This window comes from Roseovarius sp. D22-M7 (assembly GCF_037083785.1).
GTDB lineage: Bacteria > Pseudomonadota > Alphaproteobacteria > Rhodobacterales > Rhodobacteraceae > Roseovarius.
Genome location: NZ_JBAPKY010000026.1, coordinates 1 through 51638, shown reverse-complemented (window position 1 = coordinate 51638; position 51638 = coordinate 1). Strand labels below are relative to the sequence as shown.

Below are 51638 nucleotides of genomic sequence, written 5' to 3'. Positions count from 1 at the left end.
ATGCTGTCGGCCAGCGCGCGAAAATCCATCCGGCCCTTCGTGACAAACGCCACCAGCGCATCTTCGGCGCCCTTGAAGGCCCGCCCGAGCGCCGCCCCGATCTGCTGGCCGGTGTTCATGGCCGATTGCGCATAACGCGCCAGCACGTCGGACGCCGCCTGCCAGCCCGAACTCGCTTGGTCGGCGGCAGTCTGGGTGGCGGACCCGGCGGTGCGGGCGGCTCCGGCGCTCTCGTCCAGCGCCGTGGTAACCCCGTCGGCGGCGACGGCCGTCTCCTCCAGTGCCGCCGCGCTGTCCCGTTCTGTGCCTCTGACCACATCCCGCAGCGCCTGCCAGGCGGTCATGGGACGGCTTGCTGCGTCGGACAGCATCCCGGCGGCCTCACTGTAGCCATCGGCGCGCCCTCGGGCGTCGGCAGCCATCCCGCCGAAAAGCTCCGGCGCCTTCACATAGGTGCGGCCCATGGCAGCGCGGAAGGCGTCGCCGGCAGCATCGCCGACCGCGGCCGCGGCGCCAGCGAAGGGGTTCTCGACCCCGCCCAGCTCGACCGGGTCCAGCGTGCCGATGGAGAGGCCACCTTCGCCGGTCGCCCAGTCAGGCAGATTGGAGAGCGCCGCATTCAGCCGGGTGATGAAGCGGTTGATCCGCGCCACCACGCCGTTGAACATCGACTCGACGCCGTCGATCAGGGCATTGGCGGCGCCGAAGGCGAAGTCCCCGATGGCCTCCGGCAGCGCGCCCCAGATTGCCTTCACGGCGTCAAAGGCGCCGGAGAAGGTCGCGACCGTGCTGCCCGCCCAGCCGACCACAGCTTCCGTCGCGCCCTGCAGAGCGTCATAAATGCTGGCCTGCGCAGCGGCCCAGCCGGCCTCCACGCGCGCCCAGGCGGCGCCGGCGCGCAGCGCGATCCGGTCCCAGGCCTCCGCGGCCACGTCCTTCAGCAGACCGAGCGCCGCGCCGATGCCGCCGGTCGCCGCCACCAGGCGGGTGAACTGGTAGATCAGCTCCCCCGCGCCGACGACGAGCGCGCCGATGCCGGTCCGGATCAGCGCCCCGCGCAGAACGACCAGCGCCGTGGCAAGCCCGCGCACGGAGAGCGCGGCGGCGGCCATGCCGGCCACCCAGCGCCCGGCCAGGAAGGCGGCAAAGCTCCCTGCGATACTGGCGAGCCGTCCGAGGTTGGCAAACAGCCCCTGGATGGCCTGGCCCAGCGGGCCGGTGGTGCGCGCCACGGCGGCCATGGCCTCGGCGACCGCTTCCAGCGCAGGGGCCGCGGCGACGGCCAGCTGGTTCGAGAGCCCGCGCCAGACCAGCCCAAGGCGTGAAATGGCGTCATTGGTCCGTTCGATCCGGGCGGCGTCCTGCTCGGACACCACGACGCCGAAATCCCGCACATCCTGCGTCGCCTGGCGCAGCGTGGCGCTGTCGATCCGCGCCATGGCGATGGAGCCTTCCTCGCCGAAGAGCTGGCCCGCGACAGCCGCGCGCTCGGCGGCCGGCACGAAGTCTTCAATGGCGGCGTTGATCGCACCCACCCGCTGATCCAGCGGCAGGGCGATCAGATCGGTGGCAGACAAGCCCAACCGGTCCAGCGCGTCGGCGGCAGGACCGGAACCGGCGGCCGCCTGGCTGAGGCGGCGCGTCAGGTCCTTCGTGGCCTGCTCGATGCCGGACATGGCCACGCCGGCCAGTTCGCCCGCGCGCTCCAGCGTCTGGATCGAGGCGACCGTGGTCCCCAGCGATTGCGCCAACTTGGCCTGCGCATCGACGGTTTGCAGACCGGAGCGCACCATGGCGACGCCCGCCGCCGTCGCGGCTGCAACGGCGGCGGCTGACGCCACACGCACCCGGCGCGCAAAGCCGGCCAGCCGCCGGTTCGCTGCCTCCATTTCCTGGCTGAGCCGCCCGAAGCCGCGCTTGCCGGCCTCGCCCACGCCCTCGAGCTCGGCGCGCACCTGTCGCCCGCCCGTCGCCGCGAGGCGGACGCTAACCCGTTTCTCGGCCATGGCATGATCCTTGAATTGCCAGTGCGCCTGTCTTACGTTTGGCGCATCGATAAAGTGAAAGTATGAGCATGGCCGAGACTGCGACCCTGTCCTCGAAGTTCCAGATCTCCATCCCCAAGGCGATCCGCACGGCGCAGCACTGGGAGGCCGGGCTGACCTTCGCGTTCATCCCGAAAGGGACGGGCGTCCTGCTCGTGCCGGTGCCGAAGCGAGAGGCGCTGAAGGGCCTTGCGCGTGGCGCCGCGCCGACCGGCTATCGCGACCGCACCGATCGGGTCTGATGGTCCTCGTCGACACATCGGCCTGGATCGAATGGCTGGTCGCATCGCCCACGGGCGACAAGCTTGCGCCGCACCTGCCTGAACAGGCCGACTGGCTGGTCCCGACCATGGTTCAGCTGGAACTGGCCAAATGGCTGACGCGCGAGGTCGGCGAGGACAAGGCAGACCAGGTGATCGCCTTCACACAGGTCTGCACTGTCATCCCGCTCGACACCGAGATCGCGCTGGCGGCGGCGGAGGTGTGCAGCGCCCACAAGCTGGCGACCGCAGATGCCATCATATTCGCGACCGCCCGTGCACAGGGCGCGGCCTTGCTGACCTGTGATGCACATTTTGACGGACTGCCCGGCGTCACCCTGATCGAGAAGATCAAGGACTGACGTGCGGGTCGCCATTCGTTTCCAGTTGCTCGTTCAACTTGACCACCATCACCGCCTCGAGGACGGGCAGCAGCTCGGCCATGGCCAGCGGTTGGACACCGAGGGCTGTCCCGAGAGACAGCGCGGCGGTCATGTCCCAGCCGATCACCGCACCGGGTAGCACGCGCAGCTGGCCACCGAGGCGGCCGACAAGGTCCCAGACCTGCGTGCCCTCGAACGTCAGCGGCTGGTTTTGGACCGCGGGGCAGTCCTGGCACGCTTGCGGGTAGGCTTCGCCGGGTTCGCAGCCCTCGCAGTATCGATCGCCCCCGCCGAAGGACCACTCGGCGAGAGCGCGGAGCCGTTTTTTTCCTGCTCCAGCAGCAGGCCTTTGGAGACGTAGGTCAGCTGGAAAGCCTCGAAGATGGGCCAGACGTCGAGGAGCGCGTCGATGGCCTCGGGGCTGGGTGCGATAGGGTTGCCCTCGGCATCTCCCACACCCTCCCACGCCAGCACCGCGCGGCGCGCCAGCGCACTGGCGAAGGCGACGGCGCGCTCCTCGTCACCGGCGTCCTCGGGGACCGCCTCCACAGCCGGGTCGCTGCGGGTGGCCACCATCAGCGCGGTGGTCAGCGGGCGGAGTTGCACCCGGACGCCGGGGGCAAGGTCATACCAGCGGGGTGCGTTCGTCAGGTCGAGTGTCAGCATCAGTATTCCTCAATGTCGTTGATCAGGGTGGCGGTGCACATCCGGCCGACCAAGCTGTCGCGGGCGGCCTGCCAGTCGAAGGTCGCCTGCACGCCTTGCGGTCCGGAAATCTCGATGCGTGGGCGCGGCAAGTAGACGGCATGCGCGATCAGAGAAAGGCTTTCTCCGGAGGGCAACGTATAGCCGAACTCAAGCTCGCAGGGATCGCCATTGATCGCCTGATTGACCAGCACCTGGTCGGCGAAGCGCACCTCGACCCGGCCCGTCAGCGCGGCGATGCTCGGGTCGGCCCCGTCGATGCGGCCGTCCGGCCGGATGGTTTCCACCCGGTCGAGATTGTTGGCATAGGTGGTCTCGGCCGAGACGATGTTGCCGAGCGCGGTCCCATTGCGGGTGATTGCTCCGTTGAAATGCCCGAACCGCTTCAACTCCAGCGCGGCCAGCGTTCCGGCGCTGGTGGTCGTGCCGACCGTCTCGCCCTGCGCCACCAGCCGCGCCGTCGCGNCGCGGCCAGCGTTCCGGCGCTGGTGGTCGTGCCGACCGTCTCGCCCTGCGCCACCAGCCGCGCCGTCGCGGTCAGCAGCCCCGAGCGCTGCATCTGCCAGCTGATCTGGTCGAGCACGCAGCCGGAATACATCGCATAACGCGGCACCTCCGGCATGCCGGTCTCGATCGACATGCTGGGCAGCGTCCAGGACCCCGACTGGAACTCGTGGGTCCAGGGGCCTGTGCCGGTGGTCGTGGGCTGACCGAAGGCGGCCTTCAGCCAGAAGCCGACCGCCTGTGCGTCGATCGGCACCACGACATCACCATCCGAGGTCACCGCATCCTTGATCGGCGGCAACGGATCGCGGCCGTAGCCGAGCAACTCCGAGTTCAGCAGCGGCTGGTCGGCCCCGAGCGAGGTGCTGGCGAAAGGCATACGGGTGAAACCGCTGGCGGGCGGCGTTCCATAGGTCGTCTCGAACGCAAGCGCCATCTGCGCCCGCGCCCCCTGGGCTCGTGCCATAGTATTCTCCTGTGGTCGGTTGGGTCAGGCCAGCGGGTCGGCCGTGGAATAGTGCAGCACCACAGGGATCACGGCGGCCTTCAGGCTCGCCGCTCCTTCGACTGGCAGATCAACCGGCCGCGGCGCCTCCGCCTCGACCCAGTCGCAGAGCCCGCCTAGCGTACGAGCGGCGGCGAGTGCTGCGCCGATGCTGGCGGTCAGCGTGTCGAAGGCGGTGTCACGGTCGTCACCCTGGACAACCGCCTCGATCTCTGCGCGGTGCTGATAGTGATAAGCGAGCGGCGACAACGTCACCTCAGGCTCCCCCGGCTCGCCGTCGCGCAGGATCAGGAGGCCGTCAGCCGGGACGCGCTCTGGCAGCACGTCGCCGCGGAGGGCGGTGGCGGGCAGCAGCGCTGAGAGCCGCGCGTGCAGCGCGGCGAGGATGGCTTCGCGGGAGGTGGGCATCGATTTGAGAAACCTTGGCGCTTCGCTATTGTGTGCATATAGGGATCAAAGAGTTGGATGTGCGATGCTCGCGGAAGATTGGCTTGAACGAACTCAACCTGGCTACCAAGAACTCTCGAACGTCGAGCGATCGGCGGTGGCTGGCTTCTCTATCGTCTGGAGTGTCTTCGAGGCGCGGGCTCTTTCGACGAATGCAAACACAACCGCCATCGTGCAATTTGTTGACAAAAACGCAGAGAACTTCGGTTCGGCTGAGCCCTTCGGAGATGCTCTGGCGTATTTCCAACAGAGGTACGTGTCAGACGGTCAGATCAATCACAAGTTTGAAAGCCTGCATTTTCGAAAAAACGACAAACGGGAACGCGTGGAAGCTGTTCTGTTGGGATGTGAAGCCGCACCGACCGAGATCGTCACAGCCTTGCTAATCATCGTCTTTCGGCTGCGAAATAACCTCTTTCATGGGATCAAGTGGGCCTACGAAATGCGCGATCAACGGCGGAACTTCGAGCATGCGACAGCCGTCCTGACGCGCGTCCTAGATTCCCACGCGGCATGAATGCGGAAATGGCGTTCTCAGGTTTGCCGCCCCTCCACCCAGTTCGCCACGATCAGTCCCGGCACGCTGTCGAGCGCGCGCTCGGCGTCACGATCGAGATCCAGCCGCTTCGGCAGCTTGACCTGCGGCACCAGCAGGAAGATCGGCACTGTGGCGCGGCCACGTCCTGTCTTCGATCGTGAGGCCACGCCGAGACCCCGGTTATTCAGACGCCCGTCGGCCACGAGCAGGCTCGGGCCGCGGCGGCGGTAGACAAAGCGCAGGCGCAGACCGCGACGACGCTCCCATTCGCCGGGGGTGATCTTGCCGCCCCGCCGGCCGCGCCCGGCAGCGGGCAACGGGATCGTCAGCCAGAACCCGGTCTTCGAGCGAATCAGCGGGCCGGTGTCGTGCGCGCTGACTATGTCCGGTGCCTTCGACCAGACCAGCGCGGCGGCGTTCAGGCTGGGCTGGCCCTTGGGATATTGCGCCGAGCGGATGGTGCGGGCGAGCCGCGGCCCCAGCCCCGCGCCGGTGATCTGAGCGCGCCAGGCGGTCTTGAGGCTGGTCCCGGCCTCGCGCGTGGCCGCTGACACGGCCTTTTCGCCCGCCTTGATCTCGGCGGCCATCATGGTCGCCAGATCCGGGGTGACGTCGAGCCTGAACTTCATGCCGGCCTCAGATCCACAGTCCAGACCAGCCGCTCGCGATCGCGCACCGGCTCGCCCTGTATGAGGAAAGCCTCTCCATCTATCTCGATGCGGTCGCTGGGACGCGGCGTCGGGACTTCCGCGACGCGCAGATCCACACGGGTGGTCTCCGACCAGATGCGCGCGTCGCCAAAGCCGGTAATGTCATCCGCGCGGCGAGTGACCACGCGGACAAGAACGGGCACGCCACCCTCGGGGGTGTAGACGGCATCGCGCCCGACATTGCCATCTGTGAACAGCGCGTCAAGCGCCATGGCGACGGCCGTCATCACGTCCGCCGCGCGCTGCGCAGCACCTGCGGCCGGGTGCAGATCGGCAGCAGGTTGCTCTCGATCTCGAGACGCACCCATTCATCGCGGTCGCGGTCCGGGATCATCCGCGCATAGAGCGGCAGGCCGACGGTATTGACCGTCTCGAACGTGTCGGCCGGGGCGTAGTAGATCTCGAACAGCCCCTCGACGCCTTCGGGATAGAAATACGCCTTGTCGGTGGGCACGCCGAAGCCCAGCCCGCCCCGGTAGCGGCGGAAGGTGATGCCGCCGAAGCTGACCTCCTCGCCCACACGGCCGCGCAGATCGGCCGCCGCGGCGGTGTTCAGGTACGTCTCGCGCACTTCCTTGTGGGCCACGAGATCGGCGAAGAACGCCGAGCCGCATTCGGCGCGCAGCTGCACCTGACCCGCGGCCAGCCCGCCCAGCGTGTCCTCGACGCTTTCGATCAGCGCCTGGCAGCGCTTGCGCAGCGCGCCCGAGCCCGGGGTGGCATTGTCCAGATCGAAGTCGATCTCGGCGGCCGGGGCGATGCCGAACTCGGCGTGATAGTCGATCACCGTGGCGCCGTCGCGCGGGTCCTTCACCACGCCCTGGATGCCGTTGAAGAGGTGAAACTCGAAAGTGGCCTCGGCATCGTTGCGCAGGCGGCCCAGCTTGCGTGCCACCTCGGTCTGGACCTGCTGGACCGCCGTTTCCGAGCCGAAGTCGCGGATGGACTGGATTTCCGAGGCCCAGAGCACGTCCTGCTTCTTGAACTGCCGGCAGACGAAGGCGCGCATGTCGCGGCGCTCGGGGATCTGGCTCTCATAGGCCGAACCGCGTTCCGAGAACGGGATCAGCGACAGCGTGCCGTCGCGGCTCTCGATCATCACGGTCCGCGAGCGCACGCCGCGACTGCTGAAGAGGCCCGCGCCCGACAGGATCGCGGGCTTGTAGGGGATGTTCTCGAGCGCGCGGGTCAGCTCGATGATGGAGAAGGCATCGCCCTCAAAAATGTCCATGGTGGCCACAGCGTGCCTCCTTCTGGTCTGGATGTGATTGGGGAGTTGCGCTCAGGATCAGCGCAGGAGGATGCCGAGCGCGGCCAGCGCCGTGGTGGCCGTGGTGATCTGCGCCTCGGTGGCGCCGTCGGGCCAGCCGATCTCGTGGCGGTTGACGATCGCCGGGCCGCGCACCAGCACCACAGCGTGGCCATCGGTATCGGTGGCGTCGACCGCGCCCCAAAGGATGCCGATGGCGTTCTGGCTGCCATTGGTGGCAGCGGGCGCAAGGCCCGTGTATTTGCCGCCCGTCGTGATCCTGCCCAGCACGGTGCCGGGCGCGAGCTTGCCCGCGCCCGAGGCGATGGTGACGGTCTCGCGGGTGAAATCGCGCAGCACTTCCCAGGTCAGGAAGCCACCGGCGTGTCTGTCTTCAGTGAGCGTGGCCATGGAAACTCATCCTTTCAGCTTGAAGGCCCGGGCGATGACATCGCCCCAGGGGCGCGTGGTCTCGCTGCGCCCGGGTTGCGGGTGATGCGGGGTGATCTGCGGCGCGGCCTCGGCGCGCGCATCCAGCAGGCTGGCACGCACGGCATCGAGGCTGGCCTCTTCCTCGAGGAACCGTCCGGCCATCTGCGGCTGGCCCGCGAGGCGGCAGAGATCCACCACGGCGCGCGCATGCGCGATGGCCTCGGCCCGGATCGCGGTGGCGTCGGTCTGCTCCGGAGCATTGTTGGCGGCTGCAACAATGCTGCCGGGATCCTCGGCTGCGGGGATGTCGGAGGGGGTGGTGTCACCTGCAACACCAGCAGCCTCGCTTCCAGGATGCGGTGCAGGATCGGTCGGCGGCGCAACATCGTACTCGCCTCCAACGATGTCGGGCCCTGTTGCTGCGTCTTCGTCCGGCGCGACGGCATCCACCGCCTCGACCAGTTCGGGCGGCGCATTGCGGAACCGGCCGATGTCGAAGGCGGCGGCGATGCGCACGGGCTCGGCCAGGCGCGTGGCAAGCCCGGCCTCCAGCGCCTCGGCCGCATCGAACCACGTCTCGGCGGCTAGGAATGCGGCGATCTCCGCCTCGGGCTTGCCGGATCTGGCCGCGTAGCCGCGCAGCATGCTGGCCCCGATCTTGTCCAGCGTTCCGGCCATGTCGCGCATGTCCGTAGCCGTGCCCATGACCAGACCGCTTGGGTCATGGATCATCAGGAAGGCGTTTTCCGGCATGACGATCTCGTCGCCGGCCATGGCGATGTAGCTTGCCGCCGACGCCGCAATCCCGTCGATCCAGACGGTGACCGTGCCGGCATGACGGCTCAGCGCGTTGTGGATTGCGACGGCATCGAAGACCGAGCCGCCGGGGCTGTTGAGCCGCAGATCGATCGGCGCGTCATCGGGCAGCGCGCCCAGTTCGGCCAGAAACCCCTTGGCCGAAACGCCATAGGCGCCGATCTCGTCATAGATCAGCACCTCCGCGCCGCTGTCCCGGGCGCGGATCGTGTACCAGCTGTTCATGGTTTTACTCCTGTTCGTCAGAACTGTCCGCGCCGTCGCCCGGACCCGGCCGCGTGGCCGGCGTCGCACGCGCTCCTTGTGTCTCGCCCGGGCTGGTGCGGTAGCGCAGGCCGAGGCCCTCGGCGCGCGCCGTGTCCACCGCGTTCTCGCGATCGACTTCCTCGACATCGTAGCCGGTGGCCTCGACGACCTTGCGCCGGGATGTGATCCCGGCCTCCATCGCCAGCACCTGCGCCTGGATGTCCTTCAGAGGATCGACCCAGTCCCAGCGGGGCGGGATCCACTGCACCATGCGGGCGGCCGCCGGATCCGGCAGCTCCAGCCGGCCCGCCAGCTGCGCGGTCTCCAGCCAGCGTCGCCAGACGGGACGGCAGAGCTGATGCGCGATCACCCCATGCTGCAGCTGCTGCACGCGCCGGCGGAACTCCACGAGTTCCGCACGCAAGGACGAATAGTTGGCCTGCCGAACATCCCCGGTGACCAGATGATAGGGCAGCCCCAGCGAGGCCGAGACCGCGAGCAGCGTGCGGTACTGGAACGCCTCGTAGCCGCCACCGACATCCGCGGGGCTCGAGAACTTCACATCCTCGCCGGGCAGCAGCACCTGCATCGTGCCGGGCTCGAGGCTGGCGATGGCGGCGCCATCCAGATCGGCCTCGTTCTCGCCCATCATCGGGTCTTCCGGCGCGGTCTTGGTGATGAAGCCCGCGAACATCGCCGCGGTCTTCTTGCGATCCAGTTCTGCGTCGTCATACTGATCCAGAAGGAACAGCCGCACCATGGCCGGGGCCACATGCGGCAGGCCGCGGATCTGCCCCGCGTCGAGCGGGCGGTAGATGTGCAGCACATCCTCGGCCGGCACGCGCACCGTTTCCGGCACCGCCACGCGCTGATCGGTGCTGTCGCCGGGATGGGTGCGCCGGAAATGATAGGCGACGCGCCGCCCGATCGCATCGAACTCGACCCCGCAGCGGATGCGGTTTCCATTGGCGGCCGTGCCCGTCTTCTCGAAGGGCAGCATCTCGGACTGCAGCAGCTGCATCTGCATCGGCACCAGCAGACCATCCTCGGCCCGGCGCGGCCGCATCCGGACGAAGCACTCGCCCGCCACGAACATCTCTCGCGCGACCATGGCCTGCAGCCCGTAGAAATCCGTCAGCCCCTCGGCATCGGCCTCGTCCGTCCAGGCAAGCCAGAGCCTCTGGACCTGATCCCGCAGATCACCGTCCTCGATCAACGACGAGGGCTTGATCCCGTCGCCCACCACATTCGCCGCGAAAGCCTCGCAGGCATTGGCCGCGTAGCCGTTGGTGACCACCAGCTCGCGGGCCCGGGCCAGCAGCTTCGGGCCACCCGAGGCGACCAGCGTGTTGATATTCTCCAGCGGCGGGTTCCAGCCCCGCAACCGGCGCTTGGACATCGCGCCTTCGAGACGCGCGCGCACGCCAGCCGGGCCAGCATGGGGCTGGCGGCGAAACCGGTCGAACAGCCCCATGGATCACAGCCCCTTCGCTGTCGTCACGCGCACATGGCGCACGATGCGCCGCCCCTCGAGAGCCGCGATCTCGCGGTCCAGCGCCTCGATCGCCCGGTCGATCTCGGCCACGCTGCGATAGTCTACGGTCTTGCCGTCATAGCTGACGCGTGCCACGCCAGACGAACGCTGTGCCGAAAGCGCGTCGCGGCGTGCGCGGAAGTCCGTGAGTGTCGCCATTCGGATTGACCTGTTCGCACAAGATGTTGCAATCGGTTGGACAGCTGATGATGAGGAGCGATTCCATGACCCCGTCCGAGATCATGCATGACCTTGCGCGCGACGACATGTTCCCCAGGGCGGCCATGGCCGCAGCCCGCGAAGACCGCGACACCATGGCCCCGATCTTCGTCGATCTGGTCACCCGCCTTGCTACTCAGGACCTCCCCGAGATGCGGGATGACGATATGACGGCGCTGATACCGGTGTTTCACATGCTCGGCGAGTTTCGCGAGCCGCGTGCCTATCGCCCCCTGCTCCGATTGCTGCGTCAGCCTTCCGAAAATCCGGAGGCTATTCTGGGCGATGCTCTCACAGAGACGAGCTTTCGCGTGATTGCCGGGACATTCGATGGTGATCTGCAGCCCCTGTTTGAGGCGATCGAAGACCCGAAGGCCTACGAGTTTTCGCGCGCCGCGCTGATGGACGCCCTGGTGCTGATCGCGCAACTGTACCCCGATCGCCGCGCGACGATCGAAGACTATGTCCGGACATTCCGCAGCCGCCACCCCGAGGATCTCCCCCTGGAGGTGCTGATCGGCTGGATGGACGCCATCGCCAATCTCGGGCTCGAAGACATGACCGAGGAGGTGCGCGCGGCGTTCGAAAAGAAACTGATCCCGCCTGATTACTGCGATTTCAGCCACTTCCTCGAAGACCTGCAAGCCACGCAAGATGCGGACGGCGCGCCAGCAAATCGCCGATACCAGAAACCTCTCATCACGGACGCCATCGACGAATTGTCGAGATGGCACGGCTATTCCGATGCGTATTTCGCCGAGCTGAAAAAGCAAAAGGCCAGACACGTCCTCCGCTCGGCTCCCTCGGCCGAGACATTCATGCACGAGACGCCGCCAGTCGGACGTAACGACCCCTGTCCCTGTGGCAGCGGCAAGAAGTTCAAGAAGTGCTGCCTGCACTGATCCAGGCGGGTCACCCCATGTAACTCGACCGCATCGTCCGCCGCCGCGACGAGGGGCGTGGCAGGGATTTCGCGGCCGCATCCCCATCCGGTCCGTCCAGTTCGACCGCCAGAGACCGCTCCAGATCCTGCCAGCGGGCCTCCGACCAGCGATCCGCGCCGGCAATCCAGGCGGCCGCCCGCGCATAGACGCGGCAGTCCAGCGCCTCGTTGCGCTCGCGCAGCTTCTGCCATTCGAGCTTCGAGAAGCCGCGCTTGCCCTTCACGGTGACCAGCTGCTCGGCGGTCAGCTGCTTGAGCCATTCGCCATCGGCCCATGTCGGCAGATGCACCGTTCCAGCCGGAAACGCGGCACCGGCGGTGATCTCCTCGGGTGTGGGCCGCTCCTGCCGCAGGAAGCGGTAGGTCTCGGCCTTGAAGGTCGAGGTCGCCACGGACCAGAGCCGCGCGCCGCGGCGCAGCCGCTTGCCGGCGATGGTGGCGTCGACATAGGTCGGGCCCGTCACCGGGCTGGCGCGGTTGAACCCCTCGAGCCCCTTGACCGGGGCGACCTGCGCGAATCCGACCTGCCGCGCCCAGCCGTAGACGGCGCTGGTCTCATAGCCCGTGTCGATGGCCAGCCTCAAAATGGTCAGGTGCTGCCCGCTGGCATGCGCCCATGTCCGGCCCAGCAGGTCCGTCAGTGTCTGCCAGCACTCCGGATCGCCGGGGCCGCCCTCGATGACGACGTGATCGACCAGCCAGCTTTCGAGCCCGCGGCCCCAGGCCCAGACATCGATCTCGATCCGGTCCTTTTGCACATCCGCGCCCGCGGTGAGGAACAGCCCGCCGGCCGGCACGGTGCCCGCTTTCCACTCTTCGCGCCGCTCGGCCAGCCGCTGCCAGTCCGGCGCCTCGCCCGTTTCGAACCACGTCTCGCCGAGGATCGTGTTGCGGAACGCCCGCATCGCCTCGTCATTGCCCTGTGCCGCCTCCCAGGCCCGCGCGATCCGCGCCCAGCTGAGCCAGCCGATCGGCGAGTAGAGCGCCGAGAGGTGATAGCCCACCGTGTGCGGGTCTTCCGCCTCTGCCGTCGCGCGCCAGTGGCCCGCCGCCAGCATCGCCGTCTTGTGGTGCTCGGCAATGGCCGCGTCGCAGCCCTCGCAGTGGTATTCCGCCGTGTCCGGCTGGCCCTTGTCCCATCGCAGCCGTTCGAACCGCAGCCATTGCACATGACCGCAATGCGGGCATGGCACATGATAACGGCGCTGGTCGCTGGCCTCGAACTCCCGCTCGATCCGGCTCAGCCCGCGGATGGTGGGCGTCGAGATCAACAGCGCCTTGCGCCGATGCGCGAAGGTCAGCGAGCGCGCTTCGGCCAGGCTGACCGGATCGCCTTCCTCGTCGGCCGAGGCCGGATAGGCATCGACCTCGTCGAGAAACAGGTACCGTGCCGGGGTCGAGCGCAACCCCACAGCCGAATTGGCGCCGGTCATGATCAGGATACCGCCCGCGAACTCCTTGGACAGCATGGTGTTGCCCGCGTCGCGTGAGCGCGCGGGCTTGATCCGCTCCCGCAGTTCCGGGCTTTCCTCGATCAGCGGATCGATCCGCTGGCGCGAGTTGCGCTTGGCCAGTTCCACCGTCGGCTGGACCGCCAGCATCGGCCCTGGCGCGTGATGCATCACGAAGCCGATGAAGCAGTTGCCCGCTTCCGTCGCACCCACCTGCGCGGCTTTCATGAACACCACCCGCTGCACCGGGCTGACCGGCGAGAGCGCATCCATGATTTCGCGCATATAGGGCGTGCGCGCGGTCTTGTAGCGCCCCGGCTCGGCGCTCGCGCGCGACGACAGCCAGCGATGCCGGTCGGCCCATTGCGACACGGTCAGGTCCGGGTCGGGCCGCAGGCCCCGCGACCAGGCGCGCAGCAGGTCCCTGGCACCGTCGAACCCAGCGACATCCTCATCCAAGGCCGCTGCGGATCTCGGCGAGGCTATCGAGCTGGGCGCGGACATGGGCTTCCAGAACCTTCTGCATCACCGCCGCCTCCACCGTGATCCCCTCGCCGAGGGTGGCTGCCAGTTCCGAGGCCATGAGCGCGGCCACCCGCGCGGGCCAGATCACCCAGGCATCGCGTTCCTCGCGCGCCAGCCGAAAGATCAGCGTTTCCGCGCGCGCCTTGTCGACCAGGTCGCCCTTGAGTTTTTGCAGCCGGATGCGGCGTTCCTGCGCCTTGAGCACCTCGTTCGCGGTCTTGGCCTGCAGGAAGGTCGTGCCGCCGCCGACGGCTGGCGCGGCCATTCCCTGCTCCTTGAGCGTATCCCCCACCGCAGAGACCGCGGCCTCGGGCACCGGCTTCAGCTTGGGTTTGCCGGTCGCGGACGCTTTGGGCGCGGCGCGGGATTTCGACGGGTCGGTCGTCTCGGTGCGGCGCGTGTCCGACGCCTCCGCGTCGATGCTGCCATCAGAGTGGAGCACCAGCCGACCGGCATCCTTGGCCTTCTGGATCGCCCCGCGCGACAGGCCCACGCGCGCGGCATAGTGGCGTTCGCTCAGGCCCTGCATGGCTCACCCTCGCGCGACATAAAGCAATGGAATTGCGGCGATTTCCGTTGATTGCACCCCGCACCGGAGCGATTCTGGGATCAAGCCAACAGACCCGGATCGGAGACCAGGATGACCATCGCAGACCGCTACAACGCTGAAGCCGCCCGCCTGCTGCCCCACATGGCCGACAGACTGGCCGTCGAGCCCACCATCACCACCGCGAACGAGATCGACGAGATCGTGTTTCGCCGCAGCGAATTCCTCGGCGGGATGGCTTGCGTGATCCTTGCCATGATCGAACAGCAGGACGGAGACACCGCATGACCGCCATCACGACCATTCGCATCGATCACGACGCCCTGCCCGCGCCATTGAGCCACACGACTCCTGACGCTGTCGCCGAGGCGATAGAGGCTGCGCTGCGTGAGGTCGGCATCACCGCCGAGGCGTCGGATCTGTTCAGTCATTACAAGATCGAACTGCCGACCGACAAGCTCGCCGCCGCCGCCACGGTGCTGGCCGGGATGGGTCTGATCTGATCGTCACCGGTGCAGAAAGCCATCATATTGCTCTGATTTGCCTACACTTTCCAGCCCGTCGGAGCGATTCTGATTGCACAAGAACGATGCAACTCACCACGGAGCCACGCCATGACCAGCCTGAACTCGCAAACCACGCCCCGCCACCAGCTGCGCGCCGAAAAGGCACACAGGAACAAGGAGGCCGCGCTGAACGCCTTCATCGCGAAGAAGGCCGAAATCGACGAACGGCTCGCCCGCCTGCAGGCGCTCAGCGACGACCACTTCAACTGCCATCCCGACGAGGTGGGCTGGGCCATGGTCGGCACGCTCGACCACTACAACGGGCTGCTCAAGCGCATCACCGACAGCGCCTTTGGCGAGGGCGAATACGCCGGGTAACACCTTCGGACCCTGACCAAGGACGGCCCGCCTCGATGGCGGGCTTCACCCGGTAGAAGCTCCTGCATGTCGCACGAGCCGAAACCGGAGATCATCCATGACCCAGATCCAGCTGTCCGACGCCCAGTCCGTCATCCTGTCCACCGCCTGCGCGCGCGACGACGGCGCCGTGTTCCCCGTCACCACCACCCTCAAGGGCGGCGCCGTCGGCAATGTCTGCAAGAGCCTGTTGAACCGCGGGCTCATCGAGGAAATCGAAGCGACCGACCTCAACACTGTCTGGCGTCACGACGAAGAGCGCGGACCCATCACCCTGCGCGCGACGCCGCTGGCCTACACGGCGCTCGGGATCGCGGACGAAACGAGCGAGGCGGTTCGGGCCGAAACCGCGACTGCGCCCGAGCCTGTCAAACGTCGCAGCGGCACCAAGCAGCAGGTGATGATCGATATGCTGTCCCGCCCGGACGGTGCAACCATCGAAGAGATCGCGGACATCACTGGCTGGAGAAGTCACACCATCCGCGGTTCGATGTCAGGCGCGCTGAAAAAGAAGCTCGGACTGACCATCACCTCCGAGAAAGTCGACGGACGAGGCCGCGTCTACAATATCACTTGCTGAAGCCAACTGCGAACACGACCGCCGGGACGAATGTCTCGGCGGTTGCGCAGCCCGTCCGAATTCAACTGCGGCTTGGAAAGTCCATGTACCATGCCGCGTGATCCTCGTCCTGATTTGGCATCCCGGGCTTGGTCAGGCAGCCTTTCGGGTTGATGTAGCTATCGATCCGACGCTCAGGTGCACCCGACCAATTGATGTTGAAAGCGCAGAGCTTCGGGAAGAAGTAGAGCGTGCTGTAAGGCAGGTGATCGTGGATCCACCACGCCAGCGACCGCCAGTCCGCGCCCGACTCAAAGCGATCGGCGAACCACGGCACGACCACGCAGGCAGTCGCGCCAGTGTGTCCTTCCGAATCTCGTCGATCCCATATGTGCCCCGCGTAGTTCGACGCGTTCGATGCACAGGTGTAGCCGGACTTGCCCGCCTTCTGCCGCTCGGCACCAAAGCCATTCACCTCGCAGGAGCGGTAGGCAGAGCGCACGGCGATGCGGCCGAATTCATCCTGGAGAGGCTCGAGCAACTCTTCGCAAAGTTTCTTCCCAACGGTGATGGCCAGTTCGGGATCCTCGGGGATGTTGGGTATACCGTGAAAGTTCCCGATCTCGCTGTAGAGGAAGTCGCGCATGAAGAATGTTTTCGACAGACGCACCCGACCAAGTTCCTCAAGTGCCTTTACCGTCGCTGGCTTTCTCATCCTTCGCCTCCGATGCTGCGTGTCGGAGCAGCGGTAGCATGCGCATCGTCAGAGGACCAACCGCTAACGCAGCGCCTCGAACAGCCGCCGCAGCAGGTAACCCCGCGCCAGCGACACGCCGACGAATACGAGCCCGATGGTCATATGCTCCGCGAGCCCCGTCTCGATCCCGAACCACGGGAAAACCACAATCTGCGTGGCGATGGCCAAAACGTAGCCGACGAAAACGTTTGCCGCCGCCTCGACCATCGACATGGTGCGCGACTGTTTCACATCATTTCCTGTAAACTGTTGGCTGATGAGACTGGGCGCGATAGGGAATTTGGGGGCACGATGATAAACAGGCGCAAAGCCCTGGTCGTGCCGGCCGCGATGATCGTGGCGGGGCTGGGATGGAGCCGAAGCGTGGCCGCAACGAGCAATGTAATCGATGATCTGAGCCAACCGCATCCGCGCGCAAGCCATGGGGCAGCTTGGGAAATGATCGCCGACCGCGTCATGGGCGGGGTTTCGAGCGGTACGATGCGCCGCGAGGTCGTTCGCGACCGCGAAGCGATCCATTTGCAAGGAGACGTCAGCCTCAAGAACAATGGCGGGTTTCTCCAGATCGCGCTGGACCTTGCACCCGATGGCTCGCCCGTGGATGCCAGCAACTGGGCGGGTATCGAGATCGACGTCATCGGCAATGACGAGACCTACAATCTGCACCTGCGCACAGCGGACGTGGCCCGCCCTTGGCAGTCCTACCGTCAGAGTTTCATCGCAAGGCCGGAGTGGCGGACGGTGCGGCTGCCCTTCGCCGGGTTCGAGGCGCACCGGATCGACGCGCCGCTCGACCGATCCACGATCCGCCGTATCGGCATTGTTGCCATCGGGCGCGCGTTCCATGCCGACATCGCGATCAGCGGCGTTCGCTTTTACGCCTGATCAGGCGGCGCTGGTTTCCGCCGGTGCAGCGGGGATTTCACCCAGCCGCTCAGCCTTCACATCCCCGAAGGTCCTGCCATCGCCGTCAAGGATTGCGTCCTTTCCGGTCTCGGCCTGCCAGCGTTCGACGGCGACATCGATATAGGCGGGGCTGATCTCCATCGCGAAGACGCGGCGGCCATTGATCTCGCCCGCCATGATCTGAGACCCGGAACCAGCGAACGGCTCGTAGCAAACACCGCCGCGGGCCACGTGCTGGCGCATGGGGATGCCGAATGCATCGAGCGGTTTCGGCGTTGGGTGGTCGGGCCGCTCATCCTTCGTGAAACTGGGCATCTCCCAGGTCGAGGGCAGCGTCTGCTCTGCGATCTTCGGCGGGCGGTTCGGACGACGCCAGCCCATGAAGCAGGGCTCGTGCTTCCAGAGGTAATGCGACCGGGTTAGCACCCCGCGGTCCTTCACCCAGATGATCTGCTGATGCACGAAGGCCCCGGCCTTTTCCCAGCAGGCCTCGAGCATCGCCTGGCGGCGCGACGCGTGCCAGCAATACCAGGCGGCGTCCTCGGTGATCGCTTCGGCCACAGCGGCGGCGATGAAGCCGTCGTAGAGTTCCGCGCCCTGGCTGCTGTCGTCCCAGGTGGTGCCGTAGCTCTGGCTCCAATCCTTGTTCCGCGTCGGATGGTTCGAACCGTCGTAATCCACCAGATAGGGCGGATCGGTCGCGAACAGGATCGCCCGCTCGCCATTCATCAGGCGGCGGACGTCCGTCTCGCTGGTGCTGTCGCCACACAGCAGCCGATGATCGCCGAGGATCCACAGATCACCCGTGCGCGACGCCGGGTTGCGTGGCGGCTCCGGGATGGTCACCGGGGGCACGGAGCCCCCGGCGCCACCCTCTTCTTCACCACCCGCCTCCGGATCGAACGCCAGCAGCTTGTCGAGTTCGCCGTCGGAGAAGCCGACCAGCGACAGGTCGTAGTCGTCGGCCAGCAGCTCCTGCAGCTCGGCCGAGAGGAGCAGTTCATCCCACTCCGCCCAGTTCGTCGACTGGTTGGCCAGCAGACGGAACGCCTTGATCTGCGTCTCTGACAACTCGTCGGCGAGGACCACCGGCACGGTGTCGAGACCGAGCAGCCGGGCCGCCTTCAGCCGCAGGTGCCCGTCGACCACCAGCCCGTCGCTGCGCGCGACGATCGGGATGCGGAAGCCGAATTCCACGATGGCCTGCGCCATCCGGTCGACCACATCGTCGTTCTTGCGCGGGTTGCGCTCGTATTCGACGAGGCGGCCGATGGGCCATTGTTCAAGCTGCAGCGCGTTGGTCGGCATGGGCGGAACTCTTGAGCAGGTGCAGGGTCACCGTCCGGCGCGCATGGATGCTGCAGAACAGGACGAGCTTGGTGACGGGCAGCGGCGGGTCGACCGCCTCGACATCGTGGAACACGCTCTCCACGCGCTTGTGGCAGGCGCGGCAGAGCGGGATCAGGTTGGTCGGCGTGTTGTCTCGCGTGAGGCGGAACGGGATGATGTGGTGCACCTGAAGGTGCCTGGTCCTTCCGCAGAAGGCGCAGAATGGCGTCTGCCGGAGCGCAGCCTTGCGGATCGTTTTCCATCGCGAGCCGCGCCCGCGGATCCGCGGCGTCCGGCACAGATGGCGCTCGTAGCAGGACCGCGAGCAGAACCGCCCGCTGGAGTTCGTGCGATCCGACAGGACCGACCTGGCGATGCGAAACGAGCCCCCGCAGGTCGCGCATGTTCGCTCGACCGATTTGGCGGCACGTAGGCAGCCGAGGCTGCAGTACTTCTGCCGGTTGCTCGGTGATGATACAAAGCTGCATCGGCAATGCTGGCAGGTTTCGTAGTTCGGCTTGACGGTTGGTCTCCCAAACCGTTCCGCAGCAGAGGCACGGCTCGAGCAGCTGCGGCATCGCTGTGCCGCATTATCGGCTCTCACCTGCTCGATCTTTCCACACTCGATACAGGATCGTACGCGGGTGCCACGTTTTCTTTCCGTCGCGCGCGGCAATGCGATACCCGAAGGTGCCGCCATGTTGTGCGCCAAGGTCATGCAGGTTCCTGTCGGTGATCGATCGGCATTGGCCGGGGTGGACTCCGCGGTGGTGTCCAGCGGCGTCCGGGTGGACTCCGACATCCGCGGGGTATCCACCCCGGGCGGCCATTCAGGTGTTTGAAATTACGAGGCTTTCAGCGTGCCGCGGGTGGACTCCGACCGGGGTGGACTCCCAAAAAAACGGCCCTGTCGCTGGCGAAATTGCGCGCTGCGCCCCCCAGCATACGAGGTGCACGAAAAGGAACCGTAAAATCAACGGCTTACGGGTCGGCGGAGACAGTTTTTCCGGTCAAGCGGTGGGCGGTTGCCCGGTTTCGAACTGTCTCCCCTTTGGACCCCGTCTGGACCCCGAACCGGACTCCGGGTGGACCCCGGAATCCAGCGGTGCAGGCCAGTTCAAGCTGACGGCTTTCGATGCCCCCAAGGGCACTGCGGCTTGTACGGCTCGCGTGCGCGCTTCGGTGGCCGCTGCCATGGCTCGTCCTTGCGCGGGGGTGTTCCTGCGATTGGTGACGGCGCGTGTCGGGGCAGGTCCCATTTCTTGTACATCCAGTCCTCGAAGAGGCATTCCATCTCCGATTGCGTCAAGCTCCAGATGTTGAGGCCTTTGATTGCCGCCTCGACCTGCTCCTCTGCCGTCTGGGGTTTCATGTCGAACCATTCGCCCCGAATGTTGTAGGGCGAAAAGCTGCTCTTGAAGGCGCTCTCGATCCGTGCGGCGACTGCCAGGCCTGGCAGCCACCAGAACCGATGGAAGACGAGTTCATCGAAGTGACTGGCCTGAATTGTTGCGATCCGTCGCAGGGGGTCCTCGCTTATCCCGATCTTCACCGGTGCGCCCTGAACGGGTTTCAGGAGATAGACAGTGTGGAACCCGTTGCTCCGGATATAATCACGGAAGCCAAGTGGACGCATGGCCGTCATGAATTGCCAATCCTGATGGAAGATCGGGGAACGTGCGGCGCGCCCTGCGCCAGCCGCACAATCCCCATTCTAAGAAATATGTAAGCCCTGAGAGCGAATTTGTCTTGGCTTGGGATGTCTCACCGATAATTCCCTCACAGGATGATTTTCCTTGACAGCCGGTCGGCGTTCTCGATCACGAAGCGCCGTGATCGCTTGGCGGATGGCACACGTCCGTTGAGCCGCCAGGTGATCAAGGCCACGCCATATTGCCAGTGTCGGTTGGCCGCCGGGCGGCTCAGCCCGATCTCCCAGGTGATCTTCTTCCACGGCTTGCGGTTGGCGCGCAGCCAGACGATCCGGGCGTCGTCACGCTCCAGCCAGCGCAGCCAGAGCATGGCTTCGTCGGCTTCGGTGATCATGCGCGGGCTCGGCCGCGGACGTTTCATCTCGGGCTCCTGACCCACGTGATCGGCGAAGCTGTGGAAATACTCGGGCCACGCGTTGAAATACCCGGTGGGCTTCACCGCGGGCAGTTGCGCGAACACATCCGCGGCGAGCTCCAGCCGGTCCTGCACGCGGCCCGTGGTCCAGTCAGTCATTGCGCACCTCCCGGACGGCGGGGAGTTTGCCGTACAGACGCTCGCCCAGTTGCCGCACCAGTTCCCGCTCTGGCCATGTCAGCCGATGATCATCGAGCGAGACCGCCAGCATGTGCTGTTCGTGCCAGCCGTCGCGCCTGACCTGTTCGGGGGTGAGATGGGACCGTGGCTGCAGTGCAGCCGCGTAAGCCCGTCGAACGCGGTGGCCGCCGTAACCTTTCGGGGCGAACCGCATCCCGGTCATGATGCACCTCCTTCGTCGTTGTCCATTTCTGTGGGAGAAAAATCGTCGGCCATGTCGTTGGGCACCCTCACCCCATCCGACGCCGAGGCGTCGATTTCGCTCCCTGTTTTCTGGGCAGCCGTCGGCGCTGATGCATCCTTGGGGGCAAGTCGAGCCCGCAAGGCAGCGCGCTCTTCCTGATCCAGCTTCCTCCGCCACGGGTTCTTGCCCATCCGGAATGGCCAGCTCGGGCAGTCGACCGCTGTGCAGAGCCGGACCTCCTGCGCCGAGCCGTTGCAGCAGTCGAGACAGTTCAGGCGCAGGGCCCGCAGCGGCGACATGCGCGCGTGGCCAAGCTGCTCCAACTCATTCGCGCTCATGCCGCGCGGATCGCGGCCGACGTCGTAGCCGTCGCGGCGTTCGAGACCGATATGGCGATGCTGGCTCATGTCCGCCCCTCCCGCCGTTCGCGTTCCATGGCAGCCCGGGCCTGCTGGGCCCGGCGACGGTCGCGGTCGTTGTCGAGGTCGATCCGGCTCTCGCCGGTCTCGCGACCGATGTGGCTGCCCTTGCCGTGGCGAGCCCAGGCGATGAAGGCGTTGCCGATCCTGCCGTGAAGCGCGATCAGGGAACTCTGGTTGGCGACCGCGATGAGCGGCGCGAGGTGGCGCGAGAGGAACGGGAGCCAGTCCGCGGGGTTCGGGACGACGATCTGCTCGACCAGGGAGAGCGGCGTCTCGATCAGCATAAAGATGCCGTGGATCTCGCTCGGCCAGAATCGAATTTCGAGCGCGCCGCCCAGCAGGCCCTCCTCGGTCAGCAGCGTGTGCTCGCAATCGAGCACGCGTTCGAGGGCTCGGTGCCAGTCAATGCGTTCCACCTCGATCAGGCGATTGGCCTCATGGTACCAATCGGGCAGGTCCACCTCGTGGAAACGCCCGGCGTCATAGACGCGCAATCTTTCGAAACTCATGATCATTTCTCCTCTCTGGGGTTGGGGGGTGATGGCGGATGGGTTGCTGCGACCGCCTCCAGCCGCGCAGACAGCGCATCGAGCGCGGCGCGGCGGGTGGTGAGCACGGCCTGCATGCTACTGGTCATGCGCCTGGTCAGACCGCCCAGCTCCGCATGCTGTGCGGCTTGCTCGCCGAGCGGCGCTGCGATATTGCATTGCGCAAGCGGTCCGAGGCGGTTGGTCAGCCAGGCTTCCGGATCGGGAATGCGGACGAGGTCGACGCGGGCGACACGCGCACGATGGCCGGGGCCCGACGGGCGATAGGTCACCTCCACAGAGGAGTGTGACATTTGGCTATTAAAGAAGTTCCTATAATAGCAGTTTGTCACACTCCTCGAGCGATCCTGCCGTGCCGCCCCAGCCGAAGACCACAGCTCCGGAAAACACGCGGCCATGTCGGCGGCGTTCTCAAGGACGATGCCCGACAGCGCCATCAGATCGCGTCGGGTGGGTTTGAGGTCGGACCAGGGCGCCAGCGCGTCGACGGTGACCGGCAGGACCACGTCGGTCAGCAGGTCGATCTCAAGCATGGACTGCGCGGTGCGGTTGACACCGCGGCCGCGGCCCATCGCCTGGATCAGCTCGCCCTCGCAGATGCTCCAGCGCACCGCCTCGGCGATCGGATCGGCATGCGCTTCCATGGCCAATGGCGCCGTCCGATCACCTGCGAGCCGGATCCGCCGCTCGCTCATCGGATACCACCAGCCGGCATCGTCCGGGTTCGGCGCGGGCACCCGACCGGTCAGCGCCGTGGCGATCAACTCGACCGTCCGCGGGGCAGGCAGCGTGCGACCCAGAATGATCATTCCGCCGATCTCGCCCCAGCGATCGAGACCGCTCAGCGCGTTGAAATGCACAGCCTCGGCCCGCGGTGGCAGGCCCGCGGCGCGAATTGCATCAATCGTGGCTTTCTGACCGATCACGAGCAGATCCACGCTTGCTCCCGCGCGGTGGCACTGTCGCGCGCGCAAGGAGATCCAGGCGCGCAGGTCGCGCAGCCGGGTCACGGCGGCCTTGCGGTCTCGCGCGGGCGCATTGGATCCGGGCGTCAACGCCCGTGCCGAGGTGGGGCTGCCGGTCACCTGGCGGATGCGGACATGAGGCTGGCGCGCGGCGACAGACGTGCCGGTGTCCATGCGCGGCAGGTAGGTCTGGACAAGCTCGGCCCGCAGCGTGGCGTCGAGATGCAGGATCGGTGCCTCGGCGGCCCAGCCCGCGCGCATCCGGGCGCGCCAGCGCAGCTTCAGCGCCCGGACGGATCCATTGTCGGTCCGCTCATGGACGAGCTCGGCCCCGGCGGCATCATGGCCATTCTCCAGCGCCTCGGCGAGGATCAGCCAGAGCGTGGCGCAGCGCCCGGGCGGAGCCCAGGGCTCGCCGGACGCGGGCAGTACGGCATCGACAAGCTTGCGACGTTGGGCGGGCGACATGCCGGGCAGGATCCCCGCATCGCGCATCCGGCGGCGTTCGAGCGTGGCGGCGTTGCGGCAATCCTCGGGCGTCAGCCCCACGGCTTCCAGCAAACCATGACGCAGCGGGCCGGGCTCTGCGACCTGCAGCGCCTTCCAGAGCCGGGTGCGGGCGTCGACAAGATCGGCGGTAGCGCTCACGTCTGTCTTACCTTTACCGTCGTAGCAGGCGAGCGAGGTTCGCCCCGGCTCCAGACCGTCCTGGGTAAGCGTGGCCTTGCCATCGAGGCCGCGCAGGCCCGATTGCCAGAAGGCTTCGTCGATAACGAGCAGCCCGACCGTGGCGATCGCCTCCGGTTTCATGTGAAAGAGGCTGTCATGCGCGCAGACGATGACCTGCGCCGCCTGTGCCTGCGGTTTCTGCCGCTGGTAGCCGCAGGCATGAAACTGCGCGCAAAGGTGCACCTCTTCCCCGCGCTTGACCTTGCAGCAGCTTTGCTCGACCGGATGCTCGATCTCGAGCGCATCGAATGTTGCTTCGGGATCGAGGCACATGAGTTGCTCGGGGTTTTCGGGTGTGGGATCGGGCGCGGTGCGGCCCTTCCAGAGCATCACGCGGAGACCCAATTCCTCGAAGGCCGCGACCTGCTCGGTGCCCAGATCATGGCGCGGCACGGCATAGATCACCCTGCGCCCACCGAGTCCGCCTGAACCGATCAGATCGGCAATGGCAACTCGGGCGCGTGATGTCTTGCCGAGCCCCACATCGACCGGCAGGCCGAGCAGCGGCGGAAAGGCGGTGCGCGCCACGGTGTTGAAATCCAGCGCATCGCAGGTTTCTGCCTCGTCCTTCGCGGCTTCACGGGCCGCCTCGACCGCTGTCCAGTACTCCGGGACGTCCGCCATGAAGTCGCGGATCGCCTCGGAAAGCGTGGCGCGGGCTTCGTCTGGTGTGAGCGTCGGTGCCGGATAGGTCGGCGGCGGCGGAGGGATCTTGGCAGCGCCGGTGATAAGCGCCGCGACCGCCTCCGGCCCCTCGTGGCAGAAGAGGTCATTGGCGTCGCCAGCGGCATCGGGCACGGCCAGGCGGGCATCAACGGCGACCGCGGCCTTGCGTGCGGCCTCCACCCCCGGGTTGGTGTCGCGCTCGGGCTTGAGGTCATTGTCGGCGACAAGAACGAGATCGGCCTGCGCGAACCGCGCGCGCAGCGTCTCGGCCACGGGGCGAAGGTTGCCCGCATCCATCGCGGCGATGACGGTATCGCCCGTGGCGATGTGCAGGCTCGCGCCGGTGGCCCAGCCTTCGCAGATCAGGATCGGACCGGTAGGATCGGCGAGCGGCGCAGGGTCGAGGCCCACTACGGCGAAATGCCCGCGCTTGGCGCCACCCGCGAGAAAGCACTTGGTACCGTCCGGAGCGATTGTCTCCAGGCTGTGCAGCCGGCCATCCGCGTCCTGCAGCGGCACGACCAGATGGCCGCGGGTATCCACGCGCAGTGCAAGCGAGGCGGCCTGTTTGGCCATGAGATAGGGATGATCGGGTGCAGCAGGGCGTGCCGATGCCCAGATCCGCGCGGCGCGTGCGGCGGCCTCTTCGGCAGGATAGAGTGGCGGGGTGGTCTCTTCGGTCTTTCGGACCTTCCGTGGATCCGCAGGCCTATTGGCCGGCGTGGCCTTTGACCTGGCGCTCTGGCGCCGCGGGCCGTGGGCGAGGCCGATGCGATCGCTGATCCAGTCGTTTGCGGCGTCGCGGGCCATACCAAGGTTGTGGCCGACAAGATCGGAGAACCAGCCACCGTGACCTTCCTCATGGTCGAACCACATGCCCGCCTTCGGCCCGCTTATGATGATTGCAAGGCTGCCCTTGCGACCCCAGCGCCATTCCTGGCCGATCTTTGAACTCGGCTGGCCCAACAGCTCGACCGCAAGGTCTTGCACCCGTGCGCGCAGCTCGGCGTCGAAGGCTTGCCAGTCCCGTGCGCTCATGGCCGCCCCCTGCGCAGATGCGCATGCACGACGCGCGACGGATGGGTCGCAGCGGCGATACGCAGGGAATGGCGATGACAGGTGAGCACGGGTGTCTGGAACCGGATTGAGGGAGTTGTTGCCCCCGGTTCTGCAGCCATTTCGCCAGCCCTCGCGACGTCCGAACCGGTCCGCCCGGCTGCGCACCGCATGGCTGGAAAGGGTGGAACCCTTCTGTCAAGGCATTGGAATTACGTTGGATAAAGGGTGGACCCCACGGGGTCCGACGTGCCGTTCCGAGGGGTGTTCGGCGCCGTCGGATTCAGGTGGGTTGACCCCACTCAGGCGCGAATCAAGTGAACGGTTCCACCCTTGAAGCGGGATGTGGCGGGAAGGGTGGACCCCTCGGTGTCGTGCGGATTTTCTTGGCCTGGGTCCCGGTCAGGCAGACGGCGACCGTAACCGGTTTCGCTTGAGACGGGTCTCGCGCGTCCAACCCCGTGCCTGCGGACGTCGTTTTACGCGAGAGATCGAAATCGGTGGGGTGGTCGGTTCAAAGTTTCCGTGTGGAGCGTTGAAACGCCACACATCGCCGTCGCCCAACACCACCCCACCCGCTCAGGATCAAACCTCGGTTGGGGATAAAGATGACAAGGGCAACGAGTTCAGCGCCGAGGATCGGGCGCGCTTCGTCGACACGTTCCCAGCAGCGGCAATGTGGGCCGCGGTCGCTGCGTCATTGCTGTCGGTAACGGTGCTGTGTTTGCCATTGCGACCAATGAGTGTGGCCCCGCGCGGTGAAGCCCGACATCTTCGACGGTGGCGATCTGGGTGTTGCAGGCCGCAACACCCAAGCGCCCAACCTTGGTGCCGCCGTCGCCAAGGACGAAAAGTGTGAAGTCACCAAGTCCGTAAAACTCGTATTGTCGATCAGGAAACCAGCCAGCCAAAACGGGCACCAAGCATCCGCTGATACCGTATGACGGTCATATCTTTCCAACTTTGCCTATAAGGTGTCGGAACATTACGTGCTGCGCACATACTTCTATTAGTGCGACACGTGTGTCGGCATGCATGAGGACTTTTAAATACCAATATTGTTCTCATGACCTGGAAGAGGCTTTATAGTTGGCCTTTACGCAGCCTCCCCATACTCGGGTGCAGCCGGTTGTCTCCGCGAGGCGGGCCAGCCCGTCGCATTGCAGATGGCGCAGCAGATGCATCATGCTCGGGTGTGAGATTTATTCGACCTTCTTCGTCCCCAACCTGACGCTTGGCGTCATCCTAGCGGTCAGTGTCGTCTTGGTCGCAATCGGGATCATGAGCCGCGGAACGTCGCAAAGCACGGCCTGAGCCGCGCCTTTCGATCACGCCTCAAGGGGGCAGGCCAGGGCCTGCCCGCTTTGTTGTGCCCGGGTCAGATCTTGTATCAGCGCCGAACCCGGCATTCCGGCCATCGCATCGTGCGGGCTTTGGGCGCGCTCGCTCGCTTCAACATTCAGGCGGCGGCCAGGGGCCCGTCATGCGTCGCCCCGGCCAGAACCGGATGGCGCAGGACGGTCGCGCCGCAGGTGTCGAGATGCGCCGCAAGCGCCCCTTGGGCCTCGGGGTCGAGATGCCAGAGCGCCTCGCCAAGCAAGACAAGCTGCGGTGTGCCGAGCAACACGCGGGCCAGCGACAGCGCGCTGCGCTCTCCGGTCGACAGGTTGCGCCCGCCTTCGGCCAGTGCGCCGTCGAGGCCGCCGAGCCGGGTCAGCAGATCGGCCAGCCCCGCCTTGCGCGCGATGCGCTCCAGCTTCTTGTCCGACGGGCGCTGCCGCAAGCCGAGTGTCAGGTTGCGCCGCAGCGAGCCCTTCAGCACCGCCGGCGTGCTGTCGATACGCTGAACGCCACGCCGCAGGCTGCCGCGCGACAGATCCGTCAGGCAAAGGCCCGACAGGGTGATATGGCCGGGCGGCACCTGCTCGAGCCCGCACAGCGCGGAAAACAGCGCATCTGCGTCGCGCGGATCGCAGGTCAGGGATTGCCACGCGCCCGCCGGAATCTCCAGCGAGAGCGGCGCGCCCTGCGGCATCGGCAGATCGCGCAGGCACACGTGCAGCGGCCCCTCGGGCAGGCGCTGGTCGCCTTGCCCGATCGCGCGCTGGTCGCGTGCCAGCGCGGCGACGCATTTCCGGTGCGCAGCGAGATGGGCCGCGCGGAAATTCCAGACGCTCGCCAGATCGCGCAGCGGCGTCAGCACAAGGCCGATGGCGGCGAGCGCACCGGCGATGGTGCCCGTGCCGGTGTCGGCCAGCGCCCCGGTGACGATCACCGCGCAGGCGGCCAGACCCGCCACCGCATCCGGCAGCGCCTTGAGCGATTCCGCCCAGAACAGCCGCTGCAGCCCGGCGCGGATCATCCGCTCGGTGCGTTTGCGCAGGCTGCGCAATTCGGCGGGGCGACGCCCCATCCGGTCAAGTTCGGGGGCGAGCGGCATACGCTCTGCCATCTCGGCGGCGATACGGGCACGCCGCGCGCGCAGACGGCGGTGCAGCGGCTCCAGCCGGGGCCCGGCAAAGGCCATCACAGCGAGAGTGACAACGAAAAGCGGCGTGACGACAAGCGCAAAGCGCGGCTCCAGCCCCCAGAGCACGGCGCAGGCGACGGGGATCATCACGGCCCCGGCGATCAGGCGCGGCAGGCCCTTGCCCAGCCAGTTGCGAAAAGCGGTCATGTCGCCCACGAAACGCAGGCTCATATAGCCGCTGCGGCGCGCGGCGACAGCACTTGCGGGCATGCCCGCCGCATGTTCCAGCAGGGCGAGGCGGATCGACAGGGCATAGTCCTGCCCCAGCCGTTCGCCCATCAGGCGCGACAGCACCCGTGCCCCGGCGATCACCAGGCCCGAGCCGGCCAGCACCGCGATCATGCCAAGCGGAAGGCTTGCCTTGGCGTTCAGCGCCTCGAAGAGCCCGCGGGTGGCGAAGGCCGCCGCACCGGCGGCGGCACCCTGCACCAGCGTCACGAGGCTTACGCGTGCCAGCCCGCGCCAGCGCCCGTTCTCCATGAGACCGGGCATCGCCATCAGGCGGCCTCTTTGCGGCCCAGCCCGGCGCGCAGGGCAAAGCCGGTGGCCTCGGCAGGATCGGCGAGATCGGCCCTGGTCAGCACGGGCAGTCCGGTGGCGCCACCGGCCTCGGCGCTGGCCATGGGCGAACAGCTGAGCATGCCGGTCACCGCATCGGGTTTCAGCCCGTGACGCGCGAGGATCGCGACGCCGCCGACCGCTGCCACAGCGTCGCCACTCGCGAAAACCAGACCCGAAAGCAGGTCATTGAGCCACGGATCGGCGATGAGCGCGGCGGTTTCGCGCTGCAACAGCCCGTCGGCCACCTCCATCACCACGATTTCGCAGCCCTGGTGTCCGGCCTCGGCGATCAGGAGCTCGGCGGCGGTCTTGATGCGGTCCAACGGCTCTCGGTAGGTGGTGACCATCCCGGCATCGGTGAAATCGCCCACGTAATGCGCGCCGCTGTCGCAGTATTCGTTATAGTCGCCAAACGCCCCCGTGCCGGTGATCTTGAGCGCGCCGGCGCGAAACCCCGCGCGCCGCAGCCCGAGGACAAGCTGTGCCATGGCCAGCGTCTTGCCCGAATTCATCGAGGTGCCGAGCACGCCGATCACCGGCGGGCGCGGCGCGCCGGGGCGGGGGGCGAGTGCGAAATCCGCGAGATTGACCGCACGTCCCGCAGCATCGAGCAGCCGTGCCGCGGGCATCAGCCGCGTGGCCGGTTTGATCTGGCTGTTGCGCGCCACCATCCGCCCGATACAGCCGCCCCCGGCCAGTTGATCCGCGCCCTTGGGGTCGATCTCGGCCAGACCCTCGAACTGGTCGGGGGCGTAGCGCGCGCCGCAGGCCATCACGACGGCATCGCCGGGAAAGATGAACGAGGGCCGCCCCGAGGGCAGCTGCACGCGGCGGTGCTGCCCGAGCTTGTCGACATGGGCGAGGATCAGATCGCCGGGCCTCGCCGCGGCGAAATCGGTGTCATGGCGGACGATGCGGCTGCGCTCCACCCGGCGGGTGACGAATGTCCATTTGGCGCGGTCGAGGGACGCTTGGAAGGGCATGGGGTATCTCCTGATAGAATGGGTGTGGCCGGGATTCCGGGGTCAAATTGCGACGCGTGGGGCGTCGAGGACCCGGGCGGCGAGGTCATTGCGGGTGATCGCGCGCTCCACATCGTGGTCGCAATCGATCAGTTCGATGAGGTGTGCGCAGGGTGGCAGGCCGTTTCGCTCCGCCGCCGCGTTCAGCGCCGCGACATAGGTGCGGGCGCGCGCGTGGCGGTTGCGCCCCTGCCGCGCGTCGAGGTCACGGGTCATGCGCAGGGCCGGGTCGCGGCTCACATCCCTGGTGCCGGCATAAACGCATGTGGGCAGGTGCAGGAAGTCGCGCAACCCTGCGGCATTGCGCCGTGCCCAGACGATGTCGAAGCTGTCCTTGCCCGGCGCGAGGCCATACGGGTAGGGCATCGTCTCGTCGGGCAGGCAGTACCAGCCTGCCGCCGCCAGATGCAGCCCGGCCACGCGGTGCGGGTAGACCATGGCAAAGCGATGCGCCAGTTGCGCCCCGCCGGAATGGCCGAACAGATCCACCGGACCCGCGCAATCGGGCAGCCTTGCGGTGACGGCGTCGATCAGCGCGAGCAAGGCCAGATCCGGGCGCGCGGCCTTGCTCGGGCGCTGGAAATCGGGCCAGGAGGGCTCCGGGAAATGCGGCACGATGATGGTGCGGCCCGTCCGTTCCGCCTCGGGGGCGAACAGTCGCTCCAACGTCTTGGCATTGCGCGATATGCCATGCAAGACCAATAGCGGCGGCGCCACAACGCTACGCACGGGCCGGATGATCCGGGCCGTCAGCTTGCCGGCGGTGCTGCAGGCCGTGATGGTTTGATGATCGGGCGTGCTAAGGTCCCCTGACATGTCGTTCATCTTTTCTCTCCTGATCGGGTCACCGTTGCCATGACAACGGCTCTGCAAACGCTTTATTCCGGACGCATTACAATTATGTGTTAAAAGTAAGGTGATTTTATTCCGTCGCCAATGATGAGCATAGATCCGCCCCAGCCCACCGCTTGGTACCGGCCAACATGACAATCGACGTCTGGCAGAGGCGGAATGTTGGTGCCTGCAACACCTTTTGGGCTCGCAGCTTTGGGTCGCCGGCTGTGAACATCGTTGGAGATGCCAACGATGTCCGTGTTCGGGGCATTGTTGTGAACCACAACAATGCTCAGCAAGCTATTTCAGCGACGTGGCAATGTCCTTGTCGACCCGGCATCCGTCATCCGTTCAGCGGCGCGAAGAGATCCTGCAGGGTGGCTTCGTCCAGCAATGTCTCTGCGGTACCGCCTTCATCGTCGAACAGGGCATCGGCCAACGCCTGTTTGCGGGCCTGCATGTCGAGGATCTTTTCCTCGACAGTGCCGGCCGCCACGAGCCGGTGCACGAAGACCGGCTTGTCCTGGCCGATCCGGTGGGTGCGGTCCATCGCCTGACGCTCGACCGCCGGGTTCCACCACGGATCGTAGAGGATCACCGTGTCCGCCTCGGTCAGGGTCAGGCCGACCCCGCCCGCCTTCAGGCTGAGCAGGAAGACCGGCGCGGTGCCTTGCGCGAAGGCCTCGAGCACCTCGGCGCGTTTTTCGGTCTGGCCGGTGAGTGACAGGCTGGCAATGCCCGCCTCGGCCAGATCGCCTTCGATCAGGCGCAGCATCTCGACGAATTGCGAAAACACCAGCACGCGGCGCCCTTCGGCGACCAGCTCGCCCAGAAGCACGCGCAGCCGGGCGCGTTTGGCGCTCTCGGTCACCGATCGCGCGGCTTCGGTCTTGACCAGCGCCGGATCGCAGCAGACCTGGCGCAGCTTCAGCAGCGCATCCAGAACCGTGATCCGCGCCGCGGCCAGCCCCTTCTTGTCGATGGCATCGCGGACCCGGGCATCCATCGCGCTGCGCACCGTTTCATAAAGCGCCTGCTGCGCCTTCGGCAGATCGACACGGTCGAGGATTTCGGTCCTAGGCGGCAATTCCGCCGCGACCTCTTCCTTGGTGCGGCGCAGCAGAAAGGGGCGCAGGCGGCGGTTCAGCCGGGCCTGCGCAGAGGCGTCGCCGTGCTTTTCGATGGGCGTGCGGAACAGCGTCTGAAAGCGCTTGCGATCGCCCAGCAATCCGGGATTCACCCAGTCAATCAGCGTCCAGATATCCTGCAACGAGTTCTCGAGCGGGGTGCCGGTCAGCGCCAGTCGCCCGCGGGCGGGGATCTCGCGCAGGGTTTTCGCCATCTGCGAGGCGGGGTTCTTGAGCGTCTGCGCCTCATCGAGGACCACCAACGGCCAGTCCTGCGCCGCAAGCCAGTCGCGGTCGCGGGCCAGCAGCGGATAGGTGGTCACCACGAGATCGGCCTCGAGCGCGGCCTCACGCCGGGCCGCCCGGCCCGTGCCATGCAGGATAACCAGCCGCAGGTCGGGCGTGAACTGCGCGGCCTGTGTCTGCCAGCCGTGCAGCAGGCTGGTCGGCACGATCAATAGCGCCGGTCCGGGTGCGCCGGCCTCGCGCCGCGCCTGCAAAAGGGCCAGCACCTGCACCGTCTTGCCCAGCCCCATGTCATCGGCCAGCACGCCACCGAACCCGGCCTCCAGCAGGCTGCCCATCCAGGCCGCGCCATAGGCCTGATAGTCGCGCAGATGTGCCGTCAGGCCCGCGGGTGGCGCAAAGCTGTCGGCCTCCGCCAGCGCCTGCAGGCTGCGCGCCAGCGGCAGGATGCCGGCCTTGTCGGCAAAGCGGATGTCGCTGCCGGCCAGCGCCTCCTCGGCCAGCCTTGCGACACTGGCATCCGACGGGTGCAGCGCGCCCAGCTCGGCATGATGGGTCAAAAACAGATGCAACAGCGGCGCCAGCGGGCTGAGATCCAGCGCGGCATAGCCCTGTTTGCCCCGATCCAGATAGACGGGCCGGTCGGCCAGATGCTGTGCCAGCGTCTCGACATCCGGCAGATCCTCCCATTCGTCGCGGACCTGCTCCAGGAACGCCGCCACCAAGGGGGCCACATCCACCGGCGTGCCGCCGATCTCGGCCTGGAACCCCAGCGAGAACCAGTCATTGCCCTGAAAGGCCTCGCCCGCCTCGGCGCGAGTCGTCACGGCAAGCTCGGCGGCTTCCTCGCTCAGGCGATAGGGCCATTTCGGGGTCTCGATCACCTCCCAGCCGTCACGACGCAGCTCGGGCACCACGCGAAAGGCGAAATCCAGCGCCTCGCGCATGTTCGAGATCTCCAGGCTGTGCAGGTTCATCTCGCCATCGGCAAAGACGAAATCGCACTCCGCCATGCGCTTGCCCGGCCAATGGATCTCCAGCTCCTCGACCGGCACTGCGCCCGCCTTCATCAGCGTCGTGGCGCAGGACGCTTCCCATGCGAGGTCGCGCTTGAGCGTCACGATCTCGCCCTCCGCGATCATGCGCGGGTCTGCATCGCCGTCCCAGACCTCCTGCCCGTCATACACGAAGCGCAGGGTCAGCGTGGGCAACTGCACCGAACCGCCCCAATAGCGCGGCCCGTCGCGCGCCGTCTCGGCCCCGAGGGTCAGCCGCGCGAATTGTTGCGTGGCCGCGCGCCGGGTCTGTCGGATCACCCGCGGGCGCGGCAGGTCCAGACCGGCAAGCGTGTCGGGCAGCGCCGCGCCAAGCGCTTCGGCTTCATGCGGGGCGACCGCGGGGGCCGCGTCCACGACGCGCAGCACCTCCGTGTCCACCGCATGCGCGAGCGCGCCGATCCGTCCCTGCGCGGTATCGATCCAGAGCGTCGCATCGTCCATGCCGCGCAATTGCAACGGCTGACCGGCCGCATCCTCGACCCCCAGCCGCTGGCTGCCATCCGCGCCCATCTGCCAAGCCAGAAGCGGTTCGGGCCGCGCATCGCACCAGGTCAGGTGGGCGTCGGGCGCGTTGTCATGCAGGAACCGCCCCGTGTCGCAAAGCCGGCGTATCAGCGCGAGGGCATCGTCGCCTTTCGGACGCATGAAACCCGGCAGGACATGGCTGTAGCTGGCCTCCCAGATCCGGGCCTGCGCCAACGCCGACAGCAATTCCAGATCCACCGGCCGGATGAACTTGGCCGGGATGCTGCCGCGCAGGACATGCCCCGCATCATAGCGCCGGATCGCCTTGTTCAGCGCGTCTCCAGCCGCATTGATCCGGCCCTTGAAGAGGTCGATCTTCAATTGCGGGCCATGCGGCAGCAGGACATAAAGCAAGCTGTCCTTGACCGCGGGCGGGTAATCCTCGGGCCGTGCCTCCGGTACCTGCGCCGTGCTGGCGCTCTGCCTGACACGCGTCAGCCAGCCCTGCACCGGCGCAGGAAGACCCGGCTGCTCGGTCTGCTGGTCTGCCCGCGTCACCAGGGCGGCCACCACGTGCTTGCAATTGTGGCCGACCGGGCAGGAGCAACTGCCGTCGATCAGACCCCGCATCACGGTGATGCGTTGCCGGTAACTTTCCCCTCGTCCGTTTGACACAAGCGACCGCAGGGCCCCATCCGCGAGAGGCTCGACCGAAACGACAAGACCGCGACGCGCATAGTGACGGCCGCGTTGCAGCGTCGCCCCGTCAAAATGTTCATTCAGCCGGATATCCATGCCGTCCAGCTACAGTCCTTTGCATGATTGCGTAAAGCCTTGTCTGGAAATCTCGCTCTGGAGGAATCACCCGCTTCAAAAGTCCAATTTGTTGAAAGCCCTTGTGTCGCAAGGTCACTTTCCGTCAACCTCCGGATACCCCCCTCTGGTCTCCGCTGCCGACTTCGCACTGCGCAAGTCCGGCCCTTGCATCCTCTTCGCCCCGCCGCGCTGAGCAGTCGGTAACCTTACCAGTGTGGCCATGGCGTTTGCGAGATTGCGCGATATCGGCTCGCCTTCGATACGCTTATCAAGAAACCAGTCCGAGAGGTTTTCCTTCTTGCTCTGGTATTGACACGTCAAGCCAAAATGCGCGATCGCTTCCTGCATGAGTTGCAGGTAAGGTGTTGTATACGCGGACGTAAACTGCTCCTCGTGCGACGTTGCGGCATCGCATTCCGGCCAATCCGGCCAAATCGCCTTGACCATGAAATCAGGCACCTCGATCTGGATAAATTGCCAGGATGGTCCGGTCAGTGTAAAGCTTTCGGTATCAAACTCGCCGGACCGCCATTCATCAGTTGTAATCAGGGTTGGGTCCGACGCATGCAGGCGCCAGACCTTACCGGTATCCGCCGAAACAGCTTTTCTGATCGTCGAGCATCTGCCTGTTGCGCGAATGTAGCCGTCCCGCAATGCCAGCAGCAGACCGTCGAAAGCAGTGGACGCAATCCCTGGCGAACTTTTCACGGCGTTGAGCGGCGATGTGTCGGCGCCTAACTCCAAGGTCTTGTTGTCGAAAAGATCGCGATAGAATTGCTGGTGCCATTCGTAGGCTTCGACTTGCTCAATATGAGAGAGCGCGGTTCCGAGGCACCAACTTGTTCCCAAACCACATGCGACCGTCATTTGATTCTCCTACCCGAGCCGCCAGCTGATCGAGAACATAAAGAGTACAAAGATGCCGATCAAGGAGCGCCTACTGAAAGGGTGAAACGGTTCCGCCCTCAGTCGTTGGGACCGGGTTGACCCGTTCGGAGGTCGCGACGGCTCCTGCATTCCTGTTTGGTGTGGACATGTCCATTGACCTGAGCATCCCGATGAAACGCCCGAACCCACTCCCGCCAGACCAGATGAACTCAACCGAGCGCCGCACCGAGTTGTGCGGGCTTCTGGCACTCGGGCTGGTCCGGCTGCGCCAGCGGGATCAAATGCAACCATCTGCAGATGCTGGAGAAAGTTGCCTACACTCTCCGGCCGGCCGATGCCTTCATGCAACTCCAACGCATGAGGAGACACCATGACAACGCATGACCCGATCCCCGCGCGCCTGGCCGCGCTGAAGACCGCGACAACGCCCGAGTTGAAACAACAGTGGCGCGAGCTGTTCGACAGCGAGCCGCCGCCCTTCAACCGGCGCTACCTGGAGAGCCGGCTGGCCTATCGCATCCAGGAACTCGCCTATGGTGGGCTCAAGCCCGAGACGATCCGGCGGCTGGAGCGGTTGGGCGAGGAACTCGACGGTGGAGATCGGAAGAAAAGCCGCATGCGCGCAGATCTGAAACCGATCACTGGCACGCGGTTGCTGCGCGAATGGCAGGGCGTCGAGCATGTTGTCACCGTAACCGGGGACGGCTTCGAGTGGCAGGGGCGGCCCTACAAGTCGCTGTCGGCCATCGCTCGGGCGATCACCGGCACGCGCTGGAACGGGTGGGTCTTCTTCGGTCTCAAGAGTCGGAGGGGCCGCGCATGACGAAACCGATCGTCCGCAAACAACGCTGCGCGATCTACACGCGCAAATCCTCCGAGGAAGGGCTGGAGCAGGAATTCAACTCGCTCCACGCCCAGCGCGAGGCCTGCGAGGCCTATATCGTCAGCCAGAAGGCGGAGGGCTGGGTGCTGGTCCGCGATCAGTATGATGATGGTGGCATTTCCGGCGGCACGCTGGACCGGCACGGCCTGCAACGGCTGGTGGAGGACATCGAGGACGGGCTGATCGATGTGGTGGTGGTCTACAAGATCGACCGCCTCAGCCGCTCGCTCGCCGATTTCGCCAAGCTGGTGGAGGTGTTCGACCGCAATGACGTGACGTTCGTGTCGGTGACGCAGTCGTTCAACACCACCACGTCGATGGGCCGGCTCACGCTGAACATCCTGCTCTCGTTCGCGCAGTTCGAGCGCGAGGTGACCGCCGAACGCATCCGCGACAAGGTCGCCGCCAGCCGAAAGAAGGGCATGTGGATGGGTGGGGTGCCGCCCTACGGCTACCGCGTCGAGAACCGGAAGTTGGTGGTCGACGAGGAGCGCGCCGACCATGTGCGCTGGATCTTCACGCGTTTTCTGGAAATCGGCTCGGGCACGGAACTGGCGCGCGAGGTGGGCAAGCGTGGCATCCGTACGCCGCGCGGCAACCGGATCGACAAGAAGTACCTCTACCGCATGCTGAACAACCGCGCCTATATCGGAGAGGCGGTCCACAAGGGCGACAGCTATCCCGGCGAGCACGACGCGATCATCGACCGCGAGATGTGGGACCGCGTCCACGCCATCCTACAGGAAAGCCCGCGTAAGCGTGCCGCGCGCACCCGCGCCGATACGCCCGCGCTGCTGAAGGGGCTGCTCTTCGGCCCCGATGGCGCGGCGTTCTCGCCAACGCACACGCGCAAGGGCGGGCGGCTGTACCGCTACTATGTCAGCCAGACGGTGCTGAAGCATGGTGCTGGTGCGTGTCCGGTGGGCCGCGTGCCCGCAGGCGAGATCGAGGCTGCCGTCATCGACCAGCTGCGCGCCGTATTCCGCCAGCCCGAAATTCTGGCCGGCACATGGAAAGCCGCGCGCGCCCACGCTGACGATATCACCGAGGCTGACGCCCGAGCCGCCCTTCTACAGCTTGACCCGCTGTGGGACGAGCTCTTTCCCGCCGAGCAGGCGCGCATCGTGGCGCTGCTGGTGGAGCGCGTCGAAATCGGCACGGACGGCCTGAACGTGCGGCTCCGCATCGACGGCCTCGCTGGCCTCTCCCGCGAATTGCTGACTGGTGCCATCGAGAACGCTGCATGACCCGCGGAACGGCAATCCCCGAGACTGTGACGCTGCACGTGCCATTCCATGTCGTGAAGCGTGGCGGGCGGAAGGAGATGCAGCTTCCGGAGTGCGCCAAGCAGCCGCGCAAAACAGACAGCACGCTTGTTAAGGCGCTGGCACGTGCGTTTCGGTGGAAACGAATGCTCGAGTCGGGCGAGTTCACGACGATCGCCGAACTGGCCGACCGCGAGGGAATCGCGCCGTCCTACATGACCCGCGTCCTGCGCCTCACGCTGCTTGCGCCTGACATCGTCGAAGCGATCCTGGACGGAAAGCAGGGGCCGGAGGTGACGCTGGCGCGGGTGCTGGAGCCGTGTCCGTTGGTGTGGGAGGAGCAGAACCTCTGGATATGACATGCGGGCGGTTTTGTTATAGCCGCGCGAAGAGTATATTACTTTTCTAACATAAGGGAGTTGCGAAATGGCCGGAGGATGGGCCCGCGACGGTGCCGTAAACGAGCAGATCGATGCTTCGATTCAGGACGAACTGAAACGGATGCAGGCGAGGCGGTTGCCGGAAGGCGAGAGCCTGACCAATTGTGCCGAATGCGACGAACCGATACCGGAAGCTCGCAGACGCGCCCTGCCAGGCGTCAAGCTCTGCGTCGACTGCCAGAGTGAACGCGACGGCCGTCCCGTGACGCGTGGCGGCTTCAACAGACGCGCATCAAAAGACGCACTACTGAAGTAGAGCCAAATCGCGGTCCCGAGTATTTTCGCGACGTCATCGATCGGCGGCCGTCCTGATTACTGACAGTGCTACCTTTCGAGCAGTCGATCGATGATACCAGCGACAGCATGCATCTGGATGCCGTCGCGCGTTCTCCATCCGTCACCGCTATATCCCCAGAAGTCCCAGCAGGCTCTCGGGTTGACCGCTGTCGCGGTGGTCTGCGGATATAGCACGACGATACGATTGGCAGCAGCCCAGCGATTGTAGCCGGCATCACGCACGAAATCGTCATGGATACGGTCGTCACCCTGCGCATCGACATTCTGACGGCATCCATGGAGGGCGACATGCAACCGGCACGCCTCTGACCGGCAGGCGTCCGGCACGTACAGGTAGCCGACACCGCTCAGGCTTGCCGTCGTGGACGCCTGGAAGAACTCAGTCTGATCGAACGCGCGCAGGCGACCCGCGGCGTGCGGATCCACCGGCCTCTCGAAGACCCCGTTGGGGTAAAGGTGCCGCAGAAGAAGTTCCGCGGCATCGTATCCGCATTCGATCAGGTACGGCCGCGCATGGTCTGCGCAGTCGCGCGGCGGGAACCGGCTCTCCCCGGTGAAGCTGGCCAAAGGCATGCCATGGTTGGCGGGGCGTTCCGGATCACCGAGCTCCACATGCAAAGCGTCGCCATCGACGCCCAGAAGGCGGTACAAATCGACGAGGCTGTTGGCCACATCGTCCGGAACGATCGCATCAAGATCTCCGCGAAAGAGCCACACCCGATCATCACCAAGGTTTGCCGGATCGTCGATCTCGCCAGCTTGGTATGTGGCGTCGATCAGCTGCCGGGCTTCCTCTGCGGCCGGAGGATCGGGGCGCAGGCCCCAGAACCGGTTTCCGAAGGTATGCGTGCAAGCAACCACAGCAGCGGAGAACCGGTCCAGTTTCCAGAACGGCCAGTAGGGGTTATCGATGATGTCAACGCAGCCATACGGCCCGCCCGCGAGGACGGCTGCGCCTGTCACCGTTGAGGAAAAGGCAATGTGGAACTGGTGGGCGAAGAACCCGCCGGATGACAGACCGGAGACGGTCACAGAGGTCGGATCAAGATTCAGATCCGTCGGCAATTGCTGTGAAACGGAGGTGGGTGGCGGGTCCGGGATATCGTCATGGTCAGCTGTGGATGGGCCACCGCAAAAAAGCAGCGCTATGAGAATCGCCCGAAGTGATTTTTTCTGCCGCATCTATCCCCCGCGCTGCGTCGCATTCAGGAACTTACACTGCCGCGAACAAATTCAACAACGTCTGGCGTGGCTAATGGTCATGCGCGGCGAATTTCGGGCACCGCGGTAGCGCAATGTCGACCGCGAGGGCAATGCGTCCTCCTTCATGCCCCGCACCCCGCGCCGGACTTTGTTTAGGCAATATTTGACGGCGGCAAGGGCCGGAGGTGACAGTGGCGCGGTAAGTGAAGCCGTTGCTATTGCTCATTGGGCCAAATTAGCCAAAAGTGTTCGAGGTATAGGTGGAGAATTTCATGCAGGCCCTGAGCGCAAAAGATGCGAAATATGGTTTCGGGCGGCTGATTGATCTCGCTCGAGCCGAGCCGGTTGCAGTGACCAAGCACGGACGCACAGTCGTCGTTGTCCTGGCAATCGAAGAGTATGAGCGCCTCAAGTCTTTGGATGCACAGAAACCAGAACGTGCCGCTGATACAGCTTTGACCCAGGACAAGCTGGGGGGCGACTGAGCGCATGGATAAGAGAAGCCTCACCGAACGCGATATCTGCACCAAGTTCATCCTGCCCGCCGTCAAGCGCGCGGGCTGGGACGAGATGGTACAGGTTCGGGAAGAGGTCTACTTCACCAAGGGCCGCATCATCGTGCGAGGCAAATTGGTGACGCGGGGCAAGGCGAAGAAGGCCGATTTCGTTCTCTACTACAAGCCGAACATTCCGATCGCGCTGATCGAGGCGAAGGACAACTCACACAGCGTCGGCGATGGCATGCAGCAGGCGCTCGACTACGCCGAAACGCTGAAGATCCCCTTCGTCTTCAGCTCGAACGGCGACGGCTTCGTGTTCCATGACCGCACCGGCGCCAGCACACCGCGCGAGTCGAACCTCGGTCTCGACGCATTTCCGTCACCCGCCGACCTATGGGAGCGCTTTCGCGCCTGGAAGGGCCTCGATGGCGAATCCGAGGAGATCGTTCTTCAGGATTACCACGACGACGGCAGCGGCAAGGAGCCGCGCTACTATCAGGTCAACGCCGTCAACGCGGCGATCGAGGCTATCGCCAAGGGCCAGGACCGAGTTCTGCTCGTCATGGCAACTGGCACGGGCAAGACCTACACTGCCTTCCAGATCATCTGGCGGCTGTGGAAATCGCGACGCTGGAACCCCGAAAGCAACAAGCGTGTCCTGTTTCTGGCCGACCGCAATGTGCTGATCGACCAGACCATGGTGAACGATTTCCGCCCCTTTGGTGCGGCGATGGCGAAGCTTTCGACCAATGCCAAGACCATCGAACGGCAGGACGGCACCTCGGTTGATCTGACAGTGGCGCTCGACAGGAAACGCCGCATCGACACCGCCTTCGAGGTCTATCTCGGCCTCTATCAGGCGATTACCGGGCCAGAAGAGCGCCAGAAGCTGTTCAAGGAGTTCTCGAAAGACTTCTTCGACCTGATCGTGATCGACGAATGCCATCGCGGCAGCGCCGCCGAGGACTCCGCTTGGCGGGAAATCCTGACCCATTTTTCCGGCGCGACCCAGATCGGCCTGACCGCCACCCCGAAGGAGACGGAATACGTCTCCAACACGGACTACTTCGGCGAGCCGGTTTTCACCTATTCGCTGAAGCAGGGGATAAGCGACGGCTTTCTGGCGCCTTACAAGGTCATCAAGTTTCACATCGACCGGGACGTAGAAGGCTATCGGCCCGAAAAGGGCCAGCTGGACCGTGACGGCAACGAGGTCGAGGACCGCATCTACAACGCCAAGGATTTCGACCGCACGCTGGTGCTGGACGACCGTACCCTTCTGACGGCGAAGAAGATAACGGCCTTCCTCAAGGAAAGCGGCGACCGCTACCAGAAGACCATCGTGTTCTGCGTCGATCAAGAACACGCAGCCCGCATGCGTCAGGCGCTTATCAACGAGAACGCCGATCTGGTGGCCGAGAACGGGCGTTACGTCATGCGGATCACCGGCAGCGATAAAGAAGGCCAGGACCAGCTTGGCAACTTCATCGACCCGGAATCGAAATGGCCTGTGCTGGTCACGACTTCGCGCCTGCTGTCCACCGGCGTGGATGCGCAGACGTGTCGCCTGATCGTGCTCGACCGAGAAATCGGTTCGATGACCGAGTTCAAGCAGATCGTCGGACGCGGAACCCGCGTGCACGAGGACACCCGGAAGTTCTATTTCACGCTGATTGACTTCCGTGGTGCCACCGCGCATTTCGCAGACCCGGATTTCGATGGTGACCCGGTGCAGATCTATGCGCCCGGCGTGGACGAACGAATGACCCCGCCAGATGAGGAAGCAGCGACGCCCGAAGACGAGGTCGAGCCGACGCCGGGCGAGGACGAAACCATCGTCGATCAGCCCGAATTGCCGACGCCGCCGGGCGATCCCGTGCGCAAGATCTACGTCGATGGCGTTGGCGCACGCATAATCGCCGAGCGCGTGGAATATCTCGACGAGAACGGCAAGCTCGTCACCGAATCTCTGCGCGATTTCACTAAAAACGCCCTCAGGAAGCGCTTCGCTAGCCTCGACGAGTTTCTGAAGCGCTGGAAATCGGCCGAGCGCAAGCAGGCCATCGTGGAGGAACTGGAGGCCGAAGGTTTGGCCCTCGATGCAATCGCCGATGAGCTTGGCAAGAACCTTGATCCGTTCGACCTGATCTGCCATGTCGCCTTCGACGCCAAGCCTCTGACGCGCCGCGAGCGGGCCGAGTACGTCAAAAAGCGCGACGCGTTCACCAAATACGGGCCGCAGGCTCGCGCCGTCCTCGATGCTCTGCTGGAAAAGTACCGCGATGAGGGCGTGCTTAATCTAGACGACGCCAACGTGCTGAAGGTGACGCCCTTCACCGACATGGGGAGCGTCGTTCAACTCATTAACGCGTTCGGCGGCAAGGCGGGCTTCGAAAAGGCCGTCCACGAGCTCCAGGACGCGCTTTACCAGGAGACTGCCTGAACCATGAACGTCCGCACCACCGTAAAATCCATTCAGGACATCATGCGTCAGGACGTTGGCGTCGATGGCGATGCCCAGCGCATCAGCCAGCTCACCTGGCTGTTCTTCCTCAAGATCATCGACGATCAGGATCAGGAACTCGAAATCACGCGGGATGATTACCGGTCACCTATCCCTGAGCGTTTGCAGTGGCGCAACTGGGCGGCGGACCCCGAGGGCATCACCGGGCAGGCCATGCTCGATTTTGTCAACGATGACCTGTTCCCGGCGCTGAAAGGCCTTCAGGTCACCGGCAAAGCAGGCGATCGCCGTCGCGTTGTCCGTGACGTGTTCGAGGACGCCTACAACTACATGAAATCCGGACAACTGCTGCGGCAGGTGGTCAACAAGATCGCGCAGATCGACTTCAACAACCTCACCGAGCGCCAGCATTTCGGCGAAATCTACGAACAGATCCTCAACGACCTGCAATCGGCGGGCAATGCGGGCGAATACTACACGCCGCGCGCCGTCACCGCCTTCATGGTCCAAATGACCGACCCGCATCCGGGCGAAACGCTGTTTGACCCGGCCTGCGGCACCGGCGGCTTCCTGACTTGTTCTATCCGGCACATGGAGGAGAAGTACGTCCGCACGCCCGCCCAGCGCGAGACGATGCAGGCGGGGCTGCACGCCGTCGAGAAAAAGCAGCTTCCCCACATGCTCTGCGTTACCAACATGCTGCTGCATGGTGTCGAGGACCCGTCCTTCGTGCGTCACGATAACACGCTGGCCCGTCCGCTGATTTCCTGGGGCAAGGACGAGAGGGTGGACATCGTCCTCACCAACCCGCCGTTCGGTGGGCGCGAAGAAGACGGGATCGAAAATAACTTTCCGACCTTCAAGACCCGTGAAACCGCCGACCTCTTCCTCGCCCTGATCATCCGCCTGCTGAAACCCGGCGGCCGCGCGGCGGTGGTCCTGCCCGACGGCTCACTCTTCGGAGAGGGCATCAAGACCCGGCTCAAGGAGCATCTGATGGAGGAATGCAACCTCCACACCATCGTGCGCCTGCCGAACTCGGTCTTCCGCCCCTACGCCTCGATCGGCACGAACCTGCTATTCTTCGAGAAGGGCGCGCCGACGCAGGACATCTGGTTCTGGGAACATCAGGTGCCCGATGGGCAGAAGGCTTATTCCATGACCCGGCCAATCCGGCTGGAGCATCTCTCGGACTGCGCCGCCTGGTGGGGCGGGCCGCGCCGCGAGGGGCGGGAGGAGAATGACCGCGCCTGGAAGGTCAGCGCAGAAGAGGTGAAGGCCCGCGGCTACAACCTCGACATCAAGAACCCCCACACCGTTGCTGAGGATCACGGCGACCCCGAGACGCTGCTGGAGGATCTGACGAACGCCGAGGCCGAGGTGGCGGCGCAACGCGACCAGCTGAAGGCGATCCTGTCAGAGGCGCTGGCTCGATGACGCTGCCTACTTTATCCGACTTCGCGCTTGGCAGACTCCGCGCCGCGAAAGCTGCGATGCTCGATCGACCAGACACACGGGATATCCTCGATGCCAAGGATGAGGTGCTCGCCCGCTATAGTCCCGCTTTTCAGCCGGGCGCAATTGAGAACATCGACGAGAGCGTTCTGCGCTCGTTTCTATACGTGGAAAACAACCGCCATTGGTCCGGCCTGAACCGCCAAGTGAACCGGGTCTGCTTGGATATGGCCGCCACGCGCCATGCTCTCGGACAACTCGTCGATGAAACTCGGCCCCTCGCAGATCGGATGCAGCCGGTCACGGGCATCAAGGGCATGGGTAAAGGCATCATCACCGCGATCCTGCATGTCGCCCACCCCGATAGATACGGCGTCTGGAACAACACGTCTAACGATGGCCTGCTGGAACTCGGTCTCCTCCCGCAGACGCCGCGCGGGGCCAGCTTCGGAGAGCGATATTCTTCCGTGAACGAGGTGCTGACGAGCCTCGCACAGGAGTTGGATGTCGATCTATGGACCCTTGATGCCGTTTGGTGGTTCCTGCATGGAAGCGAAGAAGACGACGTCAGCGCGGACCACGACCAACCGGTCGTATCGCCAAGCGAACCCAGCTCCAAAGCGCCGAGCGCCAAGACTGCGCGCTTTTCTTTGGAGCGGCATTTGCATGACTACATGTTCGACAATTGGGACATGCTCGACCTCGCCAGCGACTGGGACATCTACGCTAGAGACGGTGAACCCGAGGCCGGGTATGAGTTCCGCACGCCCATTGGCCGTATCGATCTGCTTGCCCGGCACAAGCGGGACCCCCGATGGTTGGTGATTGAACTCAAACGAGAGAAATCCTCGGATGCTGTGGTCGGGCAGGTTCTTCGCTACATAGGATGGGTCCGCAAACACCTCGCTGAAGAGAACGAAGCCGTGGATGGGCTCGTCGTAGCGACCGAAGGCGATCCCCAACTACACTATGCGTTGGAGGTCGTGCCGGCGGTGACATTCAAATCCTACGAGGTTGAATTTCGCCTCAAAGACGGCCCCACCTTCGAGGAGTTCTCTAAGCCATGAACGCCGACCGACTGCTCGCCCTCTACGAAAAGGTGGCTGAGGCGCCCGACGCGGTGTCCCGCCTGCGCCGCTTCGTGCTGGACCTCGCAGTTCGGGGGAAGTTGGTGGCGCAGGATGCGGGCGACGAACCGGCGTCGGAATTGCTGAAGCGGATCGCGACGGAGAAGGCGCGGCTGGTGAAGGCCAAGGCGATCCGCAAACCCAGAGCGGTTTCACCGCTCGAACCCGAGGATCCGCCGTTTCCCTTGTCACGCGGATGGGCTTGGACTCAGATCGCAGAACTCGGGATCATCAGTCCGCGCAACGAAGCCGACGACACCCTTGAAGGATCATTTGTCCCGATGCCCATGATCGCCGCCGAATATGGCGTCGCGAACGGACACGAACCGCGACCGTGGGGCGAGATCAAGAAAGGCTACACCCACTTCGCGGAGGGCGACGTCGGGCTCGCCAAGATCACGCCGTGTTTCGAGAACGGCAAATCGACGGTGTTTCGCAACCTGACTGGCGGCGTCGGCGCGGGCACGACGGAATTGCATGTCGTTCGCCCGCTCTTCGTGGAGGCCGATTACATCGTTCTGTTCCTCAAGAGCCCGCAATTCATCGAGACCGGCATCCCGAAGATGACCGGCACCGCGGGCCAGAAGCGTGTTCCGACCGAGTATTTCACGAGCTCACCCTTCCCCCTCCCACCCCTTGCCGAGCAGCGGCGGATCGTGGCGAAGGTGGAGGAGCTGATGGCGCTGCTGGACCGGCTGGAGGCGGCCCGCAGTGCGCGCGAGGCCACCCGCGACCGGCTGACCGCCGCCAGTCTCGCCCGCCTGACCGCGCCATACGCCGACCCGGCCGAGTTCCCGGCCAACGCCCGCTTCGCCCTCGCCACGCTCCCCGCTTTCACCACCCGCCCCGACCAGATCAAACCCCTCCGCCAGACCATCCTCAACCTCGCCGTCCGCGGCAAACTGGTGGATCAGGACCCGAACGACGAACCGGCATCGGAGTTTTTGAAGCGGATCGCGGCGCAGAAGGCACGGCTGGTCAAATCGGGGAAGATCAGAAAGCAGAAAACCTTGCCGCCGATTGGCGACAAAGAGACTTCCTTCAAGTTGCCAAGCGGCTGGACATGGGTGCGTCTTGGAGACCTAAGCCAATTCGTGACAAGCGGCTCGCGCGATTGGGCCAAGTTTTATGCGAACGAAGGTGCCATCTTCGTGCGCATGGGCAACCTCTCAAAGGATCACTACCGGCTTCGGCTGGAGAATATTCAACGGGTCAACCCGCCCGCCTCCGGCGAAGGCACCCGGACTCGTCTGAAAGGTGGTGACATTCTCATATCCATTACCGGCGATGTCGGAATGCTAGGGCTTATCCCTGAAGACTTCGGCGACGCGTATATCAATCAGCACACCGCGATGGTTCGGCCGATGCCCGAAATAAGGGGCAGATACCTGGCGGAGCTTTTTCGCTCGCCCTTTGCGCAAGACCAATTCAACGCTCCCCAAAGGGGCATCAAGAACAGTTTTCGGCTGACGGACATAACGCAGTTCGTTGTCCCCCTCCCACCCCTCGCCGAACAACACCGCATCGTGGCGAAGGTCGATGCCCTCATGGCCCTCTGCGACCGGCTGGAGGCCGCCCTCACCACCGCCGACACCACCCGCGCCCGCCTCCTCGAAGCCCTCCTCCACGAGGCGCTTGCGCCGGCTGCCGAAGCGGTCACGGAGGCGGCGGAATGAGTTCGACGACAGAGCGGTTCATTCGTCTCTATGAGGATCTGGTCGCAGAAGTGAACCGGCGCGCAGGTGCCGGCACCTCCCATTCGTTCGAGATTGAGCGCGCGGCAGGCCGAGACGGCGCGGTGCGGAAGCAGCAGAACCTGCTGAAATACATCCGCGATGTGCGGCACGCCCTGCAACATCCCAAGCATCGGTCGGAGGGGCATGCGGTCCTGATCTCCGAGTCGTTTCTGGAAGAGGTCGCGTCCCTTCTGAACCATTTCCAGAATCCCGTCCGCGCCGGTTCTCTGGGCGTGCCGAGGAAGCAGATAAGAACCGCCCAACTGTCGGACCGCCTCGGCGATTTGGCCGACGACATGAAGACCGGCGGTTTCAGCCATGTGCCCATCGTGGACGAGGGCGATGTCGTGGTCGGCGTGTTCAACGAGGCGGCAGTCTTCGATTACCTCTGGTCCGAAAGCGAGAAGATCGTTGGGCGCAGCATGTCCGTGCAAGAGGTCCTTTCCCATTGCCGACTGGACGCCAATCACACAGAGACCTTCAGGTTTGTCGGCCCCCGTATTCCTCTTGAAGACCTGGTCGACATGTTCCTGGCGCTGGAGTCCCCGACCACGCGCGTTGGCGCGGTATTCGTCACAGCGTCCGGAAAGAGCACCGAACAGCTTCAACGCCTGATCACGCCGTGGGATGTCCTAGGAGGTGCCGCGTAATGAGCAAGCCAGGTAAGGATACACCCGAGGTCGTCGAGTTCATGGCGCTGTTTGCCAAGCTCAAGGACTGGTCTGACGATTACCCTGAAGGCCTGTCCGATTTCGCAGCCAGCGACGAAAGCGTAAAGGAACTCTGCACAAAGCTCTCATTTGCGGCGCATTTCCTGAAGATGAACGAACGTAGGGCGCGTGCGCTTTTTGCCGCCCCGGTCGATCCTGCCTTCCTGGCTGCATGGCGTGACTACGAGGCGCGCTATGAATCCATCGTTTCGGGTATCTGGCTATCAGACTTTCTGCCGGAACTCGCCAACGCTGAGCCCTCCATCGTTCCGAAGGCGGACCTGCAATGGGACAATGCCGATGATGAGGCATCGGAACAGGCAAGCGGCATTGAGGAGGCGATGGACTTCGCGCAGTTCAACGCCGATCAGGAGGACCGATGGATTGATCAGCCGGATTTCATCGAGCGGGCTCAGGACGGCATCGCGGCATGGGAGCGACTTAGGCAGGACACCGGGTTTGATCTGCAGGGGGTGTTTCGGCGCCGCGCACTTGTTCCCTTCGTGCTTGTGCCGCGCCAGATAGCCGCCAAGCACGGAAGCGCGGAAACGCTGTCGATGCTCAAGAATCTGCAACAAGCACATGACGCATTCGTCTTCGGCGCAACATACGCGACGCTTGCGCTGATGCGATCGATCATGGAGGCCGTGCTGCGTGATCACTATCGCGCAGAGGGCAAGGATCTGAATGAGCGCATCCGAAATGCGCGGGGACGACTTCCTCCCGGCGCAAACGAGGGAGCACTGCATCGACTGCGAAAGCTCGCAAACGTGATCCTGCACCTTGATCGGGAAAAGGATGAAGGACTGCCCAAGATGGACGAGGTGCGGCTGGAAAAGGAGATCGTATCGCTGCTGTTCGTCCTTCGGGCGTTGATTGAGGGGGCGAAATGAGTCCGATCCGCACTCGGACAGGCGTGACGACCGCGAGTATTACCATCCCTTACACCAGTGCGAGGTTTCCATCGTCCTACGGTGTGGGTTCCGGAACACTCAGTTTCTCATGGGACGACTTGCTGTGGGCAGCCATCACGATCGGCCGCCCCAATACGGCATATGTCTTTCAGCATGACGAGGCCTCGATCCACGAGGCGCTATTCCGGCTTTCGCTCGTGAGAATGGCGTTGGAGCAAGTTCCTTTCAGCAACCGTCTCCATCGGACCGATGCGTTTCAGGCGCTGGACCCCACGGAGAAAGGGGCGGTCAGTTATTTCCTCGGGATGGCAGTCTGCAAGCTGTTCGCTAGTCGGTTGTTGAGAACACCGTGGCTTCTGCATCTCGACGTCTTCCGAAACCAGCTCAATCCCACGACGCTGGGCGGACGATCCAGACCGGACCTTGTCGGGCAGAATGCCAGCGGCGCATGGCACGCGTTCGAGACAAAGGGCCGTTCAAGCGTGCCGAGTTCGGAGGACAAGCTGAAGGCCAAGGCGCAGGCGCAGCGCCTCGTATCTGTCGATGGCTCGGCCTGCGCGCTTCACATTGGATCGTTTGCCTTCTTTCGCGGGGATGAGCTGGAGTTCTACTGGCGCGATCCCGAGCCTGAAGAACCTGAGAAGCTGGAACCGATTGAGATCAGCGTCAAGGACGAGGATTGGGCGAACTACTACGCTTCTGCGTTGGCGCTAGCTTCTGAGCCTGGGCGCAGTCTCTTGTCGTCAGAATCCCAGGGAATCGATCTGAAGGTCGAGATTCATCCCAAGTTGCGCGATCTTCTTTTCCAAGGTCAGTGGGCTGTGGCGCGGTCACTTGCCACTGAGTTGCGGCAACAGCTTGAATCGGACGGTTTCCAGCCGGACGGTCTGCGAGTTGTCGCCGGCGGCTCTGGGCGGCGTAGATTTGAAGGGTTGGAAGGCTGATGTGGACGCTTAGAAGGAAAACTTTGAGATGACGGTTCGGCTGGTCGATGCGGGGTGGGGCGCGGAGTTGACCGCAGCTTTGCGCGCGGACACCAGCGAATTTCGGGTTATCTGCCCGTTCATCAAGGCGGGCGCTCTTGACCGCCTGCTTTCCCTTAACCCCGCCAGCATTCAGGTCATCACCCGTTTCAACCTTGACGACTTTGCCGAGGGCGTCAGCGACATCGCGGCTCTGCGGATGCTGCTAGATGCCGGTGCGCAAGTGCGGGGCGTCCGGAAGCTCCACTCCAAGCTCTACCTGTTCGGGAACCGGGCGATTGTCACCTCGGCCAATCTCACGAAGGCGGCGCTGGACAGCAATCACGAGTTCGGCCTGGTAACAGATGATGCGCTCATCATGGCGACATGCCGGGCCTACTTCGACGATCTCTGGCAGCGCGCGGCAAGCAACCTCTCGCACGATCATGTCGATGCTTGGGAAGAAGTAGTCACTCGCCATCGTGCCTTGGGCGGACGGCCGAGCAGCCAGACCGGTCTCGGAGATTATGGCGCCGATGCTGACGGTGTGGACGCCCCGCCAGTTCGGATGCCGACAGTAATGGCCGATGCGCGACAGGCCTTCGTAAAGTTTCTAGGGGAAGGCGACAATCGCGTGCCGCTGTCGTTCACCACTATCGAGGAAATCGAACGGGCGGGCTGCCACTGGGCTGTCGCCTATCCCGCCTCGAAGCGGCCCAGCGGCGTTCAGGAAGACGCGATCATCTTTATCGCAAGGCTGACCCGTGAACCGAACGATATTCGCATTTTCGGACGGTCCGTCGGTATGAGGCATCAGCCGGGACGGGACGATGCAACAGCTTCCGACATCGCGCTTCGGCCGTGGAAGGAAAAATGGCCGCGATACATCCGCGTCCATCACGCTGAGTTTGTCGCCGGGAGGATGGAGAACGGCGTTTCCCTGAACGAATTGATGGACACGCTGGGCGCAGACTCGTTCGCCCCGACACAGCGAAATACGCTGCGCGGCGAAGGCAACACCGACCCGCGAAAGGCATACCGGCAACAGGCGGCCGTCGAGCTTTCAGCAGAGGGATTTTCCTGGCTCGGGGAGCGGCTTCAGGCGGCGTTCGACGAACATGGCATGGTGCCCCAGGACACGCTCGATCAGCTGGACTGGCCGGTGCTGCCGGATGTCGCGCCAGAAGACGGTGGCTGACCATGGGCATCAACCTCGTCATCGCCGTCACCAACGGGGACTGGTTCGAGATGCTGCGGCGGCAGCCGGACCTCGCCGACGGAGATCAAGAAGAAGATCGCGGAGCTGGCAAAACAGGACCACATCGAGCAAACTTGGAAGACGCACAATGAGAACGCCCGCGTGCCAGACGTCGGCGACCAAATCGTCTGGATTGCCGACAAGATCACCTAGCTTTCCTGCAATCATGGGTTCGACGTCGGTTCCATCACGCCGAGCGCCACCGGCGTCGAAGTGTTCAGGGCGACCTCGGAAAAACATCGAAATGCCAGTGGCTTGCAAGCTATTCACCAAATCTGCGCAGTCATGAGGTCCGGAGAATATCGGTCTGGAGAGACCGCTTTCGGGCCTCATGGCGCAGGGGCCGGTTAACAGCCCCTCCTGCATAACCCTCGAAAACAACGGAGAAATCCGGCCGCAGCCGGATCGGGAGAACGCTTTCGTGGGGGCAAGTGGCGGAGGGAGCGGGACCCGGACCCAACGTTCTCCAACCGCTATGTTACTGATATAGCTTGATTTATCATAGTCGCCGCAGCCCATTCCCACAGTGATGCCATCAGACAAGCGCGATGTGCGCCCCGCCTCTTTGGGTTAGAGGCGAGCGGTTCTGGCCCGAAGCACTCTCCACTCTTACCAGTACCTCCATCGAAAGCAGATCGACGTTCGTTCCGAGGAACGTGCCGGCTACCGGCGTGACCTGCGCGATGTTCCGGGCCACAGCGAGCGGTATCAAGTTTCCGGACCCGACGCTCCGGTTTGTTGGATCGAAGGCAATCCAACCGGCACCGGGGACAAATATCTCGACCCAAGCGTGGGTAGATCCTGAACCCGCCGATCCGACGAGGCCCATTTCGGGATCGGACAGGTAGCCCGAGACGATGCGGGCTCCCAGGCCAAGACGGCGGGCGGCCTCTGCAAGCAGGACCGCGAAATCGCGGCAGGAGCCCCACCCGCGGTCGAGGGTCTCGATCGGCGACTGGGTGCCTTCGTCGTCGCGACTCTGGTAGGAAATTTGCGTGAACACGCCATTGCTGACGTCCTTCAGCAGGGACAGCGTGTCGGTCGGGCGTGCCATGACAAAGCCCTCGATCCATCTGGCAAGGCGGCCATGGGCGTCTCCGTATTGTGGCACCGTCAAAGCCCCCAGATCCGTCCACTCGTCGGCGGCGTAGGCAAACGGGTACTTGGCGGCCGAGGCACCGATGGCAAAGACAGGCCAGGCTGGCGCGGTCAGTTCCACGCTGGCGCGGCTCTCGATCACCAGATGATCAGTCGGACCGTCAAAGACGGCGGTGGCGATCGCGTTGCCAGCCACATCATGCGCCCAGGTTACGGTCGCCGTCGGAGTAATGCACAGATCGTGCGAGAAAAGACGCAACTCCCTTGTTTCACGGTGAGTATTCCACGGGTATGTGGCCATCGAATCCATGAACATGTGGCCACCGGTTCCACGGCATGTGGCCACCCCTTTGAGAGAGACCTGCGAGG

At 64.8% G+C, this 51638-nt stretch carries 55 protein-coding genes and 2 pseudogenes; 25 read left to right on the top strand and 32 right to left on the bottom strand.

Translation table 11 applies throughout. From position 1 onward, the window contains the following. Positions 1-2006 (bottom strand): phage tail tape measure C-terminal domain-containing protein (locus V8324_RS12815; RefSeq protein WP_336420319.1); only part of this gene is annotated, 2006 nt, incomplete at its 3' end. 68 nt (positions 2007-2074) lie between these two features. Here V8324_RS12815 and V8324_RS12810 point away from each other — a divergent pair. Continuing rightward, the gene (locus tag V8324_RS12810; protein WP_336420318.1) at positions 2075-2287 is read left to right on the top strand and encodes an AbrB/MazE/SpoVT family DNA-binding domain-containing protein; all 213 of its coding nucleotides are present in this window, start codon (positions 2075-2077) and stop codon (positions 2285-2287) included. Then, positions 2287-2667: a type II toxin-antitoxin system VapC family toxin gene (locus V8324_RS12805; protein WP_336420317.1), complete on the top strand. Its 381-nt coding sequence runs from the start codon at positions 2287-2289 to the stop codon at positions 2665-2667. Before V8324_RS12810 ends, V8324_RS12805 begins: the two co-directional genes overlap by 1 nt. On the opposite strand, the gene V8324_RS12800 is transcribed toward V8324_RS12805, so the two are convergent. The 4 genes and pseudogenes from V8324_RS12800 to V8324_RS12785 all read right to left on the bottom strand — a co-directional run bounded on the left by V8324_RS12800 (position 2657) and on the right by V8324_RS12785 (position 4810). Next, positions 2657-2830: a DUF7697 family protein gene (locus V8324_RS12800; RefSeq protein WP_336420316.1), complete on the bottom strand. Its 174-nt coding sequence runs from the start codon at positions 2828-2830 to the stop codon at positions 2657-2659. The genes V8324_RS12805 and V8324_RS12800 overlap by 11 nt on opposite strands. Positions 2831-2886: 56 nt before the next feature. Then, positions 2887-3354, bottom strand: a complete 468-nt coding sequence (locus tag V8324_RS12795) for a hypothetical protein (RefSeq protein ID WP_336420315.1) — start codon at positions 3352-3354, stop codon at positions 2887-2889. After that, positions 3354-4363 (bottom strand): annotated as a pseudogene (locus V8324_RS12790) (phage tail tube protein). The gene V8324_RS12795 and the pseudogene V8324_RS12790 overlap by 1 nt, the downstream one beginning before the upstream one ends. A 24-nt stretch (positions 4364-4387) precedes the next feature. Beyond that, on the bottom strand, positions 4388-4810 hold the full coding sequence (locus V8324_RS12785) for an acyl-CoA transferase (RefSeq protein WP_336420314.1): 423 nt from the start codon (positions 4808-4810) through the stop codon (positions 4388-4390). 64 nt (positions 4811-4874) lie between these two features. Between V8324_RS12785 and V8324_RS12780 the strand changes: the two genes are divergently transcribed. Further along, positions 4875-5366, top strand: coding sequence for a hypothetical protein (locus V8324_RS12780; protein WP_336420313.1), 492 nt, complete (start codon positions 4875-4877; stop codon positions 5364-5366). 17 nt (positions 5367-5383) lie between these two features. Here the strand turns inward: V8324_RS12780 and V8324_RS12775 are convergent, their stop codons facing one another. From V8324_RS12775 to V8324_RS12745, 7 genes are read right to left on the bottom strand one after another with little or no spacing between them, the layout of a single operon-like run. Then, positions 5384-6016 carry a DUF6441 family protein gene (locus tag V8324_RS12775; RefSeq protein WP_336420312.1) on the bottom strand — a complete coding sequence of 211 codons (633 nt, stop codon included), beginning with the start codon at positions 6014-6016 and terminating at the stop codon, positions 5384-5386. Then, on the bottom strand, positions 6013-6324 hold the full coding sequence (locus tag V8324_RS12770; RefSeq protein ID WP_336420311.1) for a head-tail joining protein: 312 nt from the start codon (positions 6322-6324) through the stop codon (positions 6013-6015). Before V8324_RS12770 ends, V8324_RS12775 begins: the two co-directional genes overlap by 4 nt. Further along, positions 6324-7328, bottom strand: coding sequence for a major capsid protein (locus V8324_RS12765; RefSeq protein ID WP_336420322.1), 1005 nt, complete (start codon positions 7326-7328; stop codon positions 6324-6326). The genes V8324_RS12770 and V8324_RS12765 overlap by 1 nt, the downstream gene beginning before the upstream one ends. Before the next feature lie 57 nt (positions 7329-7385). Then, the gene (locus V8324_RS12760; RefSeq protein WP_336420310.1) at positions 7386-7757 is read right to left on the bottom strand and encodes a head decoration protein; all 372 of its coding nucleotides are present in this window, start codon (positions 7755-7757) and stop codon (positions 7386-7388) included. Between the two features lie 6 nt (positions 7758-7763). Beyond that, a complete protein-coding gene (locus V8324_RS12755) occupies positions 7764-8819 on the bottom strand; it encodes a head maturation protease, ClpP-related (protein WP_336420309.1) in 1056 nt (351 codons plus the stop codon). A 4-nt stretch (positions 8820-8823) separates the two neighbouring features. Continuing rightward, entirely contained in the window at positions 8824-10314 is a 1491-nt protein-coding gene (locus V8324_RS12750; RefSeq protein WP_336420308.1) for a phage portal protein, read from the bottom strand. Positions 10315-10317: 3 nt separating this feature from the next. Continuing rightward, positions 10318-10533: a phage head-tail joining protein gene (locus V8324_RS12745; protein ID WP_336420307.1), complete on the bottom strand. Its 216-nt coding sequence runs from the start codon at positions 10531-10533 to the stop codon at positions 10318-10320. Positions 10534-10598: 65 nt separating this feature from the next. On the opposite strand from V8324_RS12745, the gene V8324_RS12740 reads away from it, so the two are divergent. Further along, positions 10599-11495 (top strand): DUF1186 domain-containing protein, encoded by an 897-nt coding sequence (locus V8324_RS12740; protein ID WP_336420306.1) that lies wholly within the window; start codon positions 10599-10601, stop codon positions 11493-11495. 10 nt (positions 11496-11505) lie between these two features. Here the strand turns inward: V8324_RS12740 and V8324_RS12735 are convergent, their stop codons facing one another. Continuing rightward, positions 11506-13491 (bottom strand): phage terminase large subunit family protein, encoded by a 1986-nt coding sequence (locus V8324_RS12735; protein ID WP_336420305.1) that lies wholly within the window; start codon positions 13489-13491, stop codon positions 11506-11508. Then, positions 13439-14041 carry a hypothetical protein gene (locus V8324_RS12730; protein WP_336420304.1) on the bottom strand — a complete coding sequence of 201 codons (603 nt, stop codon included), beginning with the start codon at positions 14039-14041 and terminating at the stop codon, positions 13439-13441. Before V8324_RS12730 ends, V8324_RS12735 begins: the two co-directional genes overlap by 53 nt. A gap of 111 nt (positions 14042-14152) precedes the next feature. On the opposite strand from V8324_RS12730, the gene V8324_RS12725 reads away from it, so the two are divergent. From V8324_RS12725 to V8324_RS12710, 4 genes are all read left to right on the top strand, one after another. Beyond that, a complete protein-coding gene (locus tag V8324_RS12725) occupies positions 14153-14347 on the top strand; it encodes a hypothetical protein (protein ID WP_336420303.1) in 195 nt (64 codons plus the stop codon). Then, positions 14344-14562, top strand: coding sequence for a hypothetical protein (locus V8324_RS12720; protein ID WP_336420302.1), 219 nt, complete (start codon positions 14344-14346; stop codon positions 14560-14562). Before V8324_RS12725 ends, V8324_RS12720 begins: the two co-directional genes overlap by 4 nt. Before the next feature lie 111 nt (positions 14563-14673). Further along, positions 14674-14943, top strand: coding sequence for a hypothetical protein (locus V8324_RS12715; RefSeq protein ID WP_336420301.1), 270 nt, complete (start codon positions 14674-14676; stop codon positions 14941-14943). A 97-nt stretch (positions 14944-15040) separates the two neighbouring features. Further along, the gene (locus tag V8324_RS12710) at positions 15041-15562 is read left to right on the top strand and encodes a DUF3489 domain-containing protein (protein WP_336420300.1); all 522 of its coding nucleotides are present in this window, start codon (positions 15041-15043) and stop codon (positions 15560-15562) included. A gap of 61 nt (positions 15563-15623) precedes the next feature. Here the strand turns inward: V8324_RS12710 and V8324_RS12705 are convergent, their stop codons facing one another. Both V8324_RS12705 and V8324_RS12700 read right to left on the bottom strand, forming a co-directional pair. Then, the gene (locus V8324_RS12705) at positions 15624-16256 is read right to left on the bottom strand and encodes a hypothetical protein (protein ID WP_336420299.1); all 633 of its coding nucleotides are present in this window, start codon (positions 16254-16256) and stop codon (positions 15624-15626) included. Positions 16257-16319: 63 nt separating this feature from the next. Next, a complete protein-coding gene (locus tag V8324_RS12700; protein WP_336420298.1) occupies positions 16320-16529 on the bottom strand; it encodes a DUF7220 family protein in 210 nt (69 codons plus the stop codon). Positions 16530-16589: 60 nt separating this feature from the next. Between V8324_RS12700 and V8324_RS12695 the strand changes: the two genes are divergently transcribed. Next, a complete protein-coding gene (locus V8324_RS12695; protein WP_336420297.1) occupies positions 16590-17183 on the top strand; it encodes a CIA30 family protein in 594 nt (197 codons plus the stop codon). Here V8324_RS12695 and V8324_RS12690 read toward each other — a convergent pair whose 3' ends face one another. Both V8324_RS12690 and V8324_RS12685 read right to left on the bottom strand, forming a co-directional pair. After that, positions 17184-18512, bottom strand: a complete 1329-nt coding sequence (locus V8324_RS12690; RefSeq protein ID WP_336420296.1) for a DNA modification methylase — start codon at positions 18510-18512, stop codon at positions 17184-17186. Continuing rightward, positions 18487-19233, bottom strand: a complete 747-nt coding sequence (locus V8324_RS12685) for an HNH endonuclease (RefSeq protein WP_336420321.1) — start codon at positions 19231-19233, stop codon at positions 18487-18489. The genes V8324_RS12690 and V8324_RS12685 overlap by 26 nt, the downstream gene beginning before the upstream one ends. Here V8324_RS12685 and V8324_RS12680 point away from each other — a divergent pair. Then, positions 19178-19375, top strand: coding sequence for a hypothetical protein (locus V8324_RS12680; RefSeq protein WP_336420323.1), 198 nt, complete (start codon positions 19178-19180; stop codon positions 19373-19375). The two genes, V8324_RS12685 and V8324_RS12680, sit on opposite strands and share 56 nt — an antisense overlap. Before the next feature lie 275 nt (positions 19376-19650). Here V8324_RS12680 and V8324_RS12675 read toward each other — a convergent pair whose 3' ends face one another. From V8324_RS12675 to V8324_RS12650, 6 genes are all read right to left on the bottom strand, one after another. Continuing rightward, complete coding sequence (locus V8324_RS12675; protein WP_336420295.1) at positions 19651-20178, bottom strand: GIY-YIG nuclease family protein; 528 nt, start codon at positions 20176-20178, stop codon at positions 19651-19653. Between the two features lie 134 nt (positions 20179-20312). After that, the gene (locus tag V8324_RS12670) at positions 20313-20759 is read right to left on the bottom strand and encodes a DUF6362 family protein (RefSeq protein ID WP_336420294.1); all 447 of its coding nucleotides are present in this window, start codon (positions 20757-20759) and stop codon (positions 20313-20315) included. After that, positions 20752-21003, bottom strand: coding sequence for a hypothetical protein (locus tag V8324_RS12665; RefSeq protein WP_442970531.1), 252 nt, complete (start codon positions 21001-21003; stop codon positions 20752-20754). Before V8324_RS12665 ends, V8324_RS12670 begins: the two co-directional genes overlap by 8 nt. Then, positions 21000-21431 (bottom strand): hypothetical protein, encoded by a 432-nt coding sequence (locus V8324_RS12660; RefSeq protein WP_336420293.1) that lies wholly within the window; start codon positions 21429-21431, stop codon positions 21000-21002. Before V8324_RS12660 ends, V8324_RS12665 begins: the two co-directional genes overlap by 4 nt. Beyond that, a complete protein-coding gene (locus V8324_RS12655; RefSeq protein WP_336420292.1) occupies positions 21428-21955 on the bottom strand; it encodes a hypothetical protein in 528 nt (175 codons plus the stop codon). Before V8324_RS12655 ends, V8324_RS12660 begins: the two co-directional genes overlap by 4 nt. Positions 21956-21957: 2 nt before the next feature. Further along, entirely contained in the window at positions 21958-25392 is a 3435-nt protein-coding gene (locus V8324_RS12650; RefSeq protein ID WP_336420291.1) for a toprim domain-containing protein, read from the bottom strand. A 776-nt stretch (positions 25393-26168) separates the two neighbouring features. Here V8324_RS12650 and V8324_RS12645 point away from each other — a divergent pair. Then, on the top strand, positions 26169-26354 hold the full coding sequence (locus tag V8324_RS12645; RefSeq protein WP_336420290.1) for a hypothetical protein: 186 nt from the start codon (positions 26169-26171) through the stop codon (positions 26352-26354). A gap of 515 nt (positions 26355-26869) precedes the next feature. On the opposite strand, the gene V8324_RS22420 is transcribed toward V8324_RS12645, so the two are convergent. From V8324_RS22420 to V8324_RS12620, 6 genes and pseudogenes are all read right to left on the bottom strand, one after another. Further along, positions 26870-27445: an ATP-binding cassette domain-containing protein gene (locus tag V8324_RS22420; protein ID WP_442970532.1), complete on the bottom strand. Its 576-nt coding sequence runs from the start codon at positions 27443-27445 to the stop codon at positions 26870-26872. Between the two features lie 234 nt (positions 27446-27679). Next, positions 27680-28282, bottom strand: a pseudogene (locus V8324_RS22415) (ABC transporter transmembrane domain-containing protein); the annotation flags it as partial. A gap of 155 nt (positions 28283-28437) precedes the next feature. Beyond that, entirely contained in the window at positions 28438-29484 is a 1047-nt protein-coding gene (locus V8324_RS12635; RefSeq protein ID WP_336420288.1) for a hypothetical protein, read from the bottom strand. A gap of 42 nt (positions 29485-29526) precedes the next feature. Beyond that, a complete protein-coding gene (locus tag V8324_RS12630) occupies positions 29527-30339 on the bottom strand; it encodes an alpha/beta fold hydrolase (RefSeq protein WP_336420287.1) in 813 nt (270 codons plus the stop codon). A gap of 361 nt (positions 30340-30700) precedes the next feature. Beyond that, complete coding sequence (locus tag V8324_RS12625) at positions 30701-33883, bottom strand: DEAD/DEAH box helicase (RefSeq protein WP_336420286.1); 3183 nt, start codon at positions 33881-33883, stop codon at positions 30701-30703. Positions 33884-34162: 279 nt separating this feature from the next. Next, complete coding sequence (locus V8324_RS12620; RefSeq protein WP_336420285.1) at positions 34163-34936, bottom strand: hypothetical protein; 774 nt, start codon at positions 34934-34936, stop codon at positions 34163-34165. 391 nt (positions 34937-35327) lie between these two features. On the opposite strand from V8324_RS12620, the gene V8324_RS12615 reads away from it, so the two are divergent. From V8324_RS12615 to V8324_RS12600, 4 genes are all read left to right on the top strand, one after another. Then, the gene (locus V8324_RS12615) at positions 35328-35780 is read left to right on the top strand and encodes a DUF2924 domain-containing protein (protein WP_336420284.1); all 453 of its coding nucleotides are present in this window, start codon (positions 35328-35330) and stop codon (positions 35778-35780) included. Continuing rightward, a complete protein-coding gene (locus tag V8324_RS12610; protein WP_336420283.1) occupies positions 35777-37087 on the top strand; it encodes a recombinase family protein in 1311 nt (436 codons plus the stop codon). Before V8324_RS12615 ends, V8324_RS12610 begins: the two co-directional genes overlap by 4 nt. Then, positions 37084-37464, top strand: coding sequence for a hypothetical protein (locus tag V8324_RS12605; RefSeq protein WP_336420282.1), 381 nt, complete (start codon positions 37084-37086; stop codon positions 37462-37464). The genes V8324_RS12610 and V8324_RS12605 overlap by 4 nt, the downstream gene beginning before the upstream one ends. Positions 37465-37531: 67 nt before the next feature. After that, complete coding sequence (locus tag V8324_RS12600) at positions 37532-37801, top strand: DksA/TraR family C4-type zinc finger protein (protein ID WP_336420281.1); 270 nt, start codon at positions 37532-37534, stop codon at positions 37799-37801. 68 nt (positions 37802-37869) lie between these two features. On the opposite strand, the gene V8324_RS12595 is transcribed toward V8324_RS12600, so the two are convergent. After that, entirely contained in the window at positions 37870-39024 is a 1155-nt protein-coding gene (locus V8324_RS12595) for an extracellular catalytic domain type 2 short-chain-length polyhydroxyalkanoate depolymerase (RefSeq protein WP_336420280.1), read from the bottom strand. A 293-nt stretch (positions 39025-39317) separates the two neighbouring features. Between V8324_RS12595 and V8324_RS12590 the strand changes: the two genes are divergently transcribed. The 10 genes from V8324_RS12590 to V8324_RS12545 are packed head-to-tail and all read left to right on the top strand — an operon-like array spanning position 39318 to position 50263. Beyond that, the gene (locus V8324_RS12590) at positions 39318-39530 is read left to right on the top strand and encodes a type II toxin-antitoxin system Phd/YefM family antitoxin (protein WP_336420279.1); all 213 of its coding nucleotides are present in this window, start codon (positions 39318-39320) and stop codon (positions 39528-39530) included. 4 nt (positions 39531-39534) lie between these two features. After that, positions 39535-41988: an EcoAI/FtnUII family type I restriction enzme subunit R gene (hsdR, locus tag V8324_RS12585; RefSeq protein ID WP_336420278.1), complete on the top strand. Its 2454-nt coding sequence runs from the start codon at positions 39535-39537 to the stop codon at positions 41986-41988. Positions 41989-41991: 3 nt separating this feature from the next. Further along, positions 41992-43446 carry a type I restriction-modification system subunit M gene (locus V8324_RS12580; RefSeq protein ID WP_336420277.1) on the top strand — a complete coding sequence of 485 codons (1455 nt, stop codon included), beginning with the start codon at positions 41992-41994 and terminating at the stop codon, positions 43444-43446. Continuing rightward, positions 43443-44531 (top strand): endonuclease NucS domain-containing protein, encoded by a 1089-nt coding sequence (locus tag V8324_RS12575; protein WP_336420276.1) that lies wholly within the window; start codon positions 43443-43445, stop codon positions 44529-44531. Before V8324_RS12580 ends, V8324_RS12575 begins: the two co-directional genes overlap by 4 nt. Then, positions 44528-46267, top strand: coding sequence for a restriction endonuclease subunit S (locus V8324_RS12570; protein WP_336420275.1), 1740 nt, complete (start codon positions 44528-44530; stop codon positions 46265-46267). The genes V8324_RS12575 and V8324_RS12570 overlap by 4 nt, the downstream gene beginning before the upstream one ends. A gap of 50 nt (positions 46268-46317) precedes the next feature. Further along, positions 46318-46977 (top strand): CBS domain-containing protein, encoded by a 660-nt coding sequence (locus V8324_RS12565; protein ID WP_336420274.1) that lies wholly within the window; start codon positions 46318-46320, stop codon positions 46975-46977. Then, entirely contained in the window at positions 46977-47930 is a 954-nt protein-coding gene (locus V8324_RS12560; protein WP_336420273.1) for a hypothetical protein, read from the top strand. The genes V8324_RS12565 and V8324_RS12560 overlap by 1 nt, the downstream gene beginning before the upstream one ends. Next, positions 47927-48895: a hypothetical protein gene (locus V8324_RS12555; protein ID WP_336420272.1), complete on the top strand. Its 969-nt coding sequence runs from the start codon at positions 47927-47929 to the stop codon at positions 48893-48895. The genes V8324_RS12560 and V8324_RS12555 overlap by 4 nt, the downstream gene beginning before the upstream one ends. 28 nt (positions 48896-48923) lie before the next feature. Further along, positions 48924-50111, top strand: a complete 1188-nt coding sequence (locus V8324_RS12550; RefSeq protein ID WP_336420271.1) for a phospholipase D family protein — start codon at positions 48924-48926, stop codon at positions 50109-50111. Between the two features lie 2 nt (positions 50112-50113). Beyond that, positions 50114-50263 carry a hypothetical protein gene (locus tag V8324_RS12545; protein ID WP_336420270.1) on the top strand — a complete coding sequence of 50 codons (150 nt, stop codon included), beginning with the start codon at positions 50114-50116 and terminating at the stop codon, positions 50261-50263. 443 nt (positions 50264-50706) lie between these two features. On the opposite strand, the gene V8324_RS12540 is transcribed toward V8324_RS12545, so the two are convergent. Beyond that, positions 50707-51638 (bottom strand): transglutaminase family protein (locus V8324_RS12540; protein WP_336420269.1); only part of this gene is annotated, 932 nt, incomplete at its 5' end.

What these genes read in the sequence shown, in the direction of transcription:
- V8324_RS12810 (WP_336420318.1), top strand. Translation starts at nt 2,075, where the DNA reads ATGGCCGAGACTGCGACCCTGTCCTCGAAGTTCCAGATCTCCATCCCC.
- V8324_RS12805 (WP_336420317.1), top strand. Translation starts at nt 2,287, where the DNA reads ATGGTCCTCGTCGACACATCGGCCTGGATCGAATGGCTGGTCGCATCG.
- V8324_RS12795 (WP_336420315.1), bottom strand. Translation starts at nt 3,354, where the DNA reads ATGCTGACACTCGACCTGACGAACGCACCCCGCTGGTATGACCTTGCC.
- V8324_RS12785 (WP_336420314.1), bottom strand. Translation starts at nt 4,810, where the DNA reads ATGCCCACCTCCCGCGAAGCCATCCTCGCCGCGCTGCACGCGCGGCTC.
- V8324_RS12780 (WP_336420313.1), top strand. Translation starts at nt 4,875, where the DNA reads ATGCTCGCGGAAGATTGGCTTGAACGAACTCAACCTGGCTACCAAGAA.
- V8324_RS12775 (WP_336420312.1), bottom strand. Translation starts at nt 6,016, where the DNA reads ATGAAGTTCAGGCTCGACGTCACCCCGGATCTGGCGACCATGATGGCC.
- V8324_RS12770 (WP_336420311.1), bottom strand. Translation starts at nt 6,324, where the DNA reads ATGACGGCCGTCGCCATGGCGCTTGACGCGCTGTTCACAGATGGCAAT.
- V8324_RS12765 (WP_336420322.1), bottom strand. Translation starts at nt 7,328, where the DNA reads ATGGACATTTTTGAGGGCGATGCCTTCTCCATCATCGAGCTGACCCGC.
- V8324_RS12760 (WP_336420310.1), bottom strand. Translation starts at nt 7,757, where the DNA reads ATGGCCACGCTCACTGAAGACAGACACGCCGGTGGCTTCCTGACCTGG.
- V8324_RS12755 (WP_336420309.1), bottom strand. Translation starts at nt 8,819, where the DNA reads ATGAACAGCTGGTACACGATCCGCGCCCGGGACAGCGGCGCGGAGGTG.
- V8324_RS12750 (WP_336420308.1), bottom strand. Translation starts at nt 10,314, where the DNA reads ATGGGGCTGTTCGACCGGTTTCGCCGCCAGCCCCATGCTGGCCCGGCT.
- V8324_RS12745 (WP_336420307.1), bottom strand. Translation starts at nt 10,533, where the DNA reads ATGGCGACACTCACGGACTTCCGCGCACGCCGCGACGCGCTTTCGGCA.
- V8324_RS12740 (WP_336420306.1), top strand. Translation starts at nt 10,599, where the DNA reads ATGACCCCGTCCGAGATCATGCATGACCTTGCGCGCGACGACATGTTC.
- V8324_RS12735 (WP_336420305.1), bottom strand. Translation starts at nt 13,491, where the DNA reads ATGTCCGCGCCCAGCTCGATAGCCTCGCCGAGATCCGCAGCGGCCTTG.
- V8324_RS12730 (WP_336420304.1), bottom strand. Translation starts at nt 14,041, where the DNA reads ATGCAGGGCCTGAGCGAACGCCACTATGCCGCGCGCGTGGGCCTGTCG.
- V8324_RS12725 (WP_336420303.1), top strand. Translation starts at nt 14,153, where the DNA reads ATGACCATCGCAGACCGCTACAACGCTGAAGCCGCCCGCCTGCTGCCC.
- V8324_RS12720 (WP_336420302.1), top strand. Translation starts at nt 14,344, where the DNA reads ATGACCGCCATCACGACCATTCGCATCGATCACGACGCCCTGCCCGCG.
- V8324_RS12715 (WP_336420301.1), top strand. Translation starts at nt 14,674, where the DNA reads ATGACCAGCCTGAACTCGCAAACCACGCCCCGCCACCAGCTGCGCGCC.
- V8324_RS12710 (WP_336420300.1), top strand. Translation starts at nt 15,041, where the DNA reads ATGACCCAGATCCAGCTGTCCGACGCCCAGTCCGTCATCCTGTCCACC.
- V8324_RS12705 (WP_336420299.1), bottom strand. Translation starts at nt 16,256, where the DNA reads ATGAGAAAGCCAGCGACGGTAAAGGCACTTGAGGAACTTGGTCGGGTG.
- V8324_RS12695 (WP_336420297.1), top strand. Translation starts at nt 16,590, where the DNA reads ATGATAAACAGGCGCAAAGCCCTGGTCGTGCCGGCCGCGATGATCGTG.
- V8324_RS12690 (WP_336420296.1), bottom strand. Translation starts at nt 18,512, where the DNA reads ATGCCGACCAACGCGCTGCAGCTTGAACAATGGCCCATCGGCCGCCTC.
- V8324_RS12685 (WP_336420321.1), bottom strand. Translation starts at nt 19,233, where the DNA reads ATGGCGGCACCTTCGGGTATCGCATTGCCGCGCGCGACGGAAAGAAAA.
- V8324_RS12675 (WP_336420295.1), bottom strand. Translation starts at nt 20,178, where the DNA reads ATGACGGCCATGCGTCCACTTGGCTTCCGTGATTATATCCGGAGCAAC.
- V8324_RS12670 (WP_336420294.1), bottom strand. Translation starts at nt 20,759, where the DNA reads ATGACTGACTGGACCACGGGCCGCGTGCAGGACCGGCTGGAGCTCGCC.
- V8324_RS12665 (WP_442970531.1), bottom strand. Translation starts at nt 21,003, where the DNA reads ATGACCGGGATGCGGTTCGCCCCGAAAGGTTACGGCGGCCACCGCGTT.
- V8324_RS12660 (WP_336420293.1), bottom strand. Translation starts at nt 21,431, where the DNA reads ATGAGCCAGCATCGCCATATCGGTCTCGAACGCCGCGACGGCTACGAC.
- V8324_RS12655 (WP_336420292.1), bottom strand. Translation starts at nt 21,955, where the DNA reads ATGAGTTTCGAAAGATTGCGCGTCTATGACGCCGGGCGTTTCCACGAG.
- V8324_RS12650 (WP_336420291.1), bottom strand. Translation starts at nt 25,392, where the DNA reads ATGAGCGCACGGGACTGGCAAGCCTTCGACGCCGAGCTGCGCGCACGG.
- V8324_RS22420 (WP_442970532.1), bottom strand. Translation starts at nt 27,445, where the DNA reads ATGCCGCAGGGCGCGCCGCTCTCGCTGGAGATTCCGGCGGGCGCGTGG.
- V8324_RS12635 (WP_336420288.1), bottom strand. Translation starts at nt 29,484, where the DNA reads ATGCCCTTCCAAGCGTCCCTCGACCGCGCCAAATGGACATTCGTCACC.
- V8324_RS12630 (WP_336420287.1), bottom strand. Translation starts at nt 30,339, where the DNA reads ATGTCAGGGGACCTTAGCACGCCCGATCATCAAACCATCACGGCCTGC.
- V8324_RS12625 (WP_336420286.1), bottom strand. Translation starts at nt 33,883, where the DNA reads ATGCGGGGTCTGATCGACGGCAGTTGCTCCTGCCCGGTCGGCCACAAT.
- V8324_RS12620 (WP_336420285.1), bottom strand. Translation starts at nt 34,936, where the DNA reads ATGACGGTCGCATGTGGTTTGGGAACAAGTTGGTGCCTCGGAACCGCG.
- V8324_RS12615 (WP_336420284.1), top strand. Translation starts at nt 35,328, where the DNA reads ATGACAACGCATGACCCGATCCCCGCGCGCCTGGCCGCGCTGAAGACC.
- V8324_RS12610 (WP_336420283.1), top strand. Translation starts at nt 35,777, where the DNA reads ATGACGAAACCGATCGTCCGCAAACAACGCTGCGCGATCTACACGCGC.
- V8324_RS12605 (WP_336420282.1), top strand. Translation starts at nt 37,084, where the DNA reads ATGACCCGCGGAACGGCAATCCCCGAGACTGTGACGCTGCACGTGCCA.
- V8324_RS12600 (WP_336420281.1), top strand. Translation starts at nt 37,532, where the DNA reads ATGGCCGGAGGATGGGCCCGCGACGGTGCCGTAAACGAGCAGATCGAT.
- V8324_RS12595 (WP_336420280.1), bottom strand. Translation starts at nt 39,024, where the DNA reads ATGCGGCAGAAAAAATCACTTCGGGCGATTCTCATAGCGCTGCTTTTT.
- V8324_RS12590 (WP_336420279.1), top strand. Translation starts at nt 39,318, where the DNA reads ATGCAGGCCCTGAGCGCAAAAGATGCGAAATATGGTTTCGGGCGGCTG.
- hsdR (WP_336420278.1), top strand. Translation starts at nt 39,535, where the DNA reads ATGGATAAGAGAAGCCTCACCGAACGCGATATCTGCACCAAGTTCATC.
- V8324_RS12580 (WP_336420277.1), top strand. Translation starts at nt 41,992, where the DNA reads ATGAACGTCCGCACCACCGTAAAATCCATTCAGGACATCATGCGTCAG.
- V8324_RS12575 (WP_336420276.1), top strand. Translation starts at nt 43,443, where the DNA reads ATGACGCTGCCTACTTTATCCGACTTCGCGCTTGGCAGACTCCGCGCC.
- V8324_RS12570 (WP_336420275.1), top strand. Translation starts at nt 44,528, where the DNA reads ATGAACGCCGACCGACTGCTCGCCCTCTACGAAAAGGTGGCTGAGGCG.
- V8324_RS12560 (WP_336420273.1), top strand. Translation starts at nt 46,977, where the DNA reads ATGAGCAAGCCAGGTAAGGATACACCCGAGGTCGTCGAGTTCATGGCG.
- V8324_RS12555 (WP_336420272.1), top strand. Translation starts at nt 47,927, where the DNA reads ATGAGTCCGATCCGCACTCGGACAGGCGTGACGACCGCGAGTATTACC.
- V8324_RS12550 (WP_336420271.1), top strand. Translation starts at nt 48,924, where the DNA reads ATGACGGTTCGGCTGGTCGATGCGGGGTGGGGCGCGGAGTTGACCGCA.
- V8324_RS12545 (WP_336420270.1), top strand. Translation starts at nt 50,114, where the DNA reads ATGGGCATCAACCTCGTCATCGCCGTCACCAACGGGGACTGGTTCGAG.